This window comes from Flintibacter sp. P01028, assembly GCF_041925235.1.
Taxonomy (GTDB): Bacteria; Bacillota; Clostridia; order Oscillospirales; family Oscillospiraceae; genus Lawsonibacter; species Lawsonibacter aceti.
Map to the genome: position 1 here is coordinate 511200 of NZ_JBHEVC010000001.1, position 57671 is coordinate 568870.

49 protein-coding genes, 1 tRNA gene and 1 other RNA gene (2 of these 51 cut by a window edge) are annotated in these 57671 nt (G+C 56.9%); 34 read left to right on the forward strand and 17 right to left on the reverse strand.

What is annotated here, in order from left to right; genetic code table 11:
* From polA to gltS, 10 genes are all read left to right on the forward strand, one after another.
* Positions 1-1431, forward strand: partial view of a DNA polymerase I gene (gene polA, locus ACEVJK_RS02495; protein ID WP_374739898.1) — the 3' portion only. 1260 nt of this gene lie to the left of the window's left edge; 1431 of the gene's 2691 nt are visible here — the last part of the coding sequence; its start codon lies off the left edge, out of view; its stop codon occupies positions 1429-1431.
* A gap of 265 nt (positions 1432-1696) precedes the next feature.
* On the forward strand, positions 1697-2380 hold the full coding sequence (locus ACEVJK_RS02500; RefSeq protein ID WP_374739899.1) for a CPBP family intramembrane glutamic endopeptidase: 684 nt from the start codon (positions 1697-1699) through the stop codon (positions 2378-2380).
* Positions 2381-2510: 130 nt separating this feature from the next.
* Positions 2511-2972: a hypothetical protein gene (locus tag ACEVJK_RS02505; protein ID WP_262669330.1), complete on the forward strand. Its 462-nt coding sequence runs from the start codon at positions 2511-2513 to the stop codon at positions 2970-2972.
* A gap of 44 nt (positions 2973-3016) precedes the next feature.
* Entirely contained in the window at positions 3017-3472 is a 456-nt protein-coding gene (gene rimI, locus ACEVJK_RS02510) for a ribosomal protein S18-alanine N-acetyltransferase (protein WP_374739900.1), read from the forward strand.
* Positions 3459-4067 (forward strand): GNAT family N-acetyltransferase, encoded by a 609-nt coding sequence (locus tag ACEVJK_RS02515; RefSeq protein WP_374739901.1) that lies wholly within the window; start codon positions 3459-3461, stop codon positions 4065-4067. The genes rimI and ACEVJK_RS02515 overlap by 14 nt, the downstream gene beginning before the upstream one ends.
* A gap of 131 nt (positions 4068-4198) precedes the next feature.
* Positions 4199-5209, forward strand: a complete 1011-nt coding sequence (gene tsaD, locus ACEVJK_RS02520) for a tRNA (adenosine(37)-N6)-threonylcarbamoyltransferase complex transferase subunit TsaD (RefSeq protein ID WP_186852807.1) — start codon at positions 4199-4201, stop codon at positions 5207-5209.
* Between the two features lie 455 nt (positions 5210-5664).
* On the forward strand, positions 5665-6252 hold the full coding sequence (gene infC / locus ACEVJK_RS02525) for a translation initiation factor IF-3 (protein ID WP_262669332.1): 588 nt from the start codon (positions 5665-5667) through the stop codon (positions 6250-6252).
* A gap of 18 nt (positions 6253-6270) precedes the next feature.
* A complete protein-coding gene (rpmI, locus tag ACEVJK_RS02530; RefSeq protein WP_050625289.1) occupies positions 6271-6480 on the forward strand; it encodes a 50S ribosomal protein L35 in 210 nt (69 codons plus the stop codon).
* A 21-nt stretch (positions 6481-6501) separates the two neighbouring features.
* Entirely contained in the window at positions 6502-6858 is a 357-nt protein-coding gene (gene rplT, locus ACEVJK_RS02535; RefSeq protein WP_147561805.1) for a 50S ribosomal protein L20, read from the forward strand.
* Between the two features lie 124 nt (positions 6859-6982).
* The gene (gene gltS / locus ACEVJK_RS02540) at positions 6983-8227 is read left to right on the forward strand and encodes a sodium/glutamate symporter (protein ID WP_186852808.1); all 1245 of its coding nucleotides are present in this window, start codon (positions 6983-6985) and stop codon (positions 8225-8227) included.
* 93 nt (positions 8228-8320) lie between these two features.
* Here gltS and ACEVJK_RS02545 read toward each other — a convergent pair whose 3' ends face one another.
* From ACEVJK_RS02545 to ACEVJK_RS02555, 3 genes are all read right to left on the reverse strand, one after another.
* Positions 8321-8887: an epoxyqueuosine reductase QueH gene (locus ACEVJK_RS02545; RefSeq protein WP_240286953.1), complete on the reverse strand. Its 567-nt coding sequence runs from the start codon at positions 8885-8887 to the stop codon at positions 8321-8323.
* 10 nt (positions 8888-8897) lie between these two features.
* On the reverse strand, positions 8898-9398 hold the full coding sequence (locus ACEVJK_RS02550) for an SLOG family protein (RefSeq protein ID WP_147570848.1): 501 nt from the start codon (positions 9396-9398) through the stop codon (positions 8898-8900).
* A gap of 236 nt (positions 9399-9634) precedes the next feature.
* Positions 9635-10330 (reverse strand): 4Fe-4S binding protein, encoded by a 696-nt coding sequence (locus tag ACEVJK_RS02555; RefSeq protein ID WP_262669333.1) that lies wholly within the window; start codon positions 10328-10330, stop codon positions 9635-9637.
* Between the two features lie 93 nt (positions 10331-10423).
* Between ACEVJK_RS02555 and ACEVJK_RS02560 the strand changes: the two genes are divergently transcribed.
* The 5 genes from ACEVJK_RS02560 (at position 10424) to ACEVJK_RS02580 (ending at position 19781) form a co-directional block, all read left to right on the forward strand.
* The gene (locus tag ACEVJK_RS02560) at positions 10424-11083 is read left to right on the forward strand and encodes a Crp/Fnr family transcriptional regulator (RefSeq protein WP_262669334.1); all 660 of its coding nucleotides are present in this window, start codon (positions 10424-10426) and stop codon (positions 11081-11083) included.
* Positions 11084-11188: 105 nt separating this feature from the next.
* Positions 11189-11569 carry a BlaI/MecI/CopY family transcriptional regulator gene (locus ACEVJK_RS02565; RefSeq protein WP_262669335.1) on the forward strand — a complete coding sequence of 127 codons (381 nt, stop codon included), beginning with the start codon at positions 11189-11191 and terminating at the stop codon, positions 11567-11569.
* On the forward strand, positions 11566-15141 hold the full coding sequence (locus ACEVJK_RS02570; RefSeq protein ID WP_374739902.1) for a M56 family metallopeptidase: 3576 nt from the start codon (positions 11566-11568) through the stop codon (positions 15139-15141). Before ACEVJK_RS02565 ends, ACEVJK_RS02570 begins: the two co-directional genes overlap by 4 nt.
* Before the next feature lie 253 nt (positions 15142-15394).
* Positions 15395-18328, forward strand: a complete 2934-nt coding sequence (locus ACEVJK_RS02575) for an acyl-CoA dehydratase activase-related protein (protein WP_374739903.1) — start codon at positions 15395-15397, stop codon at positions 18326-18328.
* Between the two features lie 121 nt (positions 18329-18449).
* Positions 18450-19781 (forward strand): 2-hydroxyacyl-CoA dehydratase, encoded by a 1332-nt coding sequence (locus ACEVJK_RS02580; RefSeq protein ID WP_147570854.1) that lies wholly within the window; start codon positions 18450-18452, stop codon positions 19779-19781.
* 63 nt (positions 19782-19844) lie between these two features.
* Here the strand turns inward: ACEVJK_RS02580 and ACEVJK_RS02585 are convergent, their stop codons facing one another.
* A complete protein-coding gene (locus ACEVJK_RS02585; protein WP_374739904.1) occupies positions 19845-20834 on the reverse strand; it encodes a 2-hydroxyacid dehydrogenase in 990 nt (329 codons plus the stop codon).
* 243 nt (positions 20835-21077) lie between these two features.
* Between ACEVJK_RS02585 and ACEVJK_RS02590 the strand changes: the two genes are divergently transcribed.
* Both ACEVJK_RS02590 and clpB read left to right on the forward strand, forming a co-directional pair.
* A complete protein-coding gene (locus ACEVJK_RS02590; protein ID WP_374739905.1) occupies positions 21078-21509 on the forward strand; it encodes an Hsp20/alpha crystallin family protein in 432 nt (143 codons plus the stop codon).
* Positions 21510-21695: 186 nt separating this feature from the next.
* Positions 21696-24290: an ATP-dependent chaperone ClpB gene (gene clpB, locus ACEVJK_RS02595; protein WP_374739906.1), complete on the forward strand. Its 2595-nt coding sequence runs from the start codon at positions 21696-21698 to the stop codon at positions 24288-24290.
* 130 nt (positions 24291-24420) lie between these two features.
* On the opposite strand, the gene ACEVJK_RS02600 is transcribed toward clpB, so the two are convergent.
* The 4 genes from ACEVJK_RS02600 to ACEVJK_RS02615 form a co-directional block, all read right to left on the reverse strand.
* Positions 24421-25206, reverse strand: coding sequence for an amino acid ABC transporter ATP-binding protein (locus ACEVJK_RS02600; protein WP_186852815.1), 786 nt, complete (start codon positions 25204-25206; stop codon positions 24421-24423).
* A gap of 12 nt (positions 25207-25218) precedes the next feature.
* Positions 25219-25860: an amino acid ABC transporter permease gene (locus ACEVJK_RS02605; protein ID WP_147570857.1), complete on the reverse strand. Its 642-nt coding sequence runs from the start codon at positions 25858-25860 to the stop codon at positions 25219-25221.
* A 93-nt stretch (positions 25861-25953) separates the two neighbouring features.
* The gene (locus ACEVJK_RS02610; RefSeq protein WP_340405278.1) at positions 25954-26856 is read right to left on the reverse strand and encodes a transporter substrate-binding domain-containing protein; all 903 of its coding nucleotides are present in this window, start codon (positions 26854-26856) and stop codon (positions 25954-25956) included.
* A gap of 340 nt (positions 26857-27196) precedes the next feature.
* Positions 27197-27397: an alpha/beta-type small acid-soluble spore protein gene (locus tag ACEVJK_RS02615; RefSeq protein ID WP_147570859.1), complete on the reverse strand. Its 201-nt coding sequence runs from the start codon at positions 27395-27397 to the stop codon at positions 27197-27199.
* 495 nt (positions 27398-27892) lie between these two features.
* Here ACEVJK_RS02615 and ACEVJK_RS02620 point away from each other — a divergent pair, with 495 nt between their 5' ends.
* From ACEVJK_RS02620 to ACEVJK_RS02675, 12 genes are all read left to right on the forward strand, one after another.
* The gene (locus ACEVJK_RS02620; RefSeq protein WP_240286938.1) at positions 27893-29842 is read left to right on the forward strand and encodes a DUF4118 domain-containing protein; all 1950 of its coding nucleotides are present in this window, start codon (positions 27893-27895) and stop codon (positions 29840-29842) included.
* A 281-nt stretch (positions 29843-30123) separates the two neighbouring features.
* Entirely contained in the window at positions 30124-30201 is a 78-nt protein-coding gene (gene kdpF / locus ACEVJK_RS02625) for a K(+)-transporting ATPase subunit F (protein ID WP_081692053.1), read from the forward strand.
* A 36-nt stretch (positions 30202-30237) separates the two neighbouring features.
* Positions 30238-32061, forward strand: coding sequence for a potassium-transporting ATPase subunit KdpA (locus ACEVJK_RS02630; protein WP_374739907.1), 1824 nt, complete (start codon positions 30238-30240; stop codon positions 32059-32061).
* A 15-nt stretch (positions 32062-32076) separates the two neighbouring features.
* Positions 32077-34137, forward strand: a complete 2061-nt coding sequence (kdpB, locus tag ACEVJK_RS02635) for a potassium-transporting ATPase subunit KdpB (protein WP_147570861.1) — start codon at positions 32077-32079, stop codon at positions 34135-34137.
* 15 nt (positions 34138-34152) lie between these two features.
* Positions 34153-34836: a K(+)-transporting ATPase subunit C gene (gene kdpC, locus ACEVJK_RS02640; RefSeq protein ID WP_186852818.1), complete on the forward strand. Its 684-nt coding sequence runs from the start codon at positions 34153-34155 to the stop codon at positions 34834-34836.
* A gap of 29 nt (positions 34837-34865) precedes the next feature.
* Complete coding sequence (locus ACEVJK_RS02645; RefSeq protein ID WP_374739908.1) at positions 34866-35747, forward strand: hypothetical protein; 882 nt, start codon at positions 34866-34868, stop codon at positions 35745-35747.
* A 157-nt stretch (positions 35748-35904) separates the two neighbouring features.
* Positions 35905-36102: a hypothetical protein gene (locus ACEVJK_RS02650; RefSeq protein ID WP_243200987.1), complete on the forward strand. Its 198-nt coding sequence runs from the start codon at positions 35905-35907 to the stop codon at positions 36100-36102.
* Positions 36103-36225: 123 nt separating this feature from the next.
* Positions 36226-37560: a TrkH family potassium uptake protein gene (locus ACEVJK_RS02655; protein WP_147570864.1), complete on the forward strand. Its 1335-nt coding sequence runs from the start codon at positions 36226-36228 to the stop codon at positions 37558-37560.
* 26 nt (positions 37561-37586) lie between these two features.
* A complete protein-coding gene (locus ACEVJK_RS02660) occupies positions 37587-38237 on the forward strand; it encodes a TrkA family potassium uptake protein (protein WP_147570865.1) in 651 nt (216 codons plus the stop codon).
* A 33-nt stretch (positions 38238-38270) separates the two neighbouring features.
* Complete coding sequence (locus ACEVJK_RS02665; protein WP_374739909.1) at positions 38271-38756, forward strand: LysR substrate-binding domain-containing protein; 486 nt, start codon at positions 38271-38273, stop codon at positions 38754-38756.
* A 34-nt stretch (positions 38757-38790) separates the two neighbouring features.
* Positions 38791-41436 carry a DUF4118 domain-containing protein gene (locus ACEVJK_RS02670; RefSeq protein WP_374739910.1) on the forward strand — a complete coding sequence of 882 codons (2646 nt, stop codon included), beginning with the start codon at positions 38791-38793 and terminating at the stop codon, positions 41434-41436.
* Positions 41429-42130: a response regulator gene (locus ACEVJK_RS02675; RefSeq protein WP_147570868.1), complete on the forward strand. Its 702-nt coding sequence runs from the start codon at positions 41429-41431 to the stop codon at positions 42128-42130. Before ACEVJK_RS02670 ends, ACEVJK_RS02675 begins: the two co-directional genes overlap by 8 nt.
* 311 nt (positions 42131-42441) lie before the next feature.
* Here the strand turns inward: ACEVJK_RS02675 and ACEVJK_RS02680 are convergent, their stop codons facing one another.
* The 5 genes from ACEVJK_RS02680 to ACEVJK_RS02700 all read right to left on the reverse strand — a co-directional run bounded on the left by ACEVJK_RS02680 (position 42442) and on the right by ACEVJK_RS02700 (position 49315).
* Entirely contained in the window at positions 42442-43212 is a 771-nt protein-coding gene (locus ACEVJK_RS02680; protein WP_147570869.1) for a hypothetical protein, read from the reverse strand.
* Between the two features lie 195 nt (positions 43213-43407).
* On the reverse strand, positions 43408-44634 hold the full coding sequence (locus ACEVJK_RS02685; protein ID WP_240286929.1) for an aspartate kinase: 1227 nt from the start codon (positions 44632-44634) through the stop codon (positions 43408-43410).
* 123 nt (positions 44635-44757) lie between these two features.
* Complete coding sequence (locus ACEVJK_RS02690; RefSeq protein WP_374739911.1) at positions 44758-45969, reverse strand: homoserine dehydrogenase; 1212 nt, start codon at positions 45967-45969, stop codon at positions 44758-44760.
* A 34-nt stretch (positions 45970-46003) separates the two neighbouring features.
* Entirely contained in the window at positions 46004-46444 is a 441-nt protein-coding gene (locus ACEVJK_RS02695; protein WP_147570872.1) for an ACT domain-containing protein, read from the reverse strand.
* A gap of 210 nt (positions 46445-46654) precedes the next feature.
* Entirely contained in the window at positions 46655-49315 is a 2661-nt protein-coding gene (locus ACEVJK_RS02700) for a transglycosylase domain-containing protein (RefSeq protein ID WP_374739912.1), read from the reverse strand.
* Between the two features lie 312 nt (positions 49316-49627).
* On the opposite strand from ACEVJK_RS02700, the gene ACEVJK_RS02705 reads away from it, so the two are divergent.
* From ACEVJK_RS02705 to ACEVJK_RS02720, 4 genes are all read left to right on the forward strand, one after another.
* Positions 49628-49942 (forward strand): DUF1292 domain-containing protein, encoded by a 315-nt coding sequence (locus ACEVJK_RS02705; RefSeq protein WP_240286927.1) that lies wholly within the window; start codon positions 49628-49630, stop codon positions 49940-49942.
* Between the two features lie 4 nt (positions 49943-49946).
* A non-coding RNA gene (gene ssrS, locus ACEVJK_RS02710) (6S RNA) lies at positions 49947-50145 on the forward strand.
* A gap of 215 nt (positions 50146-50360) precedes the next feature.
* On the forward strand, positions 50361-51881 hold the full coding sequence (locus ACEVJK_RS02715; RefSeq protein ID WP_262669346.1) for a peptidylprolyl isomerase: 1521 nt from the start codon (positions 50361-50363) through the stop codon (positions 51879-51881).
* Between the two features lie 72 nt (positions 51882-51953).
* Positions 51954-52835, forward strand: a complete 882-nt coding sequence (locus ACEVJK_RS02720; RefSeq protein WP_374739913.1) for a DNA/RNA non-specific endonuclease — start codon at positions 51954-51956, stop codon at positions 52833-52835.
* 192 nt (positions 52836-53027) lie between these two features.
* On the opposite strand, the gene ACEVJK_RS02725 is transcribed toward ACEVJK_RS02720, so the two are convergent.
* Both ACEVJK_RS02725 and ACEVJK_RS02730 read right to left on the reverse strand, forming a co-directional pair.
* Complete coding sequence (locus tag ACEVJK_RS02725) at positions 53028-54410, reverse strand: VWA domain-containing protein (RefSeq protein ID WP_374739914.1); 1383 nt, start codon at positions 54408-54410, stop codon at positions 53028-53030.
* A gap of 383 nt (positions 54411-54793) precedes the next feature.
* Positions 54794-54880 (reverse strand) — tRNA-Leu (locus ACEVJK_RS02730).
* Between the two features lie 320 nt (positions 54881-55200).
* Here ACEVJK_RS02730 and ACEVJK_RS02735 point away from each other — a divergent pair.
* Positions 55201-55761: a manganese efflux pump MntP family protein gene (locus ACEVJK_RS02735; protein WP_374739915.1), complete on the forward strand. Its 561-nt coding sequence runs from the start codon at positions 55201-55203 to the stop codon at positions 55759-55761.
* 31 nt (positions 55762-55792) lie between these two features.
* Here ACEVJK_RS02735 and ACEVJK_RS02740 read toward each other — a convergent pair whose 3' ends face one another.
* Positions 55793-56542: a GNAT family N-acetyltransferase gene (locus tag ACEVJK_RS02740; RefSeq protein WP_186853319.1), complete on the reverse strand. Its 750-nt coding sequence runs from the start codon at positions 56540-56542 to the stop codon at positions 55793-55795.
* Positions 56535-57671: the 3' portion of an ATP-dependent RecD-like DNA helicase gene (locus ACEVJK_RS02745; protein ID WP_374739916.1), read on the reverse strand. The gene runs 1083 nt beyond the window's last position; only the last 1137 of its 2220 coding nucleotides appear in the window; its start codon lies beyond the right edge, outside the window; its stop codon occupies positions 56535-56537. Before ACEVJK_RS02745 ends, ACEVJK_RS02740 begins: the two co-directional genes overlap by 8 nt.

Consider the following 57671-nt stretch of genomic DNA (forward strand, 5'->3'; position numbering starts at 1 on the left):
CTCCTGGCCCCTACCGACGGCAGCTATGACCTGGAAAAGCTGGGGCTGACCTATTTCAGCTTTCAGCCCGCCAAGGCTGGCGACTATTTGGCCGAGGGAGCTTTCGGCCCCCTGGCTGATCCGGTGGGCCCCGCCGCCGCCCTCACCTCCCACTGCGCCCTCATCGGCGCCCTCCACGGGGTGTTGGAAAAGCGCCTGCGGGAGCTGGAGATGTGGGACCTGTATGAGACCATCGAGCTGCCCCTGTGCTCGGTGCTGGCTGAGATGGAGGCAGAGGGCTTTCTTATTGACCGGGGCGCCCTGGTGTCCTTTGGGGAGATGCTCACCCAGCGCATCGACCAGGCCCAGTCCCGCATCTACGAGCTGGCTGGGGAGGCCACCTTCAACATCAACTCCACCCAGCAGCTGGGCCATGTTTTATTTGAAACGCTGGGGCTCCCACCTGTGAAAAAGACCAAAACCGGCTGGTCCACCAATGCCGAGGTGCTGGACAAGCTGCGGGGCCAGCACCCCATCATTGACGAGATTCTGGAGTACCGCCAGCTCACCAAGCTGAAGTCCACCTATGTGGACGGTCTGTCCAAGGTCATCGGTCCTGACGGGCGGCTCCGCACCTCTTTCCAGAATACGGTGACCGCCACTGGGCGGCTGTCCTCCACTGAACCCAACCTTCAGAACATTCCCGTCCGCACCCAGTTGGGGGCCGAGCTGCGCAAGATGTTCGCGGCCCCGGCCGGCCGTGTGCTGGTGGATGCGGATTATTCCCAAATCGAGCTGAGGCTCCTGGCCCATATGGCCGGCGATCCGGCTATGATCGACGGCTTTAAGAGCGGAGCCGACATCCACACCATCACCGCCTCCCAGGTCTTTGGTGTCCGGCCCGAGGAGGTCACCCCCTCCATGCGCCGCTCGGCCAAGGCGGTGAATTTCGGCATCGTGTACGGCATCTCTCCCTTCTCGCTGTCCCAGGACATCGGCGTATCTGTCCAGGAGGCCAAGGAGTATATGGACAAGTATTTCGCCCATTACTCCGGTGTCCGGGCCTATATGGACGGCGTAGTGGAGCAGGCCAAACAGACCGGCTTCGTGGCCACCCTCTTTGGTCGACGCCGCTGGGTGCCGGAGCTGAAATCTTCCAACTTCAACACCCGGTCCTTTGGGGAGCGGGTAGCCCTTAACGCCCCCATCCAGGGCACCGCCGCCGACATCATCAAGCTGGCCATGATCCGGGTGCGGGACCGGCTTCGCGCCGAGGGGCTGAAGGGACGCCTGGTCCTCCAGGTCCACGACGAGCTGATCGTGGAGTGTCCGGCGGAGGAGGCGGATAGAATCTGCAGCCTGGTGGAGGAGGAGATGGAGGGCGTGGCTGCTCTGTCCGTCCCTCTGCTGGCCGAGACTCACGCTGGAAAGAGCTGGGCGGACGCCCATTAGCCCGCCGCGCTGGCCCGGACCGCATCCTCTTGTCCTTTCGGAATACTTCACCTTGAACCTGCTTGGTTAGGAACGTCCAATGGGCATTCCTCCCCCCGCATCTCCGCCACCTATCCCTCGAAAGTGACCGACTGTCCTGGTTTTGTTGTCAAATCGGCAGGAATCTGATACACTGACAACAGAATAGCAGGGAGGTATCCTCCATGGATCGTACCGTCTATACCACTGCTCGACTTGTCAAGTGGGCGCTGCTGGGGGTGTCAGGATGAGTGGGACCGACCGCCGCCCAGTTCTGACGACCTTGTTGACCGTTCTGGGCTGTCTAGCTATGCTTTGGGTGGAGTGGGTGCTGTCCCCCGTCTACCCGGTAAAGTCGTCGGCTAAGGCGCTGGTCTTTCTGGGCTGCGCCGCCGCCTATGTGCTGGCCTCCGGCGACCGGACGATCCTCCGGTCCTTCGGCCGGCCCGAACAGGGGGCGATGAGGCTGCCCCTGCTGCTGGGGGGCGGAGTATTCCTCCTGCTGCTGGGCGGGTACACGCTGCTCTCTCCCTGGCTGGATTTGTCCGCCATCTCCGGCAATTTACAGGCCAAGGAGGGCTTCACCGCCGCTACTTTTCCACTGGCGGCCCTCTATATCATCTTTGGTAACTCCATGCTGGAGGAGCTCTTTTTCCGGGGCTTTGCCTTTCTTGCCCTGTACCGATCCGGTTACAAAAAGCTGGCCTGGACCTTTTCCGCCATAGCTTTTGCCCTGTACCATGTGTCCATCATGGACGGCTGGTTCCACCCGGCCCTGCTGGTCCTGCTTACCTCTGGGCTGGCCTGCGCCGGGCTTCTGTTCAACGCTCTGGACGCAAAAAGCCAGACCATATGGCCCGGCTGGCTGGTCCACATGGGGGCCAACCTGGCCATCAACACCATCGCCCTTCACCTGTGGGGGATCATTTGACGAAAGGAGAGTGTCCTGCGCCCTCTGTCTGCTGGCCTTGGTATCCCATCTGGCTGATGAAACAACAAGTGGGTCTATGCGGTTCCCACCGCGTCTGAACTGTAAATCCGCTTTGCAAGGAGGCTCCCTTATGACATTCTGGACTGTCTTAACTGTTTTTCTCCTCTTCCCCCTGCTGATGCTTACCCTTGTATTTTTCTTCCGCCCCGCCTGGCTCCCCCTGGTCATCCCCATGAGTACGCTCTCTGCCCTGGCGCTATGCTGGGGTAAGTTCTGCTACTTTGAATGGCGGCCTCCCCTTATGGTCCTTCTCTCCATGCAGATGCTGGCTGTCACTCTGCTGGTTTTGGTTCTGGCGGCGGTGCGGAAAACACCCCGTTACGGAGCCTTCTTCCTGGAGAGCCTCACCGCCCTGCTGTTCACTGCCATGTGCGTCTGCGTCCTCTACGGGTACATAGAGCTGGAATGGCTCGCCAAATTCTATCCCTCCTGTCCCCCGCCTCAGGCGGCCCTTCTCCTCCTGTTCCCCTTCGGAACTGGGATTCTCCTATCCATCTGGGGCGTTCGGAAACTGCGCGGGCCGAACAAATAACCGGCAGACCCAACCTTTACCCTATCACATAAGGAGTCAATACAATGTACTACGAGATTGTCCCCATGGACCGAAGCCACATAGACCAGATTGCCGCCCTGGAGCGGGAATGTTTCTCCACGCCCTGGAGCGAGACCATGCTCTCTGACGCCCTTTTCGACCCCCAGGCCAGCTTTATCGTGGCCGACGACGGGGAAGGCAATATTCTGGGCTACGCTGGCTTACATGTGGTGTTGGACGAGGGCTACATCGACAATATCGCCGTCCACCCCGACGCCCGGCGGCATGGAGTGGCCTCCGCCCTGCTGGATGTGTACTGCTGCTTCGGCGCCGCCAATCTGGCCTTCCTCACTCTGGAGGTACGGGTATCCAACACTGCCGCCATCGGCCTATATGAAAAGTATGGCTTCCACCAGGCTGGCCTGCGGCCGGGATACTACCAAAATCCGCGGGAGGACGCCTTAATTATGACACGGGAGTTTGAACATGAAGCTGATTGAATTGACCGCGGAGCAGTTGTCCGCCCTGTATGAGAGCGAGCTGAAAGCCGCTTTCCCGCCCCAGGAGCTGAAGCCCCTAAAGGCCATACTGAACCTGATGGCTGAGAAGAAGTATCAGGCCCTTGGCCTGTATGATGGAGATGAACTGGTGGGCTATGCCCTGCTGTGGTTGGAGCCCGGCATTCCCTTTGCCCTGCTGGACTATCTGGGAACCATCGAAGGCAGGCGCAGTCAGGGGCTGGGGACCATTATGCTGGACCTGTTGGCCGGCTACTACAAGGATTACCGGGGCATCTTCGGCGAGGCGGAGGCACCAGAGGGCGGCAGTCCCGAGGGGGAGGAGCTGCGCCGGCGCCGGCTCGGCTTCTATCTGCGCAACGGGTTCCGATACGGCGGCTATGACTGCGCCCTCTTTGGTGTCCACTACCAGACCCTGATCCGAGGCCGTGAGGACGTCACTCCGGGTGAGCTGCTGGCCGTCCACCAGAAAATTTACAGTGGACATATGCCCAAACAGGTATACGACCGTTTCATCCAGATCCCCCTGCTCCCTGGGCAGCGGCCCAACTCCATGGGAGACTGGGTGGAGGAATGAGGGGCGCCCCTCCCCGTCTGCATGGTCATCTCTATTCCTGGCAAGCCCTGCGTCTCCCTCAGCCGCCAGCGCGCACTTCCTTCGTAGCGGTGTCCGCTGGTTCCCTCGATCAGAAAGTAGGTATTGATACGATGAATATTCTTGCCATTGAATCCTCCTGTGACGACACCGCCGCCGCCGTTGTCAAGGACGGTCGGACGGTGCTGTCTAGCTGCGTGTCCTCCCAAATTGAGATGCATACCATCTATGGCGGCGTGGTACCGGAGCTGGCCTCCCGCAAGCATATCGAGGCCATATCCGGTCTAGCCGACAAAGCTCTGGCTGACGCCGAGCTCTCCCGCGCCGATCTAGACGCCGTAGCGGTTACCTATGCCCCCGGCCTCATCGGCGCTGTGCTGGTAGGGGTCAACTTCGCCAAAGGGGCAGCCATGGCTCTGGACCTGCCCCTCATCCCGGTCCACCATGTCCGGGGCCACATCGCGGCCAATTATATCACCCACCCGGACCTGGAGCCCCCCTTCGTCTGCCTGTGTGTATCCGGCGGCACCACAGCCATCGTGGATGTGCGGTCCTATACAGAGATGGAGATCATGGGTTCCACCCGGGACGATGCCGCCGGCGAGTGTTTTGACAAGGTGGCGCGGGTGCTCGGCATCGGCTATCCTGGCGGCGCTCCCATGGACCGGCTGGCCCAGGGGGGCGATGACCTGCGGTATGAGCTCCCCCTGGCCCATGTGACCGGGCATGAGCTGGATATGTCTTTCTCCGGCCTCAAAACAGCCAGCCTGAATCTGATCCACAACGCCCAGCAGAAAGGGGAACCCCTGGACCTGCCCTCTTTCGCCGCCAGCTTTGGCCGGGCGGTGAGCCAGTCCCTGGTCCCCCGTGCTATGGCCGCAGCCAAGGCAAAGGGCTATGGCAAGGTGGCGGTGGCCGGCGGCGTGGCGGCCAACAGCCGCATCCGGGCCGATCTCCAGGCCGCCTGTGCCCAGAGCGGGGATCAGCTCTACCTCCCCGAACTGCGCTACTGCGGCGACAACGCCGCTATGGTCGGCTGTCAGGGGTACTATGAGTGGCAGGCTGGCCACACAGCCGGTTGGGAGCTAAATGCTTACGCCACCCGGGATATCTCTCTGGGATAAGCCCACTGTTTCCCGCCTGGCGGAACAGTGGGCGGCTCTCCCTGTGCTCCGTCTGTAGTATTACAGTCTGGATACCTCCCCTCTCAATTTTGCGTTATGTCACCCATAATTTTTGGGTTCTTTACATTTTTTCCCTATTTCTAATTGTAAGAAATCCACAGCCGCCCGAATCATGGCGCTTTGAGCCGCCCCTTTTGTGGAAAACCATGTGGAAAGTGTGAATAACTTTTTGTACTTACTTTTTACAATTCCGATTATGTAAATCTTTTATACCTGTACACAGGTCTCTGGCGGCGGCCATACAAAATTTTTCGTTCCTCCTATTGACATTAGCTGGACGTGGTGGTAGAATATTGCGGTACAATAAAGTAGGTACGGTTCCCCGTCCTCACCCCAGGCCAGCGCCAAAGGGTCAACATGGAAGATCAGCACTGGATGTCCAGTGGTGTTTTGCTATGATACGGGGGCCATATCGGCTATCCGTATTTTATTTTGTCTGGAGGTGCTTTCCCATCGCTAACACAGGTCATCAAACCAATGACGAGATCCGCGACAAGGAAGTTCGACTGATCGACCAGGCCGGCGAACAGTTGGGCATCATGTCTTCCCAGGAGGCGCTTCGCCTAGCGGAAGAACAGAACCTGGATCTGGTTAAGATCTCCCCCAACGCCGTTCCCCCTGTGTGCAAAATCATGGACTACGGCAAATATCGGTTCGAACAGACCAAGCGCGAGAAGGAAGCCCGCAAGAATCAGCGCGTGGTGGAGATCAAAGAGATCCGGATGTCCCCCAGTATTGATCTCAATGACTTCAACGTTAAGCTGAGGAACGCCCAAAAGTTTTTATCTGAGGGCAACCGCTGCAAGGTCACAGTCCGCTTCCGCGGCCGTGAGATGGCTCATACCAATATCGGTCAGGATCTGCTGCTCAAGTTCGCGGAGGAGTGCGGCGAGCTGGCTGTTATGGATAAGAGCCCCAAGCTGGAGGGACGTCATATGTCCATCTTCCTATCCCCCAAGCCTGCCAAAGACGCCAAAAAGTAAGTAAAGGAGTTTTCTGTTATGCCGAAGATCAAGATCAAGACTCACAGCGGCGCCAAAAAGCGCTTCTCTCTCACCAAGACCGGCAAGGTCAAGCGCGCCATGACCAAGAAGCGTCACCTGCTCAACGGCCACGGCAAGACCACCAAGCTGAAGCGGGCTCTGCGCGGCACCACCTATGCCGACAAGACCAATGAGGCCGCGATCAAGCGCATGATCCTGTACAAGTAAGACAGAGGGAGGTAACGAACAATGGCAAGAGTGAAAGGCGCGATGATGACGCGCAAGAGAAGAAATAAGATCCTCAAGCTGGCCAAGGGCTACTGGGGTTCCAAGTCCAAGCATTATAAGATGGCCAACCAGGCTGTCATGAAGTCCGGTGTGTACGCCTATACCGGCCGCAAGCTGAAGAAGCGCGACTTCCGTCAGCTTTGGATCACCCGGATCAATGCCGCCTGCAAGCTGAACGGCATGAACTACTCCACCTTCATGAACGGCCTGAAGAAGTCCGGCATCGTCATCAACCGCAAGATGCTGGCCGAGCTGGCAGTCAACGATAAGGCAGCTTTCGTCCAACTGACGGAAACCGCCAAGAAGGCTCTGGCCTAATTCTGTGAAATTGCGCTCCGGTACTGGATTTCAGCACCGGAGCTTTTTTCTGGCACATCTGATTATTCCCGGCGGCTGATTTTCTCCCTTTCCACAGCCGACCCAATCAAAAAGGAGGACACCTATGCCCACATTCACCTTAGATATCTACCAGACTGCAGGCATTGCCATGCTCCTGTTCGTACTGGGCCGATTTCTCACCGAGCGCGTCGAGTTCCTGAGAAAATGCTGTATCCCCGCCCCTGTGGTGGGGGGCCTGATCTTCGCCCTCGTTCATCTGGGACTCTATATGAGCGGTGTACTGGCCCTATCCTTTGATGAGAACATCAAAAACTTCTTTATGACCCTGTTCTTTACCAGCGTAGGCTATACCGCCTGCTTCCGGCTGTTGAAAAAGGGGGGTAAAAAGGTATTTACCTTCCTGTTTGTCGCTATCTTAATGGTTATCCTGCAAAATTTGGCCAGCTCTGTGCTGTCCGTCCTGCTTGGCTGGGATCCCCGTCTCGGCCTGTGCACCGGCTCCATCCCCATGGTAGGGGGCCACGGTACCGCGGGCTCCTACGGCCCCGAACTGGAAAAGATGGGTCTGGCCGGCGCTGAGGTGCTGGCTATGGCCGCCGCCACCTTTGGTCTTGTCGCCGGCTCCCTGATGGGCGGCCCTACCGCCCGCAGCCTTATCAACAAATATGGTCTGCGCTCCAACGAGACCACCGAGTCCGTCATTGAAGCCGCTGACGAGACTCCTGAAGAGAAGGAGCGGGCGGAGCGCATGGACTATACGGCCTTTACCAACGCCGCCATCCTGCTCATCGTCGCATCTGGCCTGGGCACTCTGCTGACCATGGCCTTCAATAGCGTGCAGATCACCATTGCCGGCACGGTCATCAAGTTCACCTTCCCCACCTATATCGGCTCCATGGTCATCGCCGCTGTCATCCGCAATTTCTGTGATGTCAAACGCATTATTCTCCCCGCCAAGGCCATCGATACCTGGGGTAATGTGTCCCTCTCTATCTTCCTGGCCATCGCCCTTATGTCCCTAAAGCTCTGGGAACTGGCCGAACTGGCTACGGACATGGTCATTCTACTGGCCGCCCAGGTAATACTCATGTTCCTCTTCGCCCGGTTCGTGGTGTTCCGGCTCATGGGCCGGGACTATGAGGCGGCAGTCATGACCTCCGCCTTCTGCGGATTTGGTATGGGCGCCACGCCCAACGCCATGGCCAATATGCAGGCCATCACCAAAAATTACGGCCCTGCTCCCCAGGCTTTCTTTATCGTACCGCTGGTCGGCTCGCTGTTCATTGATTTCTGCAACGGAATTATTATTACCCTGTTTCTGAATGTACTGCCGTTGATCTTCGGCTGATAAAAAGCCCGCGCCCTGCTCCCCTGATGAGCAGGGCGCTTTTTTACGATCTTATCAGGTCTTTGTCCCCTTCTTCACTATTTATACAGAGGCTCACAGTCCTCTAGACGACTCCTTTTTCTTCCGCTTGGCCGCCATATAGCGGTCCTCCTCACTGAAGATGCAGCCGCAATATTTCTGCATATAGAAGCCGTGCTCCCGGGCAAAGGCCTGGCCCGCCTGAAACAGTGGCCTGAAATCCCGGTACAGGAAGTCCACCCCGTACTTCTGCCCCATCTCACGGGCAATGGCGGCGATGGCATCATGGTTCTGATAGGGGGAAATGAGCAGCGAGGTGGTAAAGCTGTCATAGCCATGCTCCGCGGCGTATCGGGCTGTCTCCTCCATTCGGACCCGGTAGCAGTAGGGACAGCGCCCGTCAATATTTCCAGCCACAGCGGTGACGAACGGCCGCAGATCATAGGTGCCGCCGATGACCAATTTCATGCCGATCTCCCTTGCGTAGTCCTCTAAGGTGCGCTTCCGGGCCTGATATTCCGTATAGGGGTGAATGTTGGGGTTAAACCAGAAGCCGGTGACCGACAGCCCCTCCTCCCGCAGTTGAGCGATAGGCTGGTTGGCGCAGGGGGCACAGCACATATGCATCAGGGTATTATCCATCACACGCACCTCAAATCTCCAAAATATCTAATTCCAGGCCCTGCCGCATGGCATAGGCCAAGGTCTGGGCCGTCCCGCCTCTGGGTTCACCGTCATAGACGGCGATAATCCGGCAGGCCCGATCCACCATGTACCGGTTCCGCCTTGCCATGCAGCCCCGGTCATAGTGATGCTGGACCAGAGTCTCATAGTCGCACTGGTCCAGGATAGCCTGATAGCGGAGCCGCTCCTCCCGGGGCCAGCGGTCCGCTTGGCTCTCACAGGGCCGCGCCCCCTCCAGCGTCACCTGCGGAAAGCACGCCCGCAAGGCCAACACAGCCTCGGCAAAATACAGGTCCGCCCCCCGTGCCATTCCACAGATAAAATGGCGGCAGCCACTCTGATAGGCCCGCTCCAGGGCCTGTCCCAACCGCTCCTTCAGCCGTGTGCATCTGGGGTCCCGCTCATCCGTTCCCCAAGGAAGTTTGTCGGGCCGGTGCCCGGTAAAGCAGCAGGTATTTGCCTGTTCCAAAACACAGCGCCCCTTCTTTTGTGTTGGTTTCTATTCTATAACAGGACATAGTCTAAGTCAATGTTTATGGAAAATTTGTTCGATTGAGTGGACAGCCAATCGATTCTCTGTATCCATATCCTGCCACGGGTGTACCTGGTGGAGCCCTGTTTCCTCTCCTCTATCTCCGCAATCCCGCTGCTCGGTGAACTTGGGCGTCAAGAACAGAATGGACGGCCAAAGACCGTCCATTCCTTTTACTCCAATATCCTACCATCCACTGAAATGGTCACCACCTGCCAGGGGATAAACTTCCCGCTGTCCCGCAGGGCCTTCTCCGCCGCAATTTGTAGGCCGCCGCAGCAGGGGACCTCCATCCGCGCAATGGTCACGCTCTTGATATTATTTTGACGGATGATTTCTGTCAGCTTTTCACTGTAATCAACCCCGTCCAACTTGGGGCAGCCCACCAATGTCACTTTGCCCCGGATAAAATCCTGATGGAAGTTTCCATAGGCAAAGGCGGTGCAGTCGGCGGCAATCAGCAGGTTCGCGCCGTCAAAGTAGGGCGCCGTAAGGGGAGCCAGCTTGATCTGGACAGGCCACTGGCGCAGTTGGGATGAGACTGGACCGGTCGCGGCGGCTTCCTGCTCCTGACGCCGTCCCAGTGTCTGGATACGGCTGCCAGGGCAGCCCTGGCCTTCTCCATTCTCCCGCTCCCTCTTTTGGGCCTGGACCGCCGCCTCATCATAGGGAGCCGCCTCCCGCTCCACAAAGGTGATGGCCCCGGTAGGACAGGTGGGTAAACAGTCCCCCAGGCCGTCACAGTAGTCATCACGAAGCAGGAGCGCCTTGCCCTCCACCATGCCGATGGCCCCCTCATGACAGGCCTGGGAACACAGGCCGCAGCCGTTACACTTCTCTCGGTTGATCTCAATGATTCTACGAATCATGTCATTTTCCGCCTTTCCTTGACTTGGATGGGCTAAGTATAGTACCATTGATCCACAGAGTACGTTGTTATAACAACATTTTAGGAGAAAGATATGGACTATCAATTTTTGGCTGGTATTCTCCTGTTCCAAGGGCTCTCCCCGGACGTTCTTCCGGATCTTCTGGCCGGTCTGGGAGCCGGGACTCGTTTCTATCCCCGTGGGGAGGCCGTCCTCCGCACCGGCGACCGGACCGGGCGGCTGGGTCTGGTGCTCTCCGGGGGCGTCAACATTGAGAATCACGACGCCTGGGGAAACCGGACCATCTTGGACCATGTTGCCCCCGGCCAGGTCTTTGCGGAGACCTACGCCTGTGTCCCCGGGGAACCACTGATGGTTGACGTTGCGGCCGTCCAGGACACAGAGGTCCTGTTCCTGGATATGGGCCTGCTCTTGTCCGGCGAGGGACCCCACCATGGAACTCTCTTGCGCAATCTTCTGACCATTACGGCCAGAAAAAACCTGGCCCTCTCTCGGCGCATCTTCTACACCTCCTCCAAGACCATCCGGGGCAGGCTGCTCTCCTATCTGTCCGACCAGGCGGTGCTCCAGAACAGCCCCTCCTTTTCTATCCCCTTTGACCGCCAGCAGCTGGCTGATTATCTGGGCGTGGACCGGAGTGCCCTGTCCAATGAGCTGGGCAAAATGAGGCGGGATGGGCTGCTGTCCGCCAGGAAAAGCCACTTTCGCCTCAATGTGAGCCAGATGCCCTGATCTACACAGGATTTACAATTTAATTACAATTCATTTTCTTTGGTTGACAATGTAGACCAGTTGTGTTATGTTTGGTCTACAAAGTAGACTTAAGGAGGTGTTTTTATGCCGGATGTCACCCTGACCAACAGCGAATGGTATGTGTTGGACTGCCTTTGGGAGCACTCTCCTCTGACGGTGATGGAATTGGTGGAGCGCCTGTCCCAGAAGGTGGGCTGGGCCAAGAGCACCACCATCACTACCCTGCGGCGGATGGAGGAGAAGGGGCTGGTCCACTGTGAAGTGACGGGCCGGACCCGTCACTATCGGCCCTCGGTGGAACGGCGGAAGGCCGTCCGCCGGGAGACCCGCTCCTTCTTGAACAAGGTGTATCGGGGCAGCGTGGGGTTGATGGTGTCTGCCATGGCCCAGGACAAGGCCCTGACCCGGAAGGAGATTGACGAGCTGTATGAGATTCTTCGACAGGCAGAGGAGGGAGCGAAATGAGCGGCATTTTCGTTCTGAACAGCGCCATGCCCACCCTGATCCCCTGGGCCTTCACCTCCACCCTACTAATTCTGGCGGTGCTGACTGTCCGTTGGCTCACCCGGAACCGGCTGTCCTCTGTGAACCGCTATGCCCTCTGGGCGGTGGTGCTGATCCGGCTGCTGATCCCTATTCAGCTCCCCTTCCTGTCCTCCTTAGGGGCAGTGGACTTTGCGCCTCAGATGGAGGACACCCCGGTATACGCCTTTCCCACCGACCACATAGACGCGCCAGAGAGTTATATTCAGCATATCTGGGAAGAACAGGGAGAGGACCCGGTCATGAGCGCCGGCATCACCAGCCGTGGCTTCCCCGCTCTGGGAGGGTTCGGCTTTGATTATTACAGCGGCGGCACAGTCTTGGAGGAAAACGGTTATACCGATTACGCCTTTTTCTCCACTGTCCCCCGTATCCTGTCTATCCTGTGGGGGACAGGAGCGGCGGTGATGCTCCTGTTCCTGATTGGGAGCAACCTGCGCTTTGCCGCAAGGCTGCGCCGCTCCCGCCGCCCCCTGGACATTCCTGAGTGTCCTCTTCCCGTCTACGTGATAGAGGACCTGTCCTCTCCCTGCCTGTTCGGCCTGTTCCGGCCCGTGGTCTACCTGACTCCCCAGGCAGCGGCGGACTCTGCCGCACGGGAGCATGTGCTGGCCCATGAGCTCACCCACTACGCCCACAGGGACCACCTCTGGGCCCCCCTGCGGTGTCTGGCCCTGGCCCTCCACTGGTATAACCCTCTGGTATGGCTGGCTGTCCTCCTGTCCAAACGGGACGGAGAACTGGCCTGTGACGAGGGGGCGGTGCGCCGTCTGGGGGAGGACCAGCGCATCCCCTACGGCCGCACCCTGGTGGGCATGGTGGCCCAGCGTTCCCTGCGGCCGGCCGATCTGCTGTCCTGCTCCACCGCCATGACAGGGGGCAAAAAGACCATTCAACAGCGCATCGCCCTGCTGGTGAAGCACCCAGAAACCAGGGCGGCCGCTGTCTTTGGGGCTTGTGTGGCCCTGGCTCTGGTAGCAGTATTCACCTTCTCTGACGGAAACCAGAGCGGCGGTCCGGCAGGCGATTATAGACGCTTCCTCAGTGATGTGCAAAGCGCCCAGAGCATCCGCCTGGGACAGCCCACCACCTCCAGTCAGTTTGACCCCACCGCCATCACCGATCCGGAGCTGCTGGCGGAGGCCAAAGAGATCTTGAAGCAGGAGTGCCCGGACTGGCTCAATCCGCCCCAGGTAGTGGGGGACCTGGCCCCGGCCTCTCTGCGTACCCTGACTCTCACTGACCAGCAGGGCGCGGAGGTCCGATATCTGCTGGCCGCCCCCGCCGACCGGGGGAACTCCGGCGACTTCTATGTGCTTACTGACGGTGAACTCAGCGGGACGGAGGTTTCCGGACGCCGGGTGGCCGCCCTGATGCACCAGCAGGCGGCAGTCCAGCTCTACGACCTGATGAACCGCCAGGGGGCACAGAGCGGCGCCATTCCTCTTACCGCCGAGGAGCTGGCCTATTTCAACGACGGCTCCTTCTTTGACAACGGGACCGGCAGCGGCGGAAATGCCTACATCAATTTCTCCATTCGCAACCAGTTCCTGACTTCCTGGTATGACCATCCGGCGGACATCGACCTGTACCAGCTGTTCTATCTGGGGACCGGCAATCCCAGCTCCATCAGCGAGGAGGAGCGGCGGCTGGTCATCGACCGGGGTTACGGCGGGGCGGACCCGGACTGCGGCTGCACCAAAATCACCCGGCAGGAGATGGACACCGTCCTGCTGGAACACACCGGCCTGACTTTGGAGGAGACCAATCTGGTGGGGCTGGGCGATTTCACCTACCTGCCGGAGTATGACGCCTACTACCACTTCCATGGGGACACCAATTATACAGTCCCAAGCTTTGAGAGCGGTTCCCGCCATGACAGCATTCTCTATCTCAACTATGGGGACCACGGGGCCTGCCAGTTGGTCCTTCGGGCGGTGGACGGCGGATATCAGTTTATCGCCAACCGCTCTACCCAGGTTGGAAACGTACCCAGCTCCTATACCCGGCTGGAGAAGCCGGAGCACATCGCCGCCCTGGTGGAGCTGCTAGTCCAGGATCAGGCGTTTCTCACCGAAAACGCCCAGTATTTAGGGATCACCCCGGAGGCGCTGGCCGACGCCCTCCAGGGGAAGGGGGAGGAAGGCGTCTCCCCCGACCTGCTGGTCATCGGCACCTACAACGGCTGGGTCCCGGACCAATGGGGGCGGGGCTACGGCTATCGGTTGACGGTCTGGGGAGGCGGCAGTGTGATGTTTATGGACCTAACCTTCCCGGCGGCGCTGAATGAGCAGGTGCTGGCCTTCCACCAGCAGGACTCTTTGGAGTTGATTCAAAAGGACCTGACCCAGCGTCTGTCCGCTCTCACCCCACAGGACATCCAGTCCGTCAGCGGAGGCCGCTATGACCTCCCGGTCTCGTCCGACCAGCTGGCCGGGATGCTCAACCGAATGGCAGGCCGGTATCTGGGGCCGGACGGATCTGACAGCTTTTCCTCCCACCGGCTGTGGACGCTGGACATCCTGCTGCCCGAGGACGTCACCCTGTATCTCTCCGCCGGTCTGGTCGAGGACCAGGTGGACATCGACGGGCTGCTCTTTGAAAGCCCGGAGCTGTACCAGCTCATCCGTCAGCGGTGGACTCCTCCCGCCGGCAGCATCGTCCGGGAGGACCTGTCCCCGGTGGCGGAGGCGGTGGACCGGCTCCTGGCGGATGAGCTGGCCAAGTGGAACCAGGACTTTACCGACAGCGGCCTGTCCGCCCCCTACACTGGGGTAGAACTGACCCAATTCCGCCTGCTGTCCTCTTACCCCGACCTGCTGAAAGAGGGGACCGTGAAGCTGTACGCCTTCGACTACGGCTTGACCACCGGGAATTTGGAGGAAGCGGGCTGGGCTGGAGGGAATTACGCCGACGGCGACGGTCTGTTTCATCCTTACGGCCATGTGCCCCATCTGCTGACGGTGGAGGGGATCGGTCATATGGAGCGCAGTCAGATCATCCTATGGGAGTTCCCCCTAGTGGTAGGCAGCCAAGGCTATGAGGAACTGGTCACTCAGGACTATGTTCGTGACGTGGTGGTAAGCAACCTCCGGGACTTGCTGGACCCGGTGGTCCCCGCCTCGGTGACCGACCCCCAGAAGGCGGCCGAGGCCTATGGACGGGCTCTGGCCCAATACTATTCCTCCTTTGGGTCCAGCCACCCATCGGCCGTAACCTACGCCGCCCTGTATGAGGCCCGGGTCTATCAGCAGGCGGCCAGCGGACTGTGCGCCGCCATCACTCTGGCCGTGGATCCGGTGGAAGCGAACAACATATATTGGCAGTCGGGCGCCGGCCTTGATCCAGGACCAGATGGACATTGGCTGTACACCCTGGAATACTGCCTGGAACGGCAGGAGGACGGCACCTGGAGGTGTACAGACTCGGGTACCGGCGGGGTAAGGCTGGAGCGCGGAGATCCCCAGGTAATTAAGCCAAAACCGGAAAGATGACTTCCCGCTTCATCCACAAATAACTTTTGCAGAGTCCCGCCGGAGGATATCCGGCGGGACTCTTTTACATTCTTGACAAATTTTTATCTTAAATATGTCTAAAATCACGAAAAACAGGATGTTAAGTTCCTGTCTTTCCTCCTCTCTGTCCTGTTAAGAAATCGTTAATTCCGTTGTTTTTGCTCCCCAAAATCGCTATCATAATACTGAAGAAATAGAAAGATATCCAGTCTATTGTAGGTGTTTCAAAATCATGAGTCTGCGCGTAGGAATCGATATCGGCTCCACCACCGTCAAGGTAGTGGTGCTGGATGAACAAAATAAACTGCTGTTCCGCTCCTATGAGCGGCACTTCTCCAAGACCCGTGAGCGGGCACTGGAAACATTGAACTCCATCTCCGATATGCTGTCCGGCCAGCGTGTCAAGGTCACCATCACCGGCTCTGCCGGACTGGGCGTAGCCAACGCCGCGGGCATCGACTTCGTACAGGAGGTATATGCCACTGCCGCCGCGGTGAATACATACATCCCCGACACGGACGCGGTCATCGAACTGGGAGGGGAGGACGCCAAGATCATTTTCTTCGGCGGCTCCCTGGAGGAGCGGATGAACGGCTCCTGCGCCGGTGGTACCGGCGCCTTCATCGATCAGATGGCCACCCTGATGAACGTCACGGTGAACGAGCTAGATACTCTGTCCCTAAAGCATGAGAAGATCTACCCCATCGCCTCCCGCTGCGGCGTATTTGCCAAGAGCGATATCCAGCCCATCCTGAATCAGGGCGGGCGGAAAGAGGACGTGGCCGCTTCCATTTTCCAGGCAGTGGTGGACCAGACGGTGGCCGGTCTTACCCAGGGCCGGGAGCTGAAGGGCAAGATCGTGTTTCTGGGTGGGCCTCTCCACTTCCTCATGGGCCTGCGCCAGCGTTTTGTGGAGACTTTGGCCCTAGACGGTGAGCACGCCATCTTTCCCGAGGACGGCGACTGTTTCGCGGCCATGGGCGCGGCTCTGTGCGCTACCGACTATCAGCCTGTCCCCTTTGAGGAGGTGCTGAAAAAGCTGGCCGACAGCGCCGAGGCCACCACCCTGGTGGACACCATGCCTCCCCTGTTCTCCAGTCAGGAGGAGTACGACCAATTCAGTGCCCGGCACAACGCCAGCCGCCCCCCAGAGGTGGATATCCATACCTACTCCGGTCCGGCTTGGCTGGGCATCGACGCTGGCTCCACCACCACCAAGCTGGCCCTCATCACCGCCGACGGCGGCCTGCTGTATACCTATTACCACTCCAATCTGGGTAACCCCGTGGCCATCGTGCTGGAACAGCTGCGGACCATCTACGCCATGTGCGGTGACCGTATCGTGATCCGCGGTGCCGCCGTCACCGGCTATGGCGAGGACCTGATCAAAAACGCCTTCTCCTGCGACCTCGGTCTGGTGGAGACTATGGCCCACTACAAGGCCGCCGCCCACTTTGAGCCCTCCGTGGATTTCATCATCGACATCGGCGGTCAGGATATGAAGTGCTTTAAGATCCGCAACGGCGCCGTGGACTCCATCATGCTCAACGAGGCCTGCTCCTCCGGCTGTGGCTCCTTCATTGAGACCTTTGCCAAGGCTCTGGGCTACAACATAGCGGATTTCTCCAAGCTGGGACTCTTCTCCCAACATCCGGTAAATCTGGGCTCCCGGTGCACTGTGTTCATGAACTCCAGCGTCAAGCAGGCCCAGAAGGACGGGGCCAGCGTGGAAGATATCTCCGCCGGTCTGTCCACCTCCATCGTGAAAAACGCCATATATAAGGTTATCCGGGCCGCCTCCGCCGACGATCTGGGACAACACATTGTGGTCCAGGGAGGCACCTTCCTCAATGACGCGGTGCTCCGGGCCTTTGAGCAGGAGCTTGGCCGCAATGTGACCCGTCCTGTGATTTCGGGCATCATGGGCGCCTTCGGCGCCGCTTTGGCTGCCCGTGACCTGCACCTGGACAAGAGCCATCTGCTGGGCCGGGAGGCTCTGGACCGTTTCTCCCACACCGCCAGACCCGCTACCTGCGGCCTGTGCACCAATCACTGCTCCCTCACCGTCAACTCCTTTGACGGGGGGCGGCGCTTCGTCTCCGGCAACCGGTGCTCCCGTCCTCTGGGGGAGGAGCCCAGCCATCTGCCCGACCTGATGCGCTACAAATACGACCACCTCCGCTCCCTCCATGGAACGGGGCAGGGAGATGGCTCCAGAGGGAGAATCGGTATTCCCTTCGGCCTGAATATGTATGAGAACCTCCCCTTCTGGTTCGAGTTGTTCACACGACTCAATTTCCGGGTGGTCCTCTCCCCCCAGTCCAGCCGCAAGCTCTATCTCAAGGGCCAACGCACAATCCCCTCTGACACCGTGTGTTACCCCGCCAAGCTGCTCCACGGCCATGTGGAGGCGCTGGTGGAGGAGGGCGTGGACGCCATCTTCTACCCCTGTATGCCCTATAACTTTGACGAGGGTGTCAGCGACAACAACTACAACTGCCCGGTGGTAGCTTACTACCCCGAACTGCTGGCCGCCAACGTACCCGACCTGAAAAAGACCCGGTTCCTCTACCCCTACTTTGGCCTTCACCGCCCCAAGGATTTCGAGCGCAAAGCCAGCGAGTGGTTTTTCAACGAGTTTCAAATCCCTAAGCGGGAGACTGTGGCCGCCGTCAAAGCCGCCTATGCGGCCTACGATGCCTATAAGGAGGATCTAAGGGCCCGCGGCCGGGAGTATATCGCCCAGGCGCGGGCAGAGGGACGCCCCATCCTTGTGGTGGCTGGCCGCCCCTACCATATGGACCCGGAGATCAACCACGGTATCAACGATCTTATCACCTCCTACGGCTTTGTTCTGGTCACCGAGGATGCGGTGGCCTATCTGGAGGATAAGGCTCCCCGCCATGTTCTCAACCAGTGGACCTATCACGCCAGGATGTATAACGCCGCCCGGTATGTGTGCACCCAGCCGGATATGGAGCTCATCCAGCTGGTATCCTTTGGCTGCGGCATCGACGCTATCACCGGCGACGAGATGCGCTCCATCCTGGAGGACGGCGGCAAGCTGTACACCCAGTTGAAGATCGACGACATCAGCAACCTGGGCGCCGTCAAGATCCGCATTCGGAGCCTGATGGCCGCCATTGAAGCCAGAAAACAGAGTTGAGTATTTCTAGGTGTAAAGCTTGGAGATATTGTGTTCGTTGAAGGCGAACAGGTTTTGAATCACCCGGCGGAGCCGGACACTGAATCCCCGCTCTCCACTCTTTTCAGAAAGGGACTTTTTTATGGCAAAATTAGTTTATGACGAAACTGGCCGTCTGCTGTTCACCAAGGAGATGAAGGAGGAGTATACCCTCCTGATGCCCCAGATGCTCCCCGTCCACTTCGGCATGATGCAGAAGCTGCTGGAGTGTGAGGGCTACAAGGTGGATATGCTCACCACCAACCACCGGGGCATTGTGGATGAAGGCCTGAAATATGTCCATAACGACACCTGCTATCCCGCTCTGCTGGTCATCGGCCAGCTCATCGACGCGGTGAAGCACGGCGGCTATGACCCCCACAAGGTGGGCCTGCTCATCACCCAGACTGGCGGCGGCTGCCGGGCCAGCAACTATATCCACCTGCTGCGCAAGGCTCTGGAGAAAGCGGACATGGGCTATATTCCTGTGGTTTCCGTCAATCTGTCCGGCCTGGAGAAGAACCCCGGCTTTTCCTTGACCCTCCCCTTCATTCGCAAGGCGGTCTTTGCCATGATGTATGGAGACATCATCGTCAACGTGGCCAATCAGGTCCGCCCTTATGAAGTAGAGCAGGGAAAGACCGACGCCATGATCGCCCACTGGTCTCAGAAGCTGGTAGACGGCTTCCAGAGTGGGAAGGGCATGAGCCGAGGGCAGATGCGGGCTCTCTTTGACCAGATCTGCGCCGACTTCGCCTCCATCCCTGTCCAGGGTGAACCCAAGATTCGTGTGGGCGTGGTTGGGGAAATCTATGTGAAGTTCGCCCCCCTGGGCAACAACAATTTGGAGCAGTTCCTGCTCTCCGAAGGCGTGGAGCCCGTAGTCCCCGGCCTGACCGATTTCATTATTTTCAAGATTTACAACCGGGTGGCCGATGTGGATCTGTACGGCGGGAAGTGGATCAAGAAGGCCGCCTGCCGGGCCTTCATGTCCTATATCGAGGGCTGTCAGAAGGATATGATCGCCGCTCTGAAGAAGTCCGGCCGCTTCCGTGCCCCCGGCACCTTCCAGGAGCTCCACTCCCTGGTCCATGGCTATCTGGGCGACGGCAACAAGATGGGCGAGGGCTGGCTCCTCACCGCCGAGATGTTGGAGCTCATCCACTCCGGCACCAATAATATCGTGTGTACCCAGCCCTTTGGCTGCCTGCCCAACCACATCGTGGGCAAGGGTATGATCCGCAAGCTGAAGGACGAGTACCCCTACTCCAACGTGGTGGCCATCGACTACGACCCAGGCGCCACCAAGATCAACCAGGAGAACCGCATCAAGCTGATGCTGGCCAACGCCAAGGGCCTGACTCATCAGGAGTCCCCCGCGCCCAGAGCGCCCCAGCCTGAAGTGGCTCCCAAGCTGGCTCATGCCCACAGTTAAGCTTTCCCTCTCAACAAAAAAGGACCCGGTACAGTGGTGTACCGGGTCCTCTTTTCTTTTTTCTCACAGCCCATTGACGATAAAATTGGGCCGCTTCCCCTCCAGCACCAGCTGGGCCGAGGTCCACATATTGGTGTGGGCCCGGTGGAAGGAGCCGCCGGTATTGCCGCCCAGATGGGGCGAGTAGATGGCCCGATCCGCGACCTCTGGAGGGAGGTCCACCAGGGGGTGGTCAGCGGGAGTGGGCTCCGGTTCAAAGACATCCATAGCGATGGCACCCAGTCGGCCGTCGATGAGGGCCTGCCGGACGGCCAGGCTGTCCACCAACAGGCCACGAGAGGTGTTCACTAAAATGGCTCCCGGCTTGAACTTGTCTAGCAGAGCCTTGTCCACCATATGAGTGGTCTCCGGGGTAACTGCACAATGGAGAGATACAATGTCGCACCGGGACACCAGCTCCTCCAGTGGGAGATATTCCACGTTCAGCTCTTCCTCTACCTGGGGTAGACGGCGGTGGGCGGTGTAGTAGTACATCTTGCAGCCGAAGGGAGCCAGCAGCCTGGCTGTGGCGGTACCGATGTCCCCCAGCCCTACCAAGCCCACAGTGGATAGACCCAACTCCGGAGAGTTGGAGGCCATGACCGCCTCCTTCATCTCGCGTTGACGGCCTTCCCGAAGGGCGTTGTGGCCAGTAATACCGTGACGTAGAGCCATGAGCATGAGCATCACCGTATGCTCCGCCACTGAAGCGGCGTTGCAGCCTTTATTGTTGCACACAAAAATGTTCCTGGCCCTGGCCGCCTCCAGATCAATCCGGTTGTAGGCCACCCCCTCCGATTGAATCAGTTTCAGACCGGGCATCAGGTCCATCAGTTCTCCCGTCACGTCCACGATGGGGTCGGTGAACAGGATCTGGGCATCAGCGTTTTCCCGCGCCGCCTGTTGTGGGGACTGGTCCAGAGAACAGTAGGCCGTTTCAAAGGGCAGCTGTGCAACAAACTCCGGCATATAGGCCTCATAGCGTGCCTTCGGCCCTAAGATCAATACTTTCATGATTCATCCTCCCGGTCATTGATAAATTTTTTCCTCTGGGAAAGAATATAAATATTGTAGCACACTTTTTTGGTTGGTACAACACTCCAATATTAGCACTCAAATAATAAGAGTGCTAATATTTACAATTTATACACAAAGTGTGCAAGAACTGTTCACATTTGGACGATATACTAGGACCAAAGTTAAGTGAGGCAGGAAGGGCCGCTGAGATCGGACCCCCACCTCAGAAAGGAGTTTCTTATGATGTACAGTATGATCCCCTTTGGCCGCTATCACGGCGGTCTAGACACGATTTTTGATGACCTGGAGCGCAGCTTCTTCCCTCCCGCAAACCGCCAGCCCACCGCCTTTCGGACCGATATCCGGGATGAGGGTGACCACTTCCTTTTGGAAGCTGAACTGCCTGGCTTCCAAAAGGAGGATATCCATTTGGAGCTGAAGGAAGGCGTCCTGACCATCTCTGCCCAGCACGAGGAAAAGCAGGAGAAGCGGGACGACCAGGGCCAATACCTGTGCCGGGAGCGCCGGGTCGGCTCTTTTGTCCGCTCCTTTGATGCCTCTGGCATTCAGGAGGACGCTATCCGAGCCTCCTATGAGAACGGAGTGTTGACGTTGATTCTGCCTAAGATGGCTGAGATACAGCCTCAAAGCAGAAGGATCGCCATTCAGTGACCAGAAGGAAGGGCAGGCTTCAGAGCCTGCCCTTTTTTGGGGGTGCCGGTGTATACGCCAGCCAGCGAGCGTCAAATTTTTTCTTGCAAAATATCTCAGGTTGGTGTATTTTTGTTTTAGCAAACAATTCAGTCAAGTGCTAATTTATGACAATCTTGAAACCAAAGTTAAAGGAGGTTTCTTTTCATGAATATGGATCGATTTACTCAAAAATCCCTGGCCGCCATCCAGGGGGCCAGGGACATCTCCCAGGAATACGGCAATCAGCAGATCGAGCAGCCCCACCTGTTGCTGGCCCTGGTCAGTGACAACGAGGGGTTCATTCCCCAGCTGCTCGCCGCTATGGGCATGACTGTTCCCAGCTTTGAGGCGGCAGTGAAGGGTGAGGTCCAGAAACTGCCTAAAGTGTCCGGGTCCGGCCGGGAAGCGGACAAGGTCTATGTGTCCCAGGATGTGGACAGGGCCCTCCGCGGCGCGGAGCAAGAGGCCCAGGCCATGAAGGACGAGTACATCTCAGTGGAACACATCTTCCTCGGTCTGCTGGCACAGCCTGACAGTGCCTTAAAGGAGTTATTCCGCACCTACCATGTGGACAGGGAGAAGGTGATGCAGGCTCTGGCCAGCGTCCGCGGCAACCAACGGGTGACCTCGGACAACCCGGAGGATACCTATAACGCCCTGAAGAAATACGGCACCGACTTGGTGGAGCGTGCCCGCCAGAACAAGCTGGACCCGGTCATCGGCCGGGACGATGAAATCCGGAATGTCATCCGCATCCTTTCCCGTAAGAGCAAGAACAACCCTGTGCTCATTGGCGAGCCCGGCGTGGGCAAGACCGCCATCGCTGAAGGTCTGGCTCAACGGATTGTCAAGGGAGATGTGCCCGGTTCCCTGAAGGACAAGACGATCTTCTCCCTGGACATGGGCTCCCTTGTGGCCGGGGCCAAGTACCGGGGGGAGTTCGAGGAGCGGCTGAAGGCCGTCCTCAACGAGGTCAAAAAGTCCGAGGGCCGCATCATCCTCTTCATTGACGAGCTGCACACTATTGTGGGCGCTGGCAAGACTGAGGGCAGTATGGATGCAGGCAACCTGCTCAAACCCATGCTGGCCCGTGGCGAGCTCCACTGCATCGGCGCCACCACTCTCAACGAGTACCGGCAGTATATCGAGAAAGACGCCGCCCTGGAACGTCGGTTCCAGCCCGTGATGGTTAACGAGCCCACAGTAGAGGACGCTATCGCCATTCTCCGGGGACTCAAGGAGCGGTATGAGGTGTACCACGGGGTCAAAATCACGGACGGGGCTATCATTGCCGCCGCAACCCTGTCCAACCGCTATATCACCGACCGCTTCCTGCCGGACAAGGCCATCGACTTGGTGGACGAGGCCTGTGCCATGATCCGCACCGAGATGGACTCCATGCCCACTGAACTGGACATCATCCAGCGGAAGATCATCCAGCACGAGATTGAGGAGGCCGCCCTGAAGAAGGAGACCGACAAGCTGTCCCAGGAGCATCTGGCTGAGATTCAGAGGGAACTGTCCGATATGCGGGAAGAGTTCAAGGCCAAGAAAGCCCAGTGGGACAACGAGAAGGGGGCCATCGGCAAGGTACAGAAGCTGCGGGAGGAGCTGGAGGCGGCCAACGCCGCCCTGGAGAAAGCCCAGCGGGAGTACGACCTGGAGAAAGCCGCCGAGCTGCAATATGGCCGCATCCCGGAGCTGAAGAAAGCCCTGGAGGCGGAGGAGAGCATCGCCAACGAGGGCAAGGCCCGCTCTCTCCTGCGGGACAAGGTCACCGAGGAGGAAATCGCCCGCATCATTGAACGCTGGACCGGCATCCCGGTGGCCCGGCTGATGGAGGGGGAGCGGGACAAGCTGCTCCACCTGGAGGATATCCTCCACCAGCGGGTGGTAGGACAGGACGAGGCAGTGAGGTTGGTATCCGAGGCTATCCTGCGCAGCCGGGCCGGGATCGCCGACCCCAGCAAGCCCATCGGCTCCTTCCTGTTCCTGGGCCCTACCGGCGTAGGTAAGACCGAGCTGGCCAAAACTCTGGCCGAAGCCCTGTTCGACAGCGAAAAGAACCTGGTGCGCATCGACATGAGCGAATATATGGAGAAATTCTCCGTGTCCCGGCTCATCGGCGCCCCTCCGGGATATGTGGGCTATGAGGAGGGCGGCCAGCTCACGGAGGCGGTGAGGAGAAAGCCCTACTCCGTCATCCTTTTTGATGAGGTGGAGAAGGCTCACCCTGACGTATTCAATATATTACTTCAGGTATTGGATGACGGTCGTATTACGGACAGTCAAGGAAGAACGGTGGACTTTAAGAACACCATCATCATCCTAACCTCCAATCTGGGCAGCCAGTTCCTGCTGGACGGCATCGGCTCAGACGGTGAGATTAGTCAGGAGGCCCGGAACCAAGTGAGCGAGCTGCTCAAGCGGTCCTTCCGCCCGGAGTTCCTCAACCGTTTGGATGAAATTGTGTTCTACAAGCCGCTGACAAAGGATAACGTCACCCATATTATTGACCTTCTGGTGGCCAATCTGAACCGCCGCCTGGCGGATCAGCAGCTCACCGTGGAGCTGACTGCCGACGCTAAGTCCCATATCATTGACGCGGCTTATGACCCCATCTACGGGGCTCGCCCCCTGCGCCGCTATCTCCAGCACACAGTGGAGACCCTCATCGGTCGAAAGATCATAGCCGATCAGGTAGAGCCTGGTGCCCATCTGTCTGTTGATGTCAGGGATGGCCAGTTGACTGTGCTTTGAGTTTTCGATTCCTCATTTCATCAGGTCGATTTGCCCCTAACAGCTCCAAAGATAGGAATTTCCCCCATATTTATCCCCAAAAACAGAGGAGGGGCACAGCCGCGGCTGTGCCCCTCTTCTATTTTTCCATTCAGCTCTCCGCATATCGGGCAAGAAACTGGCGGGTCCTCTCCTGCGCAGGGTGCTCAATGACTTGGCGGGCAGGTCCCTGTTCCACGATGACGCCCCCATCCATAAAGATGACCTGGTCAGCCACATCCCGAGCAAAGGCCATCTCATGGGTGACGATGATCATGGTGGTCTTTTGCTCCGCCAGGGAGCGGATAACCTTCAACACCTCGCCGGTGAGCTCCGGGTCCAAGGCAGAGGTAGGCTCGTCAAAGCAGAGAATATCCGGCTTGAGAGCCAGCGCCCGGGCGATGGCCACCCGTTGCTGCTGGCCGCCGGAGAGCTGGTGGGGATAATGGCCAGCCCGGTCGGCTAACCCCATCCTGCCCAACAGTTCCCGGCCATCTTTCTCAATCTGGGCGTAGATCTCCTTTTTTTTCTCCTTAAAATCGGGACGTTCCCTGGCCAGAAGCTGGCTGGCTAGGGTCACATTTTCCAGCGCGGTGTATTGGGGAAAGAGGTTAAATGACTGGAAAACCATCCCAAAGTGGAGCCTTTTCTTGCGGATCTCGCTCTCCCTCTGGGTAGAGGGGTCAGCGGCGTCAAAAAGGACCTTATCCTGGACCAGGATCTGTCCCTGATCCGGGGTTTCCAAAAAATTTAGGCAGCGTAGCAGCGTGGTCTTTCCGCTGCCGGAGGAGCCGATGATGGCTAGGGCCTGGCCCTGCTCCAGTTCGAAGCTGATGTCCTCCAGCACACGGGTGGCCCCAAAGTGCTTTTCGATATTCTTGACCTGTAAAACAGCCATTTCAGCGCCTCCTCATCTGAAGTAATCCAGCTTTTTCTCTGTCCGGCTCAACAGAAATGTGACCAGTCCATTGAACACCAGGAAAAACACACCGGCATAGAACAATGGCCAGATCATAGCCTTGTTTCCAAACTCCTTCGCCATGGCGATGACCTCTTTTACCATGATAAAGTTAGCCAGAGAGGTGTCTTTGATCAGGGTGATGATCTCATTTCCCATGGGCGGGACGATGCGCTTGATGACCTGGAGGAGCGTGACGTGGTAAAAAATCTGGCCCTTTGTCATGCCCAGCACCTGTCCAGCCTCCTGCTGCCCTCTGGGTACGCCCTGGATACCGCCCCGGAAAATTTCTGAGAAATAGGCCGCGTAATTAAGCACAAAGGCCAGACAAGCAGCCGTCATCCTGGGAAGCATATGTCCAGGATTCAAAAAACCGGGCAAATAATATACAATGGCCAGCTGGAGCATCAGTGGGGTGGAGCGCATCAGATAGACATACAGCCGGGAGACCCCGCTCAACGGCTTCCAGCGACTGATGGACCCAAAGGACACGATCAGCCCTAGCGGCAGCGCCAGCAACAGTGTCACGAAGAATATCTGGCAGTTGAGCAAAAAGCTCTTCCCCAGCATGACGTTCACAGTCTGAAAACTCATGTTCTCTCTCCTTTGCCTTCCCATCAAACACAGCACAGGGCAGGAGGGATCGCTCCCCCCTGCCTTGCGGTCTGGTCGCCGTGTCTTTTCTTTTTACTGATTGGCCAGCAGCAGTTCAGCCAAGTCATATTTCTCAGCCAGGGTATTCAAAGTGCCGTCCTCAATGAGCGCCTGCATGGCCTCATTGACCTTCTCAGCCGCATCGGAGTCTTTGCGGAAGCCGACGCCGTACTCCTCCACGGACAGCTGCAGATCGGGGATAATCATCAGATCGGAGTAGTCCCCCTGGCCCACCATAGCGCCGGCCAGTACAAAGTCCAGTACGGCGGCGTCGGCGGCGCCAGTCTTGACTTCCAGAAGGGTGTCGGTCTGCTTGGCAGCGGAGATGTACTCAGCCTGCTTTAGACTTTCGTCTGCACCCTCGCCAATGATGGCGGCCTCACCGGCAGAGCCGGCCTCGGCCTCCACTGTCTTACCCACCAGGTCGGCGGTGGACGTATAGACATCGGCGTTGTCGGAGCGAATCACCACCACCTGGTAGTTCTTGATGTAGGGATCAGAGATGGTCAGAGCCTCCTGCAGCTCAGGGGTAATGGTCATGCCGTTCCAGATACAGTCGATGGTCTGGGCCTGGAGCTCCATGATCTTGCTGTCCCAGTTGATCTCCACAAACTCAGGGGTGACACCCAGCTTCTCGCAGACGGCGGTGGCAAACTCAGTCTCAAAGCCAGTCAGCTCGCCATTGTCGTCAAAATAATTCATGGGTTCAAAATAGGTAATGCCGATCTTCATCGTACCGTTGCTCTCGATCTTAGCCCAGTCGGAGTCCGCCGCGTCCACAGAGCTGTTGTCCCCCTGCTGGCTTCCAGAGCTGCCATCCGAGGCAGAGGCATTGGAGCCGGACTGGCTGGACTGGTCCTGAGCGCCGTTATTGCCGCAGGCGGCCAGAGACAGGCACATGGCCAAGGCCAAAACAAGAGAAAGAGTCTTTTTCATAGTTATGTATCCTCCAATTCTTTCAGCAAACCCCAGGGATCACTCCCTGTGACACTTTCGCATTTTAGCACGCTAATGCGATATTGTAAAGAGGAAAATGAAAAATTTTTTTGATTTTCTTTTTTGCCAAACGCTCTCCTTCCTCTTTCCGGAAAAAATATCACCTTCCACAAGATAAGGGGGCCGGACGGCCATCCCCTTTGTTGGAGGAAAACTGTCACGGGAATGAGGTCGTTCATCCTCATGTCCAACTGACAGTGCTCCTCCGAGAGATAAACCGCCCGGCCCCTGATCTGCGTCACTCAAAAGGCGCTCATAATCTGTCCCAATGTGGACCAGATTACTTCATGCCGTTCTCGTAGGACTCGATCATCTTCTTGACCATCTGGCCGCCCACGGAGCCAGCCTGCTTGCTGGTCAGGTCGCCATTGTAACCCTGCTTCAGGTTGACGCCCACCTCGTTGGCAGCTTCCATCTTAAACTTGTTCATCGCTTCACGGGCATTAGGCACCATAATTTTATTGCTGTTGTTACTAGACATGATTCCTCTCTCCTTTTACTGTTTGACTGTTTTGGTTTGGATGGAACATCCACGCATATCATTTCCCCAGCCGGATCAACTATACCTGTATCATCTTTCCTTATCCAGGCAATTTTCCTGAAATATCCTTTCCTCTTATGATTGCTTAAATAAGCAAATTTCTCTTTTAGCGTACACCGCACAACTGACAAATAGCTGCACGCGATACTTTCCTATTTCTCTTGAAGGATAAAACGCCAACCACAAAATATTGCCTCTATACAATCCAACTGGAGCACACAAACTTCGGAGAGACAATCCATTTTTATTTTTTGCCTAGCTCTTTCCGCCAAAATACTCTTAATTGGCTATATCCTAAGCCCATCTTAATATCAGATATACACTCCTTAATAACGCAATAATGTCTGGCATGATAGGATAGCAAAATAGAAAATGATTTCCAGAATAAATCGGAGGGGAAGTGAAGTTCACATGGTTTCAGGGAAGGACAATCCTTTGCATGATGGAGGGAACCTGGTAGCTTCCGGTCAATTAAAAATATTTTTCGGCTATGCCGCCGGGGTGGGCAAGACCTATGCCATGCTGGAGGCGGCTCACCATGCTAAACGGGAGGGCATTGACGTGGTGGTGGGCTATGTAGAGCCCCATGCCAGACCGGAGACTCTGGCGCTGCTGGATGGGCTGGAGGTCCTTCCCACTATGGAGACGGACTACCGTGGGATCAAGCTGCGGGAGTTCGACCTGATTGGAGCGCTTGACCGTCACCCACAGCTCATCCTGGTGGACGAACTGGCGCACAGCAATGTCCCAGGATGCCGCCATATGAAGCGGTATCAGGATGTGGAAGAACTCCTCCAGGCGGGCATTAACGTCTACACTACCGTGAATGTCCAGCATCTGGAGTCCTTAAATGACTTGGTTTCCTCCATCACAGGCGTTGTGGTGAATGAGCGAATCCCCGACTATGTATTTGACCGGGCCAGCCAGGTGGAACTGGTGGACATCGAACCCTCCGACCTAGAGAAACGTCTGAGAGAGGGGAAGATCTACCGTGCACAGCAGGCAAAGCGGGCATTGCAGAATTTCTTTACTACGGAAAATCTGGCTGCCCTGCGGGAGATTGCCATGCGCCGGACCGCAGACCAGCTCAACCGCTCCGCGGTGAGCAAAGGGAAAGAGAAAAGCGCCAAGGCGGGCGAACATATCCTGATCTGCCTGTCCTCCGCCCCGTCAAACGCAAAGGTGATCCGAGCCGCCGCTCGGATGTCAGAGGCATTCCACAGCGGGTTTACGGCACTGTTTGTCCAGACGCCGGAGACCAAGGAGCTGTCTGGGGAAAATATTAAACGCCTGCGGAGCAACCTGCGCCTGGCGGAGCAGCTAGGCGCTCAGATCGCCACTGTTTACGGTACCGATCCGGCGGAACAGATCGCGGAATATGCCCGGGTCAGCGGAGTGACGAAGATCGTCATGGGCCGAATGAACCACAAACAGAACCCCATCTTGCGGAAAAAGAGCCTGGCCGACCGCCTGATTGAGCAGACAGACCTGGATGTCTATATCATCCCTGACAGGCAGCCGATCTATAAAAGGCCGATGCAGAAGGTCCGGCGGTCAAAGGAACGATTCTCCATTCGGGACTTGGGGACTACTCTGCTTTGCTTGCTTCTTGCTACGGCGCTTGGCTTCGGATTTTACCAGGCCGGCTTCAGCGAGTCCAATATCATTACCGTCTACATTCTCGGCGTGCTGCTGACTGCAGTCTCCACCAACGGGCACCTGTACGGCGCGGCTAGTTCTCTTATCAGTGTCGCAGCCTTCAATTTTTTCTTTACAGAGCCACGCTTCTCCTTTCAGGCCACCGACCCCAGCTATCCTGTGACCTTCCTGATCATGCTTACCTCCAGCATTATTGCCAGCTCTCTGGCCAGCCGGGTGAAAACGCAGGCCAGTATGGCGGCGGAGAAAAGCTATTACACGGAGTTGTTGCTGGAGAGCAGCCAAAAGCTGCAGACTGTCCGCACGGAATGGGATTGCCTGCGCCTAACAGCGGAACAACTCAGCCGGCTGTTTGATAGACCCGTTCTTTATGCTTTGAGCAGCCCAGAGACGGAACTGAGTTTTCGGATCGAGCCAGCGGACGAACAGGCACTGGTAGCAGGGCTGAGTACGGAAGATATCGGTGTGGCCAAGTGGGTACAGAAGAACAACAAGCACGCCGGAGCTACCACCAACACGCTGCCTGACTCCAAATGGCTGTTTCTGTCCGTGCGTGGTACCCGTGGGCCCATGGGAATCGTGGGTATCCCCATTTCCGGTTATCCTGTGCCGGATGCCTTTGAGAAAAACCTGATGATCGCTATCCTTGGCGAGTGCGGACTCAGTCAGGAGCGTATCCGCGTGGAATCGGAGCAGACCTGGGGAATGGACCGCTCACAGGAGTAATTTCTTAGAGGACAGTGCAGCCAATTTTTATTTTCTGTTAATACGAACGTGGAATCCTTAATCCTCGCTTTTTATGGATTGCAGTATCCTATGGAGGTAATTTGAGGCTGACAAACACTAGCTGTCAGCCAGAAGAGAAAGGAGAAATGATTGAATGATGGACATTTTCATGATAGGGACTCTGGCGGTCAGTTTCGGTCTGGTATGGCTCTTGATCCGCTGGTGCCAAAAGCAGTTGGATAACCCGGAATCCTAAATCTCACGGAAAGGAGAGCAAAACTGTGATTGCACTTGGAATTATCGTTCTGCTGCTGGGCGCCTATCTCGTTTACGCGCTGGTGCACCCGGAGCGCTTCTGAGATGCCTAATACCGCAGAAAATAGGAGGAATACGATATGTTGCAGCTGGCGCTGACAATTATCATTTTTCTGATTATTGTCATTCCGGTTGGACGGTATATGTATCATATCGCCACATGGAACCACACCTTGGCCGATCCGGTCTTTGACCGCCTGGACGGCGTTATTTACAAAATTGGCGGCGTAAATCCCCATCAGGGCATGAACTGGAAACAGTACGCCTTGGCCCTGGTGGGGACCAACGCGGTCATGGTGGCCATCGGCTACCTGATCCTGCGTATTCAGAGCGTCGGGATCTTCAACCCCAACAACATTGGCAACATGGAGCCGACTCTGGCGTTCAACACCATCATCAGCTTCATGACCAACACGAATCTACAGCATTACTCCGGCGAGTCCGGACTGAGTTACTTAAGCCAGATGCTGGTCATCATCTTTATGATGTTCGTCTCTGCCGCCAGCGGCTACGCCGCTTGCATCGCGTTTATCCGCGGGCTGACCGGCAAGACCAAAGATGATGTGGGCAACTTTTTTGCCGACCTGACCCGCATCACCACCCGTCTGTTGCTGCCGTTCTCCATTGTGGGCGGCCTGTTGCTGGTGTGGCAGGGCGTGCCCCAGAACTTTGATTCCAACGTCGTGTTGAATACTCTGGAGGGCACCTTCCAAACCATCGCCATGGGCCCCATCGCCGCCCTTGAGATCATCAAGCACTTGGGCACCAACGGCGGCGGCTTCCTGGGTGCCAACTCCTCCACTCCATTGGAGAACCCCACCATTATTTCCGACCTGATTGAGCTGTACTCCATGATGCTCTTCCCCGGCGCCTGCGTCATCACCTTCGGCAAGATGGTCCGCGGCCGCAGGAAGAAAGATGACAAGGACGACGATGATAAGAATTCGCCTAAGGGCGGCGCTTCTGGCGGTCAGTTGTCTACCACATCTTCCGCTGGCACATCTCATGGTCCCCGCCTGAACGACCACAGCCTGACCGCTGCCATCTACGGCTGGGAGGGCCGCACGATTTTCCTGGCTATGGGCATCATCTTCCTGGTTGGTCTGAGCGTCTGCTATTGGGCCGAGCTTCAGGGCAACCCGGCGCTGGCCAAGATTGGCCTGAGCCAGTCCATGGGCAGCATGGAGGGCAAGGAAGTGCGCTTCGGCATCGCGCAGTCCGCCATGTTCACCACAACTACCACCTCGTTTACCACAGGCACCGTCAACAACATGCACGATACCTTGACCCCCCTGGGCGGCATGATCCCCCTGCTGCACATGATGCTCAACGTGGTCTTTGGCGGCAAGGGTGTTGGACTGATGAATATGATTATGTACGCCATCTTGGCGGTGTTCATCTGTGGGCTGATGATCGGCCGCACGCCCGAGTACCTGGGTAAGAAGATCGAGGGCCGGGAGATGAAACTCACCGCGCTGTGCATTATCATCCATCCCTTCCTGATCCTGTTCTTCTCCGCCCTGGCGGTTTCCACCTCCGGAGGTCTGGAGGGGATCACCAACCCAGGCTTCCACGGCCTGAGCCAGGTGCTGTATGAATATTCCTCTTCCGCGGCCAACAACGGTTCCGGCTTTGAGGGCCTGGCAGACAACACCTACTTCTGGAACATCACCGCAGGCTTGGCCATGTTCTTCGGCCGGTATCTCTCCATCGTCATTCAGCTGGCCATCGCCGGCTCCCTGATGCGCAAGCGGTTCGTCAACGAGACCGTCGGGACCCTGCGTACGGATACTCTGTCCTTCGCTATGATCCTGGTGTTCGTAGTCTATATCTTCGCAGCGCTGACCTTCTTCCCCGCGCTGGCACTTGGCCCCATCGCAGAGCATCTGACCCTGTGGGCCTAAGGAGGGCGTTTTCATATGAGTAAGAAACAAAACAAGAAATTTATCACCCCGGAGATTCTCCGGGGGGCGGTGAAGGGCGCGTTTGTCAAGCTCAATCCCCGCTATATGATGAAAAACCCCGTTATGTTCGTGGTGGAGATTGGCTTCTTCATTACCCTGCTGCTCTCCTTCTTCCCCGGCCTGTTCGGGGATGTGGACGCGGCCTCCCTACGGATTTATGATATCATTGTGTGCGTCATTCTCTTTATCACCGTTCTGTTTGCCAACTTCGCCGAAGCCGTGGCCGAGGGCCGCGGCAAGGCCCAGGCGGCCAGTCTGAAAAAGACGCAGAAGGACACCGAGGCTCACCTGCTCCATGAGGACGGCAACGAGAGCATCGTCCGTTCCAGCGAGCTGAAGAAGGGCGATGTGGTCATGGTGGTGGCTGGCGAAGTCATCCCCGGTGACGGCGAGGTCATCGAGGGTATCGCCTCGGTGGATGAGTCCGCCATCACCGGCGAGTCTGCCCCTGTGGTCCGGGAGAGTGGCGGCGACTTCTGCTCAGTCACCGGCGGCACTACCGTGGTGTCCGACTGGCTGAAAATCCGCATTACATCTGAGCCGGGAAACAGCTTTTTGGACCGGATGATCGCTCTGGTAGAGGGTGCCTCCCGCAAAAAGACCCCCAATGAGATTGCGCTGAACACCCTGCTGGTATCTCTGACCATCATTTTCCTGATTGTGGTGGTGACCATGTACCCCTTCGCTGTGTACAGCGGTGTGCAGATCCCTGTTTCCACCCTGATTGCCCTGCTGGTATGCCTAATCCCCACCACGATTGGCGGCCTGCTGTCCGCCATCGGCATCGCGGGTATGGACCGGGTCACCCGCTTTAACGTTATCGCTATGAGCGGTAAGGCGGTAGAGGCCTGCGGCGACGTGGACACCATGATTCTGGATAAGACCGGCACCATCACCTTCGGCAACCGTCTGGCGGCCGACTTCTTCCCGGTGGAGGGGGCCAACCGCAGCGACCTGATCCGCTGCGCCGCCCTCACCAGCCTCCACGACGAGACCCCCGAGGGCAAGTCCACGCTGGAGCTGGCCCGCCGGCTGGGTGACAGCAGTGAGGAGACCACAGGCTCTGTATTCATCGAATTCACTGCCCAGACCCGCATGAGCGGCGTGGATCTGCCCGACGGCACTAAGATCCGCAAGGGCGCCAGCGACGCCATCGAGCAGTATGTAAAGGAAAACGGCGGCAGGATTCCTGCTGACCTGCACACCCATGTGGAGGAGGTCTCCTCCCTGGGCGGCACCCCCCTTGTGGTGTGTGAAAACAATAAGATCTTGGGTGTCATCTATCTGAAGGATACAGTAAAGCCCGGCATGGTGGAGCGATTCCAGCGGCTGCGCGCCATCGGCATCAAGACGATCATGTGTACCGGCGACAACCCCCTGACGGCAGCTACCATCGCCAAGGAGGCCGGCGTGGACGGCTTTGTCGCAGAGTGCAAGCCGGAGGACAAGATCGCCCTGATCAAAAAGGAACAGGCTGAAGGCAAGATCGTAGCCATGACTGGTGACGGCACCAACGACGCCCCCGCTCTGGCCCAGGCTAATGTGGGTCTGGCCATGAACTCCGGCACCACCGCCGCCAAGGAGGCGGCCAACATGGTGGACCTGGACAGCGACCCCACCAAGATCTTGGAGGTGGTGGAGATCGGCAAGCAGCTGCTGATTACCCGCGGCTCTCTGACCACCTTCTCCATCGCCAACGACATCGCAAAGTACTTCGCTATCATCCCCGCCATGTTCCAGTTGGCTATCCCTGAGCTGAACGTGCTGAACATCATGGGGCTGGCCAGCAACTACAGCGCCATTCTCTCCGCCCTGATCTTTAACGCCATCATCATCCCCTGCCTGATCCCCCTGGCCATGAAGGGCGTCAAGTACCGCCCCATGTCCTCTGGAAGAATGCTGGGCCGGAACATGATGATCTACGGCGTGGGCGGTGTGATTGCCCCCTTTATCGGCATTAAGGTCATCGATATGATTATCGCTCCGCTGCTGACTATGATTGGCTTTGGAATCTAAGGAGGGACCTGAACTATGAACGAGACAAAATATGGTATGGGCCACAATATCCGTCAGGCCTTCCTGGTTACGGTGGCGCTGCTGGTGCTGTGCGGCCTGGTGTTCCCGGTGCTTCTCAGCGGCCTGTCCGCCTTGATTTTCCCCAGCCAGGCCCAGGGCACTCTGGTAATGGCGGACGGCGTGGCAGTAGGCGCCAAGAATGTGGGGCAGGAGTTCACTGAGGACTACTTCATGTGGAGCCGCCCCTCCGCCTATCACTACAACACCTACTATGAGGAGGATACCGACGGCGACGGCCAGGTAGAGCAGTATTACAACGACGGCTCCGCGTTTGCCGGCCTGAGCTCCGGCTCCAACAACTACGCCCCCTCCAACCCCGCCCTTGCCGAGCGTGTGGAGGCCGACATTGCGGCCTTTCTGGAGAAAAACCCTGGTGTCAGCCGCGAGGACATCCCCACTGATCTGATGACCGCCTCCGGCTCCGGCCTGGATCCCCACATCTCTCCCGCCTCTGCCGATGTTCAGGTCCCCCGCATTGTAGAGGCCTCTGGCCTCAGCGATGAGCAGGTCCGTCAGATAATCGCCGACAATACGCAGGACAAAACACTGGGCGTATTCGGCGAGGAGACTGTCAATGTGTTGGGCGTCAACCTGGACATTGCCCTGGCCATGGGCCTGGTGAGCGAGGTCAACCACTGAGCGCCTTTCTTCAGAGAGGATAGACTGGTATGGAAGTTCACTTTGAAAAAATGGCTGAACGCCGATTTGCACCGCAGACCATGGCCACCGACGAGAGTCCAGCCATGCTGGTAATTTGCCTGATTCGGTCCCTGAAAAACTGGTTCGGGCAGTCCAGCAGGACTCAAACAGATGGCAGCCAACTGCAATTCGGTTATGAGCTGCTGGATCTCCCAGTTCAGGAATTTGCGGAGACCTTCGGCCCGTTGATCTATGAGATCCAGCGGGTGTGGCCGGTCCAGGCCTTTGGCCTGGGCAGCCAGGATGAACTGGTCGGGCTGTCCTTTCCCAACGATGGCAAATCGGCTGTTGTCCGGCAGCACAGTATCTCTGGCCTCTGGTACAATGAGCTCCGGGACCTGTATCTTTGCATTCAGTTCCCGGATCCTCAGACAGCGGAGTGTATGTCCCGGCTGCTGAACGCGGCGGAATATGATATGGAGGCTGTGGCGCTGGAGTGGAAGTACGCCGACTTCTTGGAGCAGCAGAAGCTGTGCCGGATCGATCACACACTTTCCTTTTGTTATGTAATCTTGCAGGAGGCGGAGGATCAGAGCCGGACCGGCGTGTATCTGTCCGCTTTGACGGCCCAGCAGAAATGTCAATTGTGGCGCACATTTTTGGAGAAGGGGCTGCCGCAGCCTGAATTTGAATGGCTCCGCAATGCTTTGCTTCAGGGCGATATTCCAAACTGGATCGAGTGGCATCTCGCGCTCTATCGCGTTCTCGAGGAGCTTGGTATTCGATTCCTGTGCCGGGATGGGCAGTTTGTACTGCTGGATCGGCAGGGAAAGAAGCTCTACTTTGGCATAGACCACGGTAATTCCGCAGCACAGGTATTGATGAAGGTGCTCTTCCCCCTCAGGCGTTGAGCGGCTCCCTTCCGCTCTCGTTGATATAGCCGGCGGCCAGTCTGAATTCATTCGGCTGGCCGCCGACCTCTTATTGTACCCTTAATGCCACAAAAGGTTTCTTTTCCCCACTTTTAACTCCACGGGATTATGATAGGGCCTGCAAGGAGGGATTGCTATGATGTCCGCAATGAAAAAACGTCTGCACCATTTTAATGCTTGGTTTGATGCGTCTTTGGAACAGTTTATGCTCCAACACAAATTGCTGGGCTTTCTGACGGTTTTTATTGGGATGCCTCTTTTTATATTGGCTGCGGTATTTATTTGTACAATTGGTATCGTCCTACCGATGGCATGGATTTTTGGAGTGATGTAACACAATGGCGATGGCCTTAATATTCCTTTAATGCCAAGGCAGATATGCTAACGCTTCATTAAGACTAAGTGTGGATAATATTGCTTAAGAAGATATAAAGGCATATTAAGAGGGTTAAGGCTTATGTGGCAAATTTTCCATAAAAATAACACATCGCCGTTTCAAATTATTATCATAGGATTCTCCCTCGTAATCCTGCTTGGAAGCCTAATGCTAATGCTTCCCATCTCGACTCAGTCTGGTACCACTACTTCGTTCTTGGACTCCCTGTTCACTGCGACCTCCGCTGTCTGTGTGACAGGACTGGTGATCCATGATACGGCGACCTACTGGTCAGAGTTTGGGCAGTTTATCATCATTTTGTTGATTCAAATCGGCGGATTAGGAGTTGTGACCGTGGCGGGCGCGTTCTCCATCCTCTCTGGCCGCAAGATCGGGCTTATACAGCGGAGCACCATGCAGGAAGCTATTGCGGCGCCTAAAGTGGGTGGAGTCGTGCGTTTGACGGGGTTCATCCTCAAAACAGCCCTGGTGGCGGAGATGGTAGGGGCGGCTGTGATGCTTCCTACGTTCTGGAGGGAGTTTGGTCTGGTAAAGGGGGTTTGGTATGCTCTGTTCCATTCCATTTCTGCCTTCTGCAACGCTGGATTTGATTTGATGGGCATTAAAGCCCCCTTTTCTTCCTTAACGGATTACTCGGACAATCCAGTGATTTCCCTGACTATCCCGTTGCTCATTATTATCGGGGGTATTGGCTTCTTAACCTGGGACGATATCAGGACAAACCATCTACATATTTCTCGATACCGAATGCAAAGCAAGGTGATTTTGACTGTCACTTGTGGACTGATCTTAATTCCCAGCATCTACTTTTACTTCTTTGAGTTTGCACAAGCCCCTCTGAAAGAACGGCTGCTTCTATCTTTCTTTCAAGCGGTTACGCCCCGGACTGCCGGATTTAATACGGCGGATTTGAATGCGATGAGTGAAAGCGGCCAGTCCATTATAACAGTTCTTATGCTTGTTGGCGGCTCCCCCGGTTCCACCGCCGGCGGCATGAAAATCACTACCTTAGCCGTTCTGCTGGCCAATGCCATGGCAGTTTTTCGACGCAGTGAGTTTCCTCACTTCTTTAACCGCAGAATTGCCAGGGAAACTGTATCTCAGGCAGCGACGATTTTCATGATGTATCTTACGCTGCCCCTGGCGGGCGGGTTGATCATCAGCCGGCTAGAGGAGCAGCCCATTCTGGACTGCCTGTTCGAAACGGCTTCCGCTATCGGAACAGTAGGCCTTTCTCTGGGGCTGACCCCGCAGCTGCAGACCGCTTCCCACCTGATTTTGATTGTATTGATGTTTTTCGGGCGGGTAGGCGGGCTCACGCTGATTTTTGCTACCCTGTCCAATACACAACACTCCAGCGCCAGGCTCCCGCAGGAGCACATCACAGTAGGATGAATCTGTAAATAAAAGAGGACGAAACAATGAAAACAATTCTGCTGATTGGTTTGGGCCGCTTCGGCCGACATATCGCAATCAAGCTGCATGAGTTGAACCATCAAGTGATGGTAGTGGATCAAAATGAAGATCGGGTAAACGCGATACTGCCCTATGTGACCAACGCCCAGATTGGGGACAGCACCAATGAGGAATTTCTTGCGTCCCTTGGGGTGTGTAACTTTGATGTGTGCATCGTGGCCATTGGGGATAACTTTCAGAGTTCTTTGGAGACCACATCCCTTCTGAAAGAATTAGGGGCAGTAAAGGTAGTGGCTCGGGCTACACGCGACATTCAGGCCAAATTTCTGCTTCGCAATGGGGCGGATGACGTGGTCTACCCCGAAAAACAAATGGCGATTCAGACCGCAATTCGGTATAGCTCAGACAATATATCGGATTATATCGACTTAGGTGATAACCACGCTATGTTTGAAATCGGCGTCCCCAAGAGCTGGGTCGGGAAAACGATCGGACAGTTGGACGTACGTAAGCGGTATCATGTGAGCATCATGGCGATTAAGCAAAATGGAAAGTTCTCCATGACGGTCATAACCCCAGAAACGTGTCTGCCGGCAAACTGCACCATGCTGATTTTGGGTACGCACAAGGATATTCAAAAGTGTTTCCATATATAGGACAGCTTCCTTGCGGGAAAGGATGAATTTGTGATGGAAGGTGTGGTTTTATTTGGCGGATTTCTGGCGATTGTACTGTTTGGCTATTTCCTGGCAGGAAAGCTGGACTGTTTTCTGAACAGCGTCCAGCCTTCCACACAAGCGAAGGGGGACTCCTGTTCTTTAAAGATTGCCATATCAAATCCCTGTGCTTTGGCGCCGGTTGCAAGAGCCCTAAAGGAACTGCAGGGGCAGTATCCGGATATAGAAATCAAGATGTACATGGGGAAAGAATGGGAAATTATGAGAGATCTTGAGTCCGGAGTTACCGACATAGCAGTAGTTTCCGCTGAAGCGGAAGACAGCGGCCAGACCCACAGTGCCTGCTTTATATGCTGCCCCCAGCCGCTTTCCGTCGATGGCATGACACTGATGCCCGCAGATACGGAAAATCAGCGGCAAAAGCTTCTTTGGAAAGACATCCAATCTCCCATCCCCATTCAAAAACTTGTCCAGCGGCTTTGCGGAAGAAGTGACTGAAATGTGTTATAATAAGGCCGTTGGAGGTGATTGTATGGAGCAACAAACTGCAGTAAGGATAGAAAAGGGCCGAGGCGCTCTGACGATTTTTGCAAGCTACTTCTCAGGCACTGGGAAGACCTTTCGAATGTTGGAGGCCGCAACACAAGTCCATCGGGCGGGCGGTGATGTGGTTATCGGGTTGCTCTCCTGTAGCCAGTGGCCCCAGACACAGGCTATGGCGGAGCCATTTGAGTCTATGCCCCAGCGGGTAGTTACAGCGGGCGATGACGTAATCTATGAGATCGACCTGGATGCTTGTCTGAAGCGAAGACCACAGATTCTTCTGATTGATGATCTATCCCATGTGAATGCCGAAGGCTCTCGCCACAAGAACCGCTATCGGGACATTGAAGAGTTGTTGAAAGCCGGCATCGATGTCTACACCACCGTGGATATTCAGCATATCGAGAGTATCCAGGAAACGGTTTTTGAAATCTTTGGGGCACCGGAGAGTGAGCGGATTCCAGACTGCGTATTTGACCAGGCGTCGCATGTGGAATTCATAGATATGGAACCGGAGCAGCTGCAGAATCGTTTGAAACAGGGGTGCGGCGCCCGAATACCATCAGCCGGCTGCACCTTATCCCAACTGAACGCTCTCCGGGAGCTTGGACTGCGCCGGTGTGCAGACCGTTCGGCCCTCTATGCCTCGACCCAGCCCGCCCAAAGTCAGGCGCTATACCGTATGCAGGAGCACATTCTGGTGTGCCTCTCTTCTGCGCCATCCAATGCGCAGGTCATCCGCACCGCGGCCCGTATGGCGGGCGCATTCCGGTGCGGCTTTACTGCCCTGTTCGTAGAAACCAGCAAGTTTCAGTGGATGCCGCAGTCGGATCGGGAGCGTCTGCGCGATAATCTGAAACTGGCGCAGAAGCTGGGAGCATCCATTGAAACAGTATACGGTGATGATATTGCCTACCAGATTGCGGAGTATTCTAGACTGTCCGGCATTACAAAGATCGTATTGGGCCGCGATATGATACCACATCGGTACATTTTTCGAAAAGCGTCGCTCACAGAACAGTTGATCGAACTTGCTCCGGATTTTGACATCCACATCATCCCGGATAACAGAAGATCAAACAGATTCACTTCCCGCTATCGGGAGGTTCTGCATACTCCCTCAGTTTCTCTGATCGATTTGGCGAAAAGCATACTGATTTTGGCGCTGGCCACCATCATCGGGTCCCTGTTTCACTGCCTGGGACTGAATGAAACTAACATTATTACAGTCTATATTTTGGGAGTTATGCTGACCTCGGTATTTACCAAAAACTCCGTATACAGTCTCATTAACTCGATCGCGGGTGTGTTGGCCTTCAACTTTTTTTTCACGGAGCCAAGGTTTTCCCTAAATGTACACAGCAACGACTATCCGGTCACGTTTGTCGTGATGTTTGTGGTTTCGTTTCTTACTAGCTCCCTGGCTGCCAAGCTCAAATCCCTGGCCAAGCACTCTGCGCAGATGGCTTGGCGGACAAAGATTTTGCTTGAAACCAGCCAAGATTTGCAAAAAGCGGGAAGCCAAACGGAGATTCTTTCTATCATTGCGGATCAGCTGCTGAAGATTTTGCAGCGGGATATCGTCGTCTACTGTGTAAAGGATGAGAAGCTCCAGGAGCCGGAGATTCTTTTGGCAGAGGAGTCTGACCTCAAAGCGCAGTACACCACGGACCAGGAAAAACAGGTGGCCCAGTGGGTCTTGACCAATAACAAGCGGGCCGGTGCTGGTACAGAAACTTTTTCCGATGCTCGATGCACTTACCTGTCGGTACGGGCCGGTGAGCATATATATGGAGTCGTAGGGGTTGCGGCAGCGGGCAAGGGGTTGGAGACCTCCGAAAACAGCATTCTCCTCTCTGTATTGGAGGAGTGCGCCCTGGCAATGGAAAATCAGCGGCATCTGGAGGAAAAGGAGGCCGCCGCGGTCTTGGCTAAAAACGAACAGCTCAGGGCCAATTTGCTGCGCTCCATCTCCCATGACCTGCGTACTCCGCTCACCTCCATTTCTGGGAACGCCAGCAATCTTCTCTCCAACGGAGATATGTTTGATGCTAAGACCAGACAGCAGATGTATACAGATATCTATGACGACTCAATATGGCTGATTAATTTAGTGGAAAATCTGTTATCTGTCAGCCGGCTGGATGGGGGCAGGATGAACCTGCATATTTCCACCGAGCTGGTAGATGATGTGGTGTCTGAGGCCCTGCGGCACATCAACCGTAAAAGTGTGGACTACCATCTGCACACGCAGGGTGACGACTACTTGTTGGCTCAGATGGATGCCCGCCTGATTGTCCAGGTCGTGATTAATCTGGTGGATAACGCCATCAAATACACACCGCCCGGTTCAGACATTGATATCAGCTGGAAACGGCAGGGGAAATATGTCCTGATCACTGTGGCCGACAATGGACCGGGAATCTCTGACGAAGCGAAACCTCATATTTTTGATATGTTTTACAGTGCATCCAACCAAATTGTGGACAGCCGCCGCAGTATGGGGTTAGGCTTGGCACTGTGCAAGTCAATTGTTAACGCCCATGGCGGTGAGATCACAGTTTCGGATCAGTTACCTCATGGGGCTATGTTTACATTTTCTATACCAGCCAGGGAGGTAGATCTGCATGAATAAACCATTGATTTTAGTAGTTGAGGACGATGTGGCAGTCCGAAACTTGATTACCACAACGCTGCGTGCCCATGATTATCGTTTCCTGACCGCGGCGAACGGAGAATCCGCAGTCTTGGAGGCCAGTTCCCATAACCCGGAGATTGTCCTGCTGGACTTGGGGCTACCGGATATGGACGGCGTCGAAGTGATCCGCCGCATCCGCTCTTGGTCGAATCTGCCCATTATTGTCCTCAGTGCCCGAAGTGAAGATACAGACAAGATCGGCGCACTGGACGCCGGCGCGGACGATTATTTGACCAAACCGTTCTCTGTTGAGGAGCTGCTGGCCCGTCTGCGTGTGACTCAGCGGCGCTTGGCCACTTTGCAGACCGGCATGCTGACTTCTGGCGCTGTTTTCACCAATGGGAAGTTGAAGGTGGACTATGCTGCCGGCTGTGCCTTTCTGGATGGCCAGGAACTGCACTTGACGCCCAGTGAGTACAAGCTGTTATGCCTGCTTTGCAAAAATCTGGGCAAGGTGCTGACTCACACCTTTATTACCCAACAGATTTGGGGACGAAGCTGGGAAAATGATGTGGCTTCTCTGCGCGTATTTATGGCGACTTTGCGCAAGAAGTTAGAAAAAGAACCGGGCTCTCCTCAATATATCCAAACTCACATTGGGGTAGGGTACCGTATGCTGAAAGTAGAATAATTTTGAGCGGAAGCAAGAACGACTGTACAGCAAAGTGTTTTATACTTTTCATTCCTCGCGGCCTTCATGTTTACTATCCAGAAACAGATGTAAATATGCAGAAAAGTTCTGCTTTATAGGTAAATGAAGCGCATTGTATGCAAGGCATACAATGCGCTTTTTTGAGGCAATCCGCCGATATAAATATTTACTTTTCACAGGTCTCCAAACAGTTCAAGTTTCACACAGGATGTTGGCGGTTCTTCCACTTAGGCAGTATGTACTGGACATAAAAAGTCCCAGCCGCTCTAAAAGGCCGGCCGGGACTTTTTTCACATCAGCTTGACTGTGTAGTAGACCAGCAGGGCAAACAGCCAAGCTACCATCAGAAAGATCAGGTAGTAGGCCACGAAGGAACCCAGCGCCATAGCTGCCGCCAGTGCCAGCAGACTGGCCAGGCAACTGACCAGCACCACAGGGTAAGAGGCGTTCTTGCTCAGGAACTGGAGCTCCCGCTCGCCATATTTGACCGTGCCTCCGCTCTTTTTCAGCCACAGCGCGGCTGCGGTCACTGCCAGGATACCCACAAAGACCAGGCCCGATTCCAGTGTCAATGCGCCTCCAAAGCGGACACACCACAGCCCCAGGATGGACAGCCCCACCGCCACGGCGGAGAGGAAAAACTCCTTCTGGTAGAGGTAGTACACTAGAGCCAGGCCGGCCCAAGCAGGAACCAGCAGGAACAGCATCCGCACCCCTGTTCCCTTGAATGCCAGAGTCACATGGGCACAGATGGCCAGAGCGCCAAAAGCAGCGGTCAGCACCACCGGAAGCACCAGTTTTTCACCTTTCCGGAAGCGCAGCACAGACCAGACCAGGCACAGTATGGCAGCCACAGCCCCGCCAATCCGCACCACCTTCAGCAGCGTATGGAGGGTAGTAGCCAGGTTCACGGAGGCCTCATCCACACGGAAGTTGATATAATATCGGTTGATGAGCAGCAGCAGGAACTCCAGGATGATGGCCGCTCCGACCCACAGCAGTCCCCGATTTAGGGCCATATCCTCCTGGTGACGGCGTGCTTCTCTCTGCTTTTTATCCATTTGCGTTCAATCTCCTTGCAACCGGGCACAGCATCCCGGAACAGTCTGACAAATTGTCTATGGTCCAGACAGATTATTATTGTACCAGATACGCTGTTTTTTTGCAACAGAAAAAAAGGAAAAAGAATCCTTAAGAATCTTTTACGAAAAATCAGGACACGGTTTCCCGTGCCCTGACGTGAGTGGCAGATGAGCTCAACCGTTGCTGCCAAATTCGCTGAAGAATCGGTCATGGACCGCCTGGACAGCACGCTCGGCGTCCCGCTCGTCCACCAGGACAGACACCTTGATCTCGCTGGTAGAAATCATGTTGATATTGATACCGGCGGAAAACAGGGCCTCAAACATCTTGCAGGCCACACCGGCGTTATTCGCCATACCCGCACCCACGACGGAGATCTTGGCGATCTGGTCATTGAGCTCCACCGACTTGCAGCCGATGACCTCCTTATTTTCCTCCATGACCTCACGGGCCCGCTGGCTGTCACCCCGTGCTACCGTGAAGCTGATATCCTTGCTACCGTCACGGCCGATAGACTGGAGAATGATGTCCACGTTGATATTCTCCTTGGCCAGCAGAGAAAAAATCTTAAAGGCGATGCCCGGCTGATCCGCCAGGCCCACCAGAGCGATCCGGGCTACATTCTTATCCTTGGCTACACCGCTAACATGGGTCTTTTCCATGGTTTTGACAACCTCCTTGACTTTTGTACCGGGATTTCCGCTGAAACTGGACAGCACTTCCAGATTGACGTTATACCGCTTGGCCATCTCCACCGAGCGGTTGTGGAGGACCTGGGCGCCCAAGCTGGCCAGCTCCAGCATCTCGTCAAAGGTGATCTCCTCCAGCTTTTTTGCCCCTGTAACACTGCGGGGATCGGCAGTATATACACCATCCACATCGGTGTAGATCTGGCACAGGTCCGCGTGGAGCGCGGCGGCCAGCGCCACCGCCGAGGTGTCAGAACCGCCCCGGCCCAGAGTGGTAATGTCGTCATACTTGTTAATGCCCTGGAAACCGGCGACCAGCACAATCTTTCTCTTATCCAGTTCTTTCTGGATGCGCTCGGTGCGCACTCGCTTGATTCGGGCGTTACTGTAAGACGAATCTGTGAGCATCCCTGCCTGCCAGCCCGTGAGAGAGATGGCCTGATAACCCATACTCTCAATGCACATGGCGCACAGGGAAATGGAGATCTGCTCTCCAGTGGACAGGAGCATATCCATCTCCCGCTTGGAAGCATGGGGATTGAGCTCCTTTGCTTTTTCGATCAGGTCGTCGGTGGTGTCCCCCTGGGCGGACAGGACCACCACAACATCGTTGCCTCGCTGATAGGTATCGGTGATGATACGGGCCACATTTCGGAGCTTATTAGCGTCAGCCACAGAGCTGCCGCCAAATTTCTGTACAATGAGTGACATTATGTGATTCCCCCTAAAGGTCAAGTGGTGATTTTATGATGAGGGCGGCTGACCGTCCCTCAAAAGCGGTGAAGGTGGCCGTCGGTTACCTTTGCAGCCAGAGCCTCCCCGCCATTCTATGCGTCAGTCCAGCACCCGGAACAGGGAGGCCACCTCCATCCCTCTCAGTTTGTCCAGCACCAACGGCCGGGGCATGGGAGCGGTAAGGAAGGCCACCTCAGAAGTAGGCGCGCCACTGCGGGCCAAAGGCTGTATCTCCCCACAGGCGAGTCTGGCCTGGTCCATGGTACCCTGGGCCCGGACGTACCATTTGGAGGTCAGGCCGTCGTCGGACACCACCAGGTCCGGAGACCCGGAGGCCCAGCCGTTATGCCGGGCCCGCTTCAGGTCCTTGGCAATATCAATGACATCGGCCACCACAGCGGAAGCGGTGGGCAGCTTACCCGCTCCCCGGCCATAGAACATCACATCACCGATGGCGTTGCCGGTGACGGCGATGGCGTTGAACACGTCCTCCACCCCGGCCAGAGGGGCTGTGTCCGCCACCAGATGGGGGGCCACAAAGGCGCACACCTTACCCTCAGGCTGGCGGATCGCCCTGCCCAGCAGCTTGATCTTATAGCCTTTGGAGTCGGCATAGGCCGCATCCCCTAGGGTGACGTGCCGTATCCCTTCCGTTGGCACCTGGTCTGGATACACGTGGTGTCCAAAGGCCAGCGCGGCCAGAATACAAATTTTCCGGCAGGTGTCATGCCCATCCACGTCGGCGGTGGGGTCCTTTTCGGCGTATCCTTTGTCCTGTGCCTCCTTCAGCGCCTGCTCAAAGGTGAGGCCCGCCTGTATCATTCGGGTCAGGATATAGTTCGTGGTGCCATTGAGGATGCCGACGACCTGGGTCAGCTCGTTGGCCGCCAGACAGGAAGTCAGGGGGCGGAGGATGGGGATACCGCCCCCTACGCTGGCCTCAAAGAGATAGCTCACTCCGTGCTCCTTGGCCAGCTGGAGCAGCTCATAGCCGTGGGTGGCCACCAGCTCCTTATTGGCGGTGACAACGCTCTTTCCCGCCTTTAAGGCCCGGGTGGTATAGTCCAGGGCCGCTCCGGTCCCCCCAATGGTTTCCACCACAATATCCACCTGGGGGTCCTGCTCGATGATCGAGAAGTCCTTGACGAATAAATCTTGATAGGGCCCGTCAAAGACCTCTCTGGCTCTCATAATATATTTCAGCCGGACCAGGTCATCCACCCGGCTGTCAATCAAGCCGCCGTTTCTGGTCAGCACCTCGGCCACACCGGAGCCTACTGTACCAAAGCCCAGAAGTGCTACATTAACCATAGTAATCCCACCTTGTTTGATTTGTTCCCAAAAGTCAGCCTGCCAGTATCTCGCATCGGATGACCCCCTCGCCGGCCGACAGGCTGTTCAGCACATCCTCCAGTGAGTCCTGGAGCGCGGAGGTCTCCGCGGTAATGGTGACCACAGCGCAGCCATTGACTGGGATGTTTTGATTGATAGTCAGGATGTTTACCCTGGTCCCCGCCAGCACGTTGAGGGCCCCTGACAGAATACCCGGTTCGTCCTTCAGCAGAATCTGGAAGGTGACGATGCGCCCATGGAGCATATCGTGGAAGGGCCGAACCGCGTCCTTATATTTGTAGAAGGCGCTGCGGCTGATGCCCACGGTCCGGGCCGCACCATTGACGGTGCTCTCCTCCCCTGTTTCCAGCAGCCGCTTGGCCTCTGCCACTTTTCGGAATATCTCCGGCATGGAGTCCGCCTCTACAATAAAATATTTTGCTGGTCCACTCATGTCCACACCTCTGTCTGTCCATCTGATACGGTCATCTGTTTCTGTGATGTGGTCTATTGTAACACACTCAGAGGCAGGATGCAACGAAAAACCCTATGGGGAAACGCTAAAATTCCCTCGACTATTCTCGGCCATCTCCGTCATTTTTGACAGAGTCCAGACAGACAGACGCCGCGGAGTGTCTCTCCGCGGCGTCTGAGCCGTTCCGATTCATGGCCACTGGTCTTGGGGGATATCCTGGGAGGGCGGAGGACTGTCGGAACCCGATCCGCTCCCTGATCCACTGGGGTCAGTCTGGTTCCCAGACCCCGGATCATTGGGGTCCACCGGCTGGCTTGGGTCCCATGGAAAGTTGGGATCACTGGGATCAGGCTGCACCACCGGGGCCTCGGTGTGGACAGTACAGGTCCCCTGGGCCTCCACCACGTCGAAGCGGTACATCTCATCCTGGGCTACGGCGGAGCCCACCTTCTCACGCTCGTAGTTGGGGTAGCAGACCTCCCGCAGGCTCTCCTCGGGGCAGTAGGGACCAGCGATGTGGTACAGGCCGGTCTCCGTGCCATCCTCGTTGAGGATTGGGCTGTCCACACACACCTTGACCACGCTCTCAGCGGTGTGGACGGTACAGGTCCGGCCATCGGGATAATCTTCCGGGAAAATATAATCGGTAGCCACCCGGCTGCCCCTTGGGTCCAGGGCGCAGTATTCACCAGCCAGCAGTCCGCTGTCCAGGCAGTAGGTGACCTGCTTCAGCCCGGAAACCTCAGGGAACTTCTTGTTCTCCAGCCCCTCGTGGACCTGGCTCATCACCTTTTTCCACAGCACGGCCGCCGGGTTGGCGCTTCCGGTCTTCATCTTCTCATTCTGCTCATAGCCGGTCCAGACGGCGGCGGTATAGTAGGGGGTATAGCCCACGAACCACCGGTCAAAGTTGTCGGAGGTGGTACCGGTCTTGCCGGCCGCCCGCATTCCGGACAGAGCCGCCTCACCGCCCGTGTGGCCGTCGCCGCCGGCCCCACTTCCGCTGATGACCCGCTGGAGCATGGTGTTCATATAATAGGCGGTGCTCTCCTTCAGCACCTGCTCCTTCTCTGGCTCATTCTCCAGCAGGACCACTTCCTCCCCGTCCACCAGCTGGGTCACCCGGGTATAGGTCCTGGAATAGGTGTAAACCCCGGCGCTGGGGAAGGTGGCGTAAGCCTGGGCCATCGTTCGGCTGGACACGCCGGCGGTCAGGCCGCCCATGGCCATGGGGGAGATATCGATATCGCTCATGATCTGGTCCCCAGACTGGACCGCGTCCACCAGATCCAGTTTGAACTTGTCCTTGCCGAAGGAAAAGCTCTCCTGAGGGGTAACATAGTCGGCCACCACCCGGACCGCGATAGTGTTGGCTGACCGCATCAGGCCGTCCTTCAGGGTGGTCAGGCCCCGGTAGCGGTTCCCGCCGGAGTTCAGGGGCCAGGCGGAGCCTGTTCTTGTGTCATAGGGATAGTCGTCCAGCACGGAGATTGGGGACAACTTACCCATCTCCAGCGCAGGGGCGTAGACCGTCAGAGGCTTGATGGAGGAGCCGGGCTGCCGCTTGGCGGCGTTGGCGTAGTTCATGCCCCGGTTCTCTGTCTTCTCCCCAAAGCGGCCCACAATAGCCGCCACGTCCCCGGTCTCATTGTCGATGATGGTGATGGAGGACTGCATCTGCTGGCCGCTCTTAGAGGTATAATTCAGATTGGCCCGGTCCTCATACACCGCCTCAGCAATGGCCTGAATCTCAGGGTCCATACAGGTGTAGATCCGCAGACCGCCGCGGGCCATGATCTGATCCAGCCGGGAGTCAGAAAAGCCATATTTTTCCTTCAGGTCCGCCCGAACATCGGAGATGACTGTCTCCTCGTACCAGTTGTAGATCTCGGTCTCCGCCTCCTCGCCCTCGGCCCGGACAAAGACCAGCTCCTGGGCCACGGCCTCGTCGTGCTCCTCCTGGGAGATCATGCCCTGCTTGAGCATCTCTCCCAAGATGACCTCCTGGCGGTACTTGTTCCACTGCCGGGCATCCCACACCTCACCGGTGCTGGTTTTAGACTTGGCGAAGGAATAGGGGCCGTACTTAGAGGGGTTGTTGGTGATGCCCACCAGGCTGGCGCACTCAGCCAGTGTCAGCTCGCTCACCGGCTTGCCAAAGTACTTCAGCGAGGCGGAGCCTACCCCCTCACAGCCTGCACCCAAGGGGATGATATTCAAATACATCTCCAGGGTGTCATCCTTGCTGTTGTTCTGGGTAAAGCGGATGGCACGGAATATCTCGGTGACCTTCCGCTTCACCGTAGTCTCGTTATAGTCTGTCATGTTTTTGATGAGTTGCTGGGTGATGGTAGAGCCGCCGGAGATGTCGTTGCCCAGGAACATATCCAGAACAGCTTTGGCCGTCCGCTTCCAGTCCACCCCCGGGTGGGTGTAAAACCGCTGATCCTCAATGGCTACAGCGGCCTGGGGCAGATATTTCGGCATCTCCTCCAGGTCCACCCAAACGGAGCTGGTACTACTGAGCAGGGTGGTCATCTCCACATACCGGCCCGTCTCTTTGTCCTGGTAGTACATGACGCTATTCTCACCCAGTTGGAAGTCGTCCATGCTCACCTCTACCTCGGGTAGAATGACCGTCTGGACATAGTAGGCACCAAAGCAGCACAGCACAGCGCCAGTGCACAGGCCTACCAGGAATAGGGTGCCCAGCACCTTTAGGATGGTTTTGCCCGTGCTCCCTCGCTTCTTTCTGGGCCGTCGGCGGGGATGCTGGTCGGCTGTCCGGCGCTGGCGGGAGGGGTATTCACTGTTTTCGTATAGAGAGTTATTGTTGTTTTGATCAGACACGTTGCTACCTCCAACCGGGGCGGGCTGTCCCCCGCGCTCCGATGGTCTTGGTGGATAACTACTGCTCAACACCGCGCTTCCCCAAAGGGCAAAAACGGCATGATACAGATACCATTATAGCATATTCTTTCCATTTGTCCACCCATAATCCCGGATAAGCCCTTTCCGGAGCACTCCCCATGGGACGGGCCGTTCTCGCTGTGTCCCGTCCCCAGCTTTTTACCCAGGCGAAATTTTACATCCTCCAGCCCTTGCATTTTTCCTCTCACCGGGTTAAAATAGAGAAGAAGAAAGAGCTGGAGGTAGCTTGCTATGAGTGAAGAGTTCGGCCCAGATTTCATCTCCGTCACCGACGAAGAGGGCAACGAGTTCGAACTGGAATTAGTCGATACCCTAGAGCACAATGGTGTCACTTACTATGCCATGTTCCCCGCCGTGGCAGAGGACGAGGAGACCGGAGAGCCAGTCGATGTGGATGCCGATGATGAGGAGTACGGGCTGGTCATCATGAAGGCCATCGTGGAAAATGGCGAGGAACTGTTGTCCACCCCAGACTCTGACGAGGAACTGGATACGGTCTATAACCTGTTTATGGAGCGTTTTTTTGAGGAAGAGGACGAGGAATAAGCGATCTTTCCTGCTCGGTGCGTGATGGGCTCTTTTAAACCCACATTTTTTAAACGGGATGCCCCCTCACACCGTGGGTCGCAGGCCTCCCGGTCCCCCTTTGAGGTGGATTGGAAGTTGGAAGCGGCAAAGCGGTGTGGAGGCGACCCACCTGCCATTCGTGCAGGTTTTAAACGGGCTCACACGGCCAGAGCGGGGTATATAGAACGCTTGGAACTGGGCCGCGGTCTTATGACCGCGGCCTCTTTTCGTCCTAAAAAACGTGAATAAAGTGTAAAACCCTTACTTTTCCCCGTCTGACACTTGAAAGGCAGGCCGCTTTCCTGTATAATAGTTCAGGTCGTCCCTGCCTTGCCAGGGGCGTGGGGCCGCCTCTGGGCCGGCTCCCATTGAACACAACGAGAGGACTGAAACAACTGTGAGTGCATCCAGAGAAAAGAAGACCCGCCAGGGTCAGACCAGCCAGGGGCCGGACGAGCGGGTCCAGGAGCGCCAGCGCAAACAGAAGGCTGACCGCCGCAGCTCCATCCTGTACGCTGTGGTCGGCGTCATCTGTGTGGCGGCTATCGCTGTGACCTTGGTCTTGAACAGCGGACTGATCCAGCGGTCCATGACCGCCGTCACCATCCAAGACACCAAGTATTCCGCGGCCGACCTGCAGTACTACTATAATGTCATGTATCAGAACACCCTGCAATACGCCATGTATGGCCTGCAGACCGGTTTTGATTATACCAAGGACCCCAAGGACCAGGTCTATGACCAGGAAACCGGCGACACTTGGTATGACCATCTGCTGGACGGGGCGGTGGACTATCTGACCACCATCACCGCCCTCTACGACAAGGCCGTGGCCGAGGGCTATGCCATAAGTGAGGACGGTCAGGCTGCCCTGGACGAGACGGTCACCACCCTGAACAACGCCTGGGTGGGGCAGTACAACACCCGCAACGAGATGATTCGCAGCAACTACGGGCCCTATATGACCTATGACCACCTGCTGGAGCTTCTGGAGCGGGAAGCCCTGGTGTCCGACTATGCCAGCACCAACAAAGCCGCCTACACCTATTCCCAGGCCGATTATGAGTCCTACTACCAGGAGAACAAGGACGCTCTGGACACCTTTACCACCAGCCAGCTGGCGCTCCGTGCCAGCGTCAACACCACGGACGAGAACGGCGACACCATTGAGATGACCGAGGAGGAGCAGGCCGCCGCTCTGGAGGAGGCTAAGGCCGAGGTCAAGGCCAAGGCCGAGGAGATCCTGGCTAAGATGGAGGCTGGCGAGGAGCCTGCTGATCTGGCTGCTCAGTACAGCGAGGACCTCTATTCCGACGCTGTTTCCCGCGTCCAAACCGGCTCCAGCGTCAACTCCTCTTATACCGATTGGGCCTTTGATAGTGCCCGCAAGGCCGGCGACGTGACTCTGGCCGAGTATGACGGCGGATCCAGCTATTACTATTATGTGGTCCGCTTTGAGGACCGCCAGCGCAACGATGGAGCTGCCGCTGACATCCGCAACATTCTGGTGACTGCCGACTCCGACGACGAGGCCAAGTCCTCTGCCGAGGACCTGTTGGCCCAGTGGCAGAGCGGCGACGCCACTGAGGACAGCTTCGCTGACCTGGCTGCTTCCAACAGCAAGGACCCTGTGTCCGCCACAGGAGGCGGCCTGATGACCAATCTGACCGCCCTCACTTCTGACGCGGTCTACACCAACTGGGCCTTGGATCCCGCTCGCCAGCCTGGTGACACCACCGTGATCCAGGATACGGAGGCGGAAGGCTATCAGATCCTCTATTTTGTGGCCCAGAAGGACCCTGTCTGGCAGCAGACCGCTGACAACAGCCTGCGCACTGAAGACCAGACCGCCTGGGAGGAGAGCGCGGCCGAGGGCTACGAGGCCGCTCTGGGCTTTGCCGCCAAGTTCGTCCAGTAAGCGGTTCCACCGAAGAGAAGGGCACAGACGGATGTCTGTGCCCTTTCTGTTATAGATAGAGAGGATATCACCATGATAACTGGTAAAACGCTTTCCCGATGGCTCACCGGCCTGCTCCTGCTGCTCTCCTTGGCCTCCTGCGGAGCGCCTGCCCCGGTCCTAACGGGCGACGGCTTCTCTCCCTCCGATATCCCGTCCTACTCCGGACAGGCCTATGCGGAGGTAAACGGCGGCCTTCCCTACTTCTCCCCCGATGATCTGACCACCGAGCCCTTTGAGAGATACAGCCCGTTGGACTCCCTGGGCCGCTGCGGCGCCGCCTGGGCCAATGTCTGCCTTGACATCATGCCAACAGAGGAGCGGGGAGAGATTGGGATGGTAAAGCCCTCCGGCTGGCACACGGTCCGTTATGACGACCTGGTGGATGGGAAGTATCTATACAACCGGTGCCATCTCATCGGCTTTCAGCTGGCCGGGGAAAACGCCAATGAGGAAAATCTGATTACCGGCACCCGCTATATGAATGTGGAGGGGATGCTCCCCTTTGAGGATATGGTGGACGACTATGTGGATGACACGGGCTGCCATGTGCTCTACCGGGTCACTCCCATCTTCCAGGGGGACAATCTGGTGGCTGACGGTGTCCTGATGGAGGCTTTCTCCGTAGAGGACGAGGGGGCAGGCCTCTCCTTCTGTGTCTTCTGCTACAACGTCCAGCCTGGAGTGACCATCGACTACGCCACCGGCGAGAGCTGGCGCTCCGAGGAGGATCCTCCTGCCCCCTCCCAGGGAGAGACAGGACGTTATGTCCTCAATACCAATTCCATTAAGTTCCATCTCCCGTCCTGCGGCAGTGTGAATCAGATAAGTCCCGGCAACTACCAGGAATATTCCGGCGGCCGGGAGGAGCTGATCCAGCGCGGCTACAGTCCCTGTGGCTCATGTAAGCCTTGACTCCACGGGGCTGTCCTATAAGTGAAAGAAGAGGTACGCCGTATGCGTACCTCTTCTTTTTAGACGGAAGGGCAAATGACGGCCTAAAAACCGAAAATCCGCTTGTTTCTCAAGCGGATCGACTGCATTTATTTAGATAGCTCCCTATGTACCACCGCTGTCTGGCGGTGGTCTGCTGGGCTGGCATCCGTTTTATAGAGTCAAAACGGACTCACAGCAGCGGTAGTCGCTGTCGATATTGTGGGCAATAAAGCGGGCTTTAAACTGACGCGGGCTGCACATCGTCTGGGTCGATCCGCCGGACACATCCAGGTCCTTGGGAACCACAAACTTGATGCACTTAACCAGTACATCCCGGCAGGAGGGGTAACTGTGGGCCGGGATGGTCACAGCCTTCGTCCCCCGCTGATACTCCGTACCGTTCTCATCTACCTCGGTAAGGATAACGGCCAAAGCGACCCGCTTTTGGGGGCAAACGTTTTTCACCGTCACATCCATCTGCAGAATCGTTCCCATAGACTCCAGATAGACATCCCCCGTATCTACTACTACGGCATCCGAACAGCTCTGGATCGTCAAATCTACCGGGAGAGGACATTCCTCCGGATTGACCACTACATCACATTCCACGGCCACAGCGGGCTCTGGGAAATCCACTACATTCCCCTCGGTATCGGAGTAGGTGATAGATTCATTGACCAACTTGGTGCCGGGATTCTGCCCCACATGGCGGACATAGAATTCCAGTGTGGCGCTCTCAGGAGCGGAAACACCCAATTCGGGGATGGTCCAGCGCAGAGAGGTGGAATTGAGCATGGTGGCGCTGCCCACCGTTGGATTCAGGATACTGGTGACCACAAAGTCATCCGTCACCTTCTCGTTGATCACAATATTGGTGGCTCCTGTCTTCGAAATATTGGCGGCTAGCTCCGCAAAGAGCTCCTCCAGGTCCGCTGTGTCAGGTGTGACGGCTACATGGGTCGCAGCCGGGTCGCTGGCCCAGTCGTTCAGCACTTCCACATCTACTCCGTCCGACCCGACCAGGCCAATGCAGTAGATGATGATGCCCTGCGCACGGGCCGCGGCGGCCACAGGAGCAGGAGGAGCTCCAGCCGTGGTATTGCCATCGGTGAACATGACAATGACCTTGGCGTTGCTGGAACTGGGATCAAATAGCGAGATGGCCTTCGTAAAGGCGTCGGCGTGGTTGGTGCTGCCGCCGGCCGACAGAGCGTCTACGGCGTTCTTCAGTGTTGCCACAGAGGTGATCAGCTGGGTGTCCTGCACGGCTGTGCTGGAAAAACTGACGATGCCGATGCGGCTGCCGGAGCCAATCTCTCCCGACGCCTGGCCCCCGGTGGACTCGGAGATGATATCGATAAACGTCTTGGCACCAGTTTTCATGCTGGCCAGCGGCTCGCCGGTCATGCTACCGGATCGGTCCAGCACCAGAGCGATGTCGGTGGGATTGGTGACGATATCAGGCGCGGCGGTAAGCGCCAGAGTGACCTTCAGGGACCCATCACAGTCGATGCGCTCCATATTGATCACCTTATTGGAATTGGTAATACCCATTGTTGTATTACTCCCTTCTGGGGGTTGCCCCATCACAGTCTATGTGACCGCGGTAGACCATGACACCATAGGGCGTCGCCGGTTTGTCCTATTTCAGAGCGCAGTTGCATACAGGGCGGCCCTCCTGAGGGAGACAGGGCAGCTCTATCAGCCTGCGTAATTTTATTCCCAAGGGTGGAACCGAGCAGAAACTGACGAGGCCAAAACGAAAAGGACAGTTAAAGCCGATATTTCTGCAAAATCAAAAAAACGCCGCAAAGCGGCGACACCAAATCGCAGCCCAGCGCAGCGGTTGTGATTTGGAAAGGAGGAGCAATAAAATGGGTGCGCTCTGACTTTTCATAAAAAAAGTCGGAGCAAACGATATGACGTTTGCTCCGACGTGGTGCGCGAGGCGGGAGTCGAACCCGCACGCCCTTGCGAGCACTGGCACCTGAAGCCAGCGAGTCTACCAATTCCACCACTCGCGCATCCGATTCAGTTGGCGCTGTACTGTTCAGCGCAAGGGTTATATTACCACAGCTGCTTCCATCTGTCAACACTTTTTCTTCATTTTTTTCAGTCATGGAAAGGAAGTCCAAAAAATAGGTTGACAAGGGACGGCCGGTCATGCTATGGTTAGATTCCAAGTAAGGGAGTAGTCGGCGCATGAGCGTGGCCCGGTCAACATACTGATGGGGATATTGCCCTTCTGGCCGGACCTGAAACGATGAGACTTGCCTGTTCCGCAACAGGCAGGTCTTTTTTTCTATGCTCGGCCTGTGCCGGTCTATCAGGGTAGGAGGTCAATATGAGTTTATTCGAGCTGTTCATTCTCGCCGTAGGCCTGTCTATGGACGCCTTTGCCGTTTCGGTGTGCAAAGGTCTGTCAGCAGATCATCTTCGCCCGGTCCATAATCTCACCTGCGGTCTCTATTTCGGAGGCTTTCAGGCCATGATGCCGCTGCTTGGCTGGCTGCTCGGCATCCAGTTCCAGGCCTTCATCTCCACAGTGGACCACTGGATCGCCTTTCTCCTTTTGTCCATCATCGGTATCAACATGGTGCGGGAGTCCCGTGAAGAGAGCGAGGACGTAGACTGCTCCTTCTCCTTCCGCTCCATGCTCCCTCTGGCGCTGGCGACCAGCATCGACGCGCTGGCGGTGGGGGTCACTTTCGCCTTTCTTCAGGTGGATATCCTGCCCGCCATCACCTTCATCGGTCTGACCACCTTTCTTCTGTCCGCTGCGGGGGTCCAGGTAGGCGCTCTCTTTGGCGCCCGCTTCCGCGGTAAGGCGGAACTGGCGGGGGGGCTGATCCTTATGCTCATGGGAATCAAAATACTCCTTGAGCATCTGGGCATCCTGGGGTAAATACCGCTGCTGATTGGCCAGCTTCGGGCTCTCACGGAACAGGAAGGCCCGGAGCCGGCCTTTCCATGTTTAAATAGGCCCGGTAGGCCCCGGCCAGACGATAGCCCAGTTTTTGGGCCAGATGGGCGGATCGCTTGTCATGGGCGTCCCAGCTGGGATATAGCCCCCGGTCCAAACAGTCCAAAATGAGCCGCGCCCCACAGGCGGTGGCCAGTCCTTTTCCCCGCTGGTCCGGCCGGGTATCGATCTCAATTTCAATCCCGTCCCGGTATACGGCGTAGGAGGAGGCTCCCGCTACCAGTTCCCCTCCGCACAGGACGGCCACCCCTATCCCCCGTGCCTCGTAATCCAGTCCGTCCTCAAATAGGGCGCACAGATCCCTGCTCCAATCCTCTTTCATGGCCTGTGTATAGAGAGCGCCGTCCATCGGCCGCAGTTCAAATCCCGTCGGCGGACCGGCATAGCCCTCCAGCTTGGCCCGGCAAAAGGAGCTTGGATCCTTCTCCGTGGCGTACCGGGTCCAGGGTATAATCTTCGCCCCCCAGACCTCCTCCAGCAGACAGGCCCATCCCTGGTCTCCGGGGACCAGGATAGACGCTTCCGCTTTCTGGGCAAGCGCCCTGTCCGGGCGGCCGGCGAAAAAGGCGAAATCCCCGATCAGGGCCGCCGCGGAGGCGGGCTCTTCCCCGCCTTCCACCAGCACCTGTCCCATACAGCCCTGGAGGCAGGACCACACCATGGTTTCCGGCCAGCCTTGAAAGAGCGCCGCCGCTTTATTCATTCCTTGTCCAGCTCCCTTCCGCCAACCGGGCCCTTAGGCCAGAGTACCGCCGGGTCTGGCGGTCATTGGCCACCATCTGGGCCACTGTCCCCTGGTCCCCTACAATGATAAACAGCTCCCTGGCGCGGGTAATCGCGGTATACAGCACGCCCCGGGTCATGAGCATAGGTGCCCCCTCCAGCGCAGCCAGGATGACCGCCCTGTACTCGCTGCCCTGGGCCTTGTGTACTGTCACAGCAAAGGCGGGCTCCAGCTCTCCCAGCATATCTGGAGTGTACTCTACCACCTTGCCGTCAAAGTCCACGGTGATGATCTCCCCCTGAATGGAGCGGATCACCCCGATGTCCCCGTTGAACATCCCCATGCCTGATGAGGTGCCCCCCTCCTCCCGCCAGAGGATATCGTAGTTGTTCCGCACCTGCATCACCTTGTCCCCGGCGCGGAATACCCAGTCACCGAACCTGCGCTCCCCCTTGTCCTCCCGGGGCGGGTTCAGGGCCTGCTGCAGCACCTGGTTCAGCGCCCGGGTCCCTGTGCCCCGCCGCCGGGTGGGCGACAGGACCTGGATCTGGTCGGCGGGAATCCCCATCCGCTCGGGCAGACGGCGGCGGCAGAGATCTACGATAGTGTCCAACACGCTCTGGGGGTCCCGACGGGACAGGAAAAAGAAGTCGCTGTCGTTGGCCCGCAAGTCAGGCAGTTCTCCTCTGTTGACCAGATGCGCGTTGCGGACAATGGCGCTCTGAGCGGCCTGGCGGAAGATCTCCGTCAGCCGGACAGTGGGCACCACCTTGCTTCGGATGAGATCGGCAAACAGGTTGCCAGGCCCCACCGAAGGCAGCTGGTCTGGATCGCCCACCAGCACCAGGCGGCAGTCCCCCTCAAGGGCATCCAGCAGGGCGGCCATCAGCGGCACGTCTACCATCGAGGTCTCATCCACGATGACAGCGTCTGCCTGGAGGGGTGCGTAGGAGTTTTTGGCAAAGACCAGCCGGCCGGAGTGGGGGTCAAAGCCCGTCTCCAGCAACCTGTGGATGGTAGACGCCTCTGTTCCGCACAGCTCACCCAGCCGCTTGGCCGCCCGTCCCGTAGGGGCCGCCAGGGCGGTCTCTAAGCCCATTCTGTCAAA

What these genes read in the sequence shown, in the direction of transcription:
- ACEVJK_RS02515 (WP_374739901.1), top strand. Translation starts at nt 3,459, where the DNA reads ATGAAGCTGATTGAATTGACCGCGGAGCAGTTGTCCGCCCTGTATGAG.
- ACEVJK_RS02645 (WP_374739908.1), top strand. Translation starts at nt 34,866, where the DNA reads ATGGAAGTTCACTTTGAAAAAATGGCTGAACGCCGATTTGCACCGCAG.
- rpmI (WP_050625289.1), top strand. Translation starts at nt 6,271, where the DNA reads ATGCCGAAGATCAAGATCAAGACTCACAGCGGCGCCAAAAAGCGCTTC.
- ACEVJK_RS02630 (WP_374739907.1), top strand. Translation starts at nt 30,238, where the DNA reads ATGTTGCAGCTGGCGCTGACAATTATCATTTTTCTGATTATTGTCATT.
- ACEVJK_RS02685 (WP_240286929.1), bottom strand. Translation starts at nt 44,634, where the DNA reads ATGTCACTCATTGTACAGAAATTTGGCGGCAGCTCTGTGGCTGACGCT.
- ACEVJK_RS02590 (WP_374739905.1), top strand. Translation starts at nt 21,078, where the DNA reads ATGATGTACAGTATGATCCCCTTTGGCCGCTATCACGGCGGTCTAGAC.
- ACEVJK_RS02575 (WP_374739903.1), top strand. Translation starts at nt 15,395, where the DNA reads ATGAGTCTGCGCGTAGGAATCGATATCGGCTCCACCACCGTCAAGGTA.
- ACEVJK_RS02605 (WP_147570857.1), bottom strand. Translation starts at nt 25,860, where the DNA reads ATGAGTTTTCAGACTGTGAACGTCATGCTGGGGAAGAGCTTTTTGCTC.
- kdpB (WP_147570861.1), top strand. Translation starts at nt 32,077, where the DNA reads ATGAGTAAGAAACAAAACAAGAAATTTATCACCCCGGAGATTCTCCGG.
- ACEVJK_RS02600 (WP_186852815.1), bottom strand. Translation starts at nt 25,206, where the DNA reads ATGGCTGTTTTACAGGTCAAGAATATCGAAAAGCACTTTGGGGCCACC.
- rimI (WP_374739900.1), top strand. Translation starts at nt 3,017, where the DNA reads ATGTACTACGAGATTGTCCCCATGGACCGAAGCCACATAGACCAGATT.
- ACEVJK_RS02610 (WP_340405278.1), bottom strand. Translation starts at nt 26,856, where the DNA reads ATGAAAAAGACTCTTTCTCTTGTTTTGGCCTTGGCCATGTGCCTGTCT.
- infC (WP_262669332.1), top strand. Translation starts at nt 5,665, where the DNA reads ATGATACGGGGGCCATATCGGCTATCCGTATTTTATTTTGTCTGGAGG.
- clpB (WP_374739906.1), top strand. Translation starts at nt 21,696, where the DNA reads ATGAATATGGATCGATTTACTCAAAAATCCCTGGCCGCCATCCAGGGG.
- ACEVJK_RS02740 (WP_186853319.1), bottom strand. Translation starts at nt 56,542, where the DNA reads ATGAATAAAGCGGCGGCGCTCTTTCAAGGCTGGCCGGAAACCATGGTG.
- ACEVJK_RS02720 (WP_374739913.1), top strand. Translation starts at nt 51,954, where the DNA reads ATGATAACTGGTAAAACGCTTTCCCGATGGCTCACCGGCCTGCTCCTG.
- kdpC (WP_186852818.1), top strand. Translation starts at nt 34,153, where the DNA reads ATGAACGAGACAAAATATGGTATGGGCCACAATATCCGTCAGGCCTTC.
- ACEVJK_RS02725 (WP_374739914.1), bottom strand. Translation starts at nt 54,410, where the DNA reads ATGGGTATTACCAATTCCAATAAGGTGATCAATATGGAGCGCATCGAC.
- ACEVJK_RS02565 (WP_262669335.1), top strand. Translation starts at nt 11,189, where the DNA reads ATGCCGGATGTCACCCTGACCAACAGCGAATGGTATGTGTTGGACTGC.
- gltS (WP_186852808.1), top strand. Translation starts at nt 6,983, where the DNA reads ATGCCCACATTCACCTTAGATATCTACCAGACTGCAGGCATTGCCATG.
- ACEVJK_RS02695 (WP_147570872.1), bottom strand. Translation starts at nt 46,444, where the DNA reads ATGAGTGGACCAGCAAAATATTTTATTGTAGAGGCGGACTCCATGCCG.
- ACEVJK_RS02675 (WP_147570868.1), top strand. Translation starts at nt 41,429, where the DNA reads ATGAATAAACCATTGATTTTAGTAGTTGAGGACGATGTGGCAGTCCGA.
- ACEVJK_RS02615 (WP_147570859.1), bottom strand. Translation starts at nt 27,397, where the DNA reads ATGTCTAGTAACAACAGCAATAAAATTATGGTGCCTAATGCCCGTGAA.
- ACEVJK_RS02680 (WP_147570869.1), bottom strand. Translation starts at nt 43,212, where the DNA reads ATGGATAAAAAGCAGAGAGAAGCACGCCGTCACCAGGAGGATATGGCC.
- ACEVJK_RS02505 (WP_262669330.1), top strand. Translation starts at nt 2,511, where the DNA reads ATGACATTCTGGACTGTCTTAACTGTTTTTCTCCTCTTCCCCCTGCTG.
- ACEVJK_RS02670 (WP_374739910.1), top strand. Translation starts at nt 38,791, where the DNA reads ATGGAGCAACAAACTGCAGTAAGGATAGAAAAGGGCCGAGGCGCTCTG.
- ACEVJK_RS02580 (WP_147570854.1), top strand. Translation starts at nt 18,450, where the DNA reads ATGGCAAAATTAGTTTATGACGAAACTGGCCGTCTGCTGTTCACCAAG.
- ACEVJK_RS02585 (WP_374739904.1), bottom strand. Translation starts at nt 20,834, where the DNA reads ATGAAAGTATTGATCTTAGGGCCGAAGGCACGCTATGAGGCCTATATG.
- ACEVJK_RS02555 (WP_262669333.1), bottom strand. Translation starts at nt 10,330, where the DNA reads ATGATTCGTAGAATCATTGAGATCAACCGAGAGAAGTGTAACGGCTGC.
- ACEVJK_RS02660 (WP_147570865.1), top strand. Translation starts at nt 37,587, where the DNA reads ATGAAAACAATTCTGCTGATTGGTTTGGGCCGCTTCGGCCGACATATC.
- ACEVJK_RS02650 (WP_243200987.1), top strand. Translation starts at nt 35,905, where the DNA reads ATGATGTCCGCAATGAAAAAACGTCTGCACCATTTTAATGCTTGGTTT.
- ACEVJK_RS02705 (WP_240286927.1), top strand. Translation starts at nt 49,628, where the DNA reads ATGAGTGAAGAGTTCGGCCCAGATTTCATCTCCGTCACCGACGAAGAG.
- ACEVJK_RS02665 (WP_374739909.1), top strand. Translation starts at nt 38,271, where the DNA reads ATGGAAGGTGTGGTTTTATTTGGCGGATTTCTGGCGATTGTACTGTTT.
- ACEVJK_RS02570 (WP_374739902.1), top strand. Translation starts at nt 11,566, where the DNA reads ATGAGCGGCATTTTCGTTCTGAACAGCGCCATGCCCACCCTGATCCCC.
- ACEVJK_RS02690 (WP_374739911.1), bottom strand. Translation starts at nt 45,969, where the DNA reads ATGGTTAATGTAGCACTTCTGGGCTTTGGTACAGTAGGCTCCGGTGTG.
- tsaD (WP_186852807.1), top strand. Translation starts at nt 4,199, where the DNA reads ATGAATATTCTTGCCATTGAATCCTCCTGTGACGACACCGCCGCCGCC.
- rplT (WP_147561805.1), top strand. Translation starts at nt 6,502, where the DNA reads ATGGCAAGAGTGAAAGGCGCGATGATGACGCGCAAGAGAAGAAATAAG.
- ACEVJK_RS02500 (WP_374739899.1), top strand. Translation starts at nt 1,697, where the DNA reads ATGAGTGGGACCGACCGCCGCCCAGTTCTGACGACCTTGTTGACCGTT.
- ACEVJK_RS02735 (WP_374739915.1), top strand. Translation starts at nt 55,201, where the DNA reads ATGAGTTTATTCGAGCTGTTCATTCTCGCCGTAGGCCTGTCTATGGAC.
- ACEVJK_RS02545 (WP_240286953.1), bottom strand. Translation starts at nt 8,887, where the DNA reads ATGGATAATACCCTGATGCATATGTGCTGTGCCCCCTGCGCCAACCAG.
- ACEVJK_RS02655 (WP_147570864.1), top strand. Translation starts at nt 36,226, where the DNA reads ATGTGGCAAATTTTCCATAAAAATAACACATCGCCGTTTCAAATTATT.
- ACEVJK_RS02560 (WP_262669334.1), top strand. Translation starts at nt 10,424, where the DNA reads ATGGACTATCAATTTTTGGCTGGTATTCTCCTGTTCCAAGGGCTCTCC.